This is a genomic window from Streptomyces purpureus, from assembly GCF_014648195.1.
In the GTDB taxonomy this organism is placed as follows: domain Bacteria; phylum Actinomycetota; class Actinomycetes; order Streptomycetales; family Streptomycetaceae; genus Streptomyces; species Streptomyces purpureus.
Window position 1 is genome coordinate 182,523 of the sequence record NZ_BMQQ01000004.1, and the last position, 46,981, is coordinate 229,503.

Sequence of the window (46,981 nt, forward strand, 5' to 3'; positions counted from 1 at the left end):
GCGGGCCGTGCGGCGCCGAGCCCGGCTGGCGCCGTGGTTCGGCTGCTGCCCGAGCCTGGCCGACGCGCCCGAGCTCGGGCGGTGGCTGAGCTCGGTCGCCGCTCAAGCTGGGTACCGACCGGGCTGGCCGGCGCACGAGCGCTGCCGCGCCGAGCCCGGTCGGCGCCTGAGCTCGGCCGGGTGCCGAGCTCCGTTCGCCACCCGCGCCGGTCGGCGTACGAGCCCTGCGGTGGCCCGACCAATGGGCGCGCCCTCAGCGTCGAAGGCGCGCGTTCGTGTGGCGGGTCGGCTCCGCCGTCGCCGGGTTCTCCGGCCACGGGTGCTTCGGGTAGCGCCCGCGCAGCTCGGCCCGCACCCCCCGGTAGCCGTCCTTCCAGAACGACGCCAGGTCGGCGGTCACGGCCGCCGGGCGGCCCGCCGGGGAGAGCAGATGGACCAGCACCGGCACGCCCGCCACCCGGGGCGTCTCGGCCAGCCCGAACATCTCCTGGAGCTTCACCGCCAGGACCGGCCGCTCACCCGCGTAGTCGACCCGGATCCGCGACCCGCTGGGCACCTCGATCCGCTCCGGCGCCAGTTCGTCCAGCCGCGCCGCCTCACCCGTCGCCCACGGCAGCAGCCGCGTCAGCGCCGCGCCCGCGTCGATCCGGCCCAGGTCCGCCCGCCGCCGGGCCCGCGACAGCTTGGGCTCCAGCCAGGCGTCGGCGCACTCCAGCAGCGCCTCCGTGGCCATGTCCGGCCACGGCGCGCCCACCTCCCGGTGCAGGAAGGCCAGCCGGTCGCGCAGACCCGCTGCGGTGTCCGTCCACCGCAGCAGCCCGAGCCCCTCGCGCCGGAGCCCCTCCAGGAGCGCCGCCCGTACGAGAGCGGGCGCGGCGTCCCGCAGCGGGCGTACCGCCAGCTCCACCGCCCCGAGCCGCTCCGCGGACCGGGCGACGACGTCACCGCCCTCCCAGCGCACCTCCTCACCGGCCGTCAGCAGGTGCGCGGCCGCTACGCGCGCGATGTCCTCGTCGATCACCGCGGCCAGCCGCACGCGCGCGGACGCCGCCTGCCCGGACCGGTCGGCCACGGCGACCGCAAGCCACGGCGCCTGCCGCAGCCGCGACCCGCCGACCAGCTCGGCCCCGGTCCCGGAGGCCATGAGAAAGGCCCCTTCACCCCGCGCCCGCGCCACCCGCTCGGGAAACGCCAGAGCCGCCACGAACCCGGCGGCCCAGTCGTCCGCCTCCACACGCGCGTGGAGGTCGTCCCCACCGGGCCGGCCAGCACCCGGACCGTCCCCACCCACGCGCGCGCCCCTACCGCGCGGAGCAGCGCCCGCGCCGTCCTCACCCGCGCGTGCGTGGAGGTCGCCGCCCCGAGCAGGGCCCCGGCCGTCCTCACCCACGCGTGCGCGGACGTCGCCGCCCCGAGCGGGGCCCCCGCCGTCCTCACTCTCGCCCGCGTGCCCGCGCGCCTGCCCGCCCCCGGCCGTCTCCTCCCCGACCGCCCGGGCCAGCCGACGTGCCTCCGTCCGCCAGCGGGAGCCGTACGCGTCGCCGCCCCGGCGGGCCGCGCGCCATGCCGCCGACAGGTCGTCGCCGTACTCCCGCGGGGGCTCCTCGCTCAGCAGCGCCACCACCTCGGCCGCGCGCCGGGCCCCGACCCGCGGGACGCCGTCCACCAGCGCGCGGGCCAGGCGGGGATGGACCCCGAGGCGGGACATCGACACACCTCGGTCCGTCACACGGCCCGACGAGTCCACCGCGCCGATCGCCGTCAGCACCGCGCGGGCCGCCGCCATCGCCCCGGCCGGCGGGGCGTCGAGCAGCGCGAGACCCGACGCGTCCGGGTCGCCCCAGACCGCCGCCTGCAGGGCGAACGCGGTCAGGTCCGTCACCTTGATCTCCGGCGACGGGAACCGCGGCAACCGCCCGTCCTCCGCCTCGGACCAGCAGCGGTACACCGCACCCGGCGCCTCACGCCCGGCCCGGCCCGCCCGCTGCCGGGCGGCCGCGCGGGAGGCCCGTACGGTCGTCAGTGCGCTCAGCCCGCGCGCGTGGTCCACCCGCGGCTCGCGGGCGAGGCCCGCGTCCACGACCACCCGGACCCCGGGGACGGTCAGCGACGACTCGGCGACCGAGGTCGCGAGCACCACCCGCCGACGCGCGCCGGGCGACAGCACCGCATCCTGCACGGCCGCCGGGGCCCGCCCGTGGACCTGGAGCACCTCGGCGTCCACCGTGCCGAGCGCGCCCGCCACACGGGCGATCTCCCCGACACCGGGCAGGAAGCACAGCACGTCGCCGTCCCGCTCGGCCAGCGCCCGCCGCACCACCGACGCCACATGGGACAGCAGCGCCGGATCGACCCGCATGCCGTGCGGCGGCCGTACCGGCGCCGCCGGGGGAGCCCACACCACCTCCACCGGATGCGCCACCCCCTCGGCCTCCACCACCGGCGCGTCCCCGAGGACGCGGGCCCAGCCGGCGGCGTCCGTGGTCGCCGAGGCCGCCACCAGCCGCAGCTCCGGCCGCAGGTTCTCCCGTACGTCCAGGACGAACGCCGCGACGGTGTCCGCGTCCAGATGCCGCTCATGGCATTCGTCGAGGATCACCACATCGGCCCCGGCGAGCTCAGGGTCCCGCTGGAGCCGCTGGAGCAGCACACCGGTGGTGACCACCTCGACAACCGTCCGCGCGGACACGACCCGCTCGCCGCGCACGGTCAGACCGACCCGTTCGCCCACCTTCTCGCCGAGCAGCCACGCCATCCGGCGGGCCGCCGCGCGCGCCGCGATCCGCCGCGGCTCGGCGACCACCACTCTGGCCCCGCCCTCGGCGAGCGCCAGCGGTACGAGCGTCGTCTTGCCCGTGCCGGGCGGCGCGCACAGCACCGCCGCCCCGTGCTCCTCCAGCGCCCGCTCCAGCGCGGGCAGGGCCGTCCGTACGGGAAGGCCCCTCCCCTCCGGACGGATCACGCGCGCTCGCAGACGAAGATCGCCGTTCCCGGGATCAGATTCCCGCGCAGCGGGGACCAGCCGCCCCACTCCTGGCTGTTCCATGCCGGCCACTCCGGCTCGACCAGATCCACCAGCCGGAAGCCGCCGGCCACCACGTCCCGTACCCGGTCGCCGATCGTGCGGTGGTGCTCGACGTAGACGGCCTCGCCCTGCTCGTCCTGCTCCACATAAGGGGTGCGGTCGAAATAGGAGGCGGCGACGGACAGGCCCTCCGGGCCCGGCTCGTCGGGGAACGCCCAGCGGATCGGATGGGTGACCGAGAAGACCCAGCGGCCGCCGGGCCGCAGCACCCGCCGGACCTCCCGGAAGACCGCCACGGGGTCGGCGACGAACGGCACCGCGCCGTACGCCGAGCAGACCACGTCGAAGGAGGCCGTACGGAACGGCAGCGCCCCCGCGTCCGCCTCCACCAGCGGCACGTCCCCGCCGATCCGCAGCGCGTGCTGCAGCTGCCGGTGGGAGAGGTCGAGCGCGACCGGGCGGGCGCCCTGGGCGGCGAGCCAGCGCGAGCACTGCGCCGCGCCCGCGCCGATCTCCAGGACGTCCAGCCCCTTCACCTCGCCGAGCAGCCGCGCCTCGGCCTCGTCGAGCCCCTCGGGGCCCCAGACGAAGCGGTCGTCGCCGAGGAAGGCGCCGTGCTCGTTCTGGTACTCGTCGGCGTTCCGGTCCCACCAGCCGCGGCTCGCCCGGGTGCTCTCCGCGTCCCCCGCGTCACGCCGCGTCGCTTCCGGTTCGGAGTGCTCGTCGAAGTATTGGCTCATCCCGCCCGCCGTTGTAGTTTGCGCACAAGCACCGTCGCCCCGAAGGGGCGTTGGCCCTGTGTCCGCGCGGCCGTCATGGCCTCGCGAAACAATTATTGTGCCGGGTATGTGAGGAACCGCCCCCGGTGTGCGCCTTCGCGCATTGACCCTGTCCGGCCGCCCCCGTATGCTAAAGGTTGCGCTGCGGGCCTGCGCGCCTCAGACGTAGCAGGCTGCGCTCGCATCTGTTGTATGTCCCCTCGGTTGTCGAGGCGCCCTCCTTTCCGGGAAAGGCGCTTCCTAGGCTGTCCGGCTTCTTCAGCTGCGATACGGGCTCTCGGCGTAGCAGTACCTACGACTTCAATGTCCGTACCGGAGCCCTTTCCCACATGACGAGCAGCACCGAGACCACCGCCACCACCCCGCAGGTTGCGGTCAACGACATCGGTAACGAGGAAGCCTTCCTCGCCGCGATCGACGAGACGATCAAGTACTTCAACGACGGCGACATCGTCGACGGCGTCATCGTGAAGGTCGACCGGGACGAGGTCCTGCTCGACATCGGTTACAAGACCGAAGGTGTCATCCCGAGCCGCGAGCTCTCGATCAAGCACGACGTCGACCCGAACGAGGTCGTCAAGGTCGGCGACGAGATCGAGGCCCTGGTCCTTCAGAAGGAGGACAAGGAAGGCCGCCTGATCCTCTCGAAGAAGCGCGCCCAGTACGAGCGTGCCTGGGGCACCATCGAGAAGATCAAGGAAGAGGACGGCATCGTCACCGGTACCGTCATCGAGGTCGTCAAGGGTGGTCTCATCCTCGACATCGGCCTCCGTGGCTTCCTGCCGGCGTCCCTCGTCGAGATGCGTCGTGTCCGCGACCTCCAGCCCTACGTGGGCAAGGAGCTCGAGGCCAAGATCATCGAGCTGGACAAGAACCGCAACAACGTGGTCCTGTCCCGCCGCGCCTGGCTGGAGCAGACCCAGTCCGAGGTGCGCCAGACCTTCCTCACGACCCTCCAGAAGGGTCAGGTCCGCTCCGGCGTCGTCTCCTCGATCGTCAACTTCGGTGCCTTCGTGGACCTGGGTGGCGTCGACGGTCTCGTCCACGTCTCCGAGCTGTCCTGGAAGCACATCGACCACCCGTCCGAGGTTGTCGAGGTCGGCCAGGAGGTCACCGTCGAGGTTCTCGACGTCGACATGGACCGCGAGCGTGTCTCCCTGTCGCTGAAGGCGACCCAGGAGGACCCGTGGCAGCAGTTCGCCCGTACGCACCAGATCGGTCAGGTCGTCCCGGGTAAGGTCACCAAGCTGGTTCCGTTCGGTGCGTTCGTCCGCGTGGACGAGGGCATCGAGGGTCTGGTCCACATCTCCGAGCTGGCCGAGCGCCACGTGGAGATCCCGGAGCAGGTCGTCCAGGTCAACGACGAGATCTTCGTCAAGGTCATCGACATCGACCTCGAGCGTCGTCGCATCAGCCTCTCGCTGAAGCAGGCCAACGAGTCCTTCGGTGCCGACCCGGCCTCGGTCGAGTTCGACCCGACCCTGTACGGCATGGCCGCGTCCTACGACGACCAGGGCAACTACATCTACCCCGAGGGCTTCGACCCCGAGACCAACGACTGGCTCGAGGGCTACGAGACCCAGCGCGAGGCCTGGGAGACCCAGTACGCCGAGGCGCAGCAGCGCTTCGAGCAGCACCAGGCTCAGGTCATCAAGTCCCGCGAGGCCGACGAGGCCGCCGCTGCCGAGGGTGGCGCCGCCGCTCCGGCCGGTGCCCCGGCGGGCGTGTCGGGTGGTTCGTACTCCTCGGAGTCGGACGACAACTCCGGCGCCCTGGCGTCGGACGAGGCCCTCGCCGCGCTGCGCGAGAAGCTGGCGGGCGGCCAGAGCTGAACCGCTCTGACCACCAGCTGACTGGCTGACGGTCCACCGGGCCCGTTCCCCTTCGGGGGAGCGGGCCCGGTGGCGTTTGCGGCCCCCGCGGGCGCAACCATGGCTGGCGACCTCCCGCCGATTACCGCGAAGTGGGCGGAAGGAAGGTGCCTCCGGGGAATGCTGGTGGCCCGGGACGGCGTTCTTCCCTACGGACACGAGGAGGAGCGGTAATCGTGCTTGACCCCCAGGATTTGTACGCGTGGGACGCCAAGGGCCTGGCCGTCGTCGACCTGGCACTCGCCCAGGAGTCGGCCGGCCTGGTGATGCTGTACCACTTCGACGGATACATCGACGCCGGCGAGTCCGGCGAGCAGATCGTCAACAGCCTGCTGGGAACGCTGCCCCACCAGGTGGTGGCCCGCTTCGACCACGACCGGCTCGTGGACTACCGCGCCCGCCGGCCGTTGCTGACGTTCCGGCGCGACCGCTGGACCGGGTATGACACCCCCGGCATCGAGGTCCGCCTCGTCCAGGACGCCACCGGCGCGCCCTTCCTGCTGCTCTCCGGGCCGGAACCGGACGTGGAGTGGGAGCGGTTCTCCGCCGCCGTCCGCCAGATCGTCGAGCGCCTAGGCGTGCGGCTTTCGGTCAACTTCCACGGCATCCCGATGGGCGTCCCCCACACCCGCCCCGTCGGCATCACCCCGCACGGCAACCGCACCGACCTGATGCCCGGTCACCGCAGCCCGTTCGATGAGGCGCAAGTGCCCGGAAGTGCCGAACAGTTGGTCGAGTTCCGGCTGATGGAGGCCGGTCATGACGTCCTCGGCGTCGCCGCGCACGTCCCGCACTACGTGGCCCGCTCGCCGTACCCGGACGCGGCCCTGACCGCGCTGGAGGCGATCACCGCCGCCACCGGACTGGTCCTGCCCGGCGTCGCGCACGCGCTGCGCACGGAGGCCCAGCGCACCCAGACCGAGATCGAGCGGCAGATCGGCGAGGGCGACGAGGAGCTGGTCTCCCTGGTCCAGGGCCTTGAGCACCAGTACGACGCGATGGCCGGCGCCGAAACCCGGGGCAGCCTGGTCGCCGAGCCGGTCGAGCTGCCGTCGGCGGACGAACTCGGCCGCGAGTTCGAACGCTTCCTCGCCGAGCGGGAGGGTGAGGCGGGCTGATCGGCTAGGCTGCGAGCCGCTGCGCCTCGCTCCACCCGCCGACGCGGGGGCGGTCCGGTGGACCTGACCGGCGGAACCGGCGTCGGCACGTCGTCCCCCGCCGAGAGGGGGCCCGAGCGAGTGGAGGCGCGGCCTTGCTGTCCGTAGGCCTGACCGGTGGAATCGGCGCCGGCAAGAGCGAAGTGTCACGGCTGTTCGTCTCGTACGGAGCCGTGCTGATCGACGCCGACCGGATCGCCCGCGAGGTCGTCGAGCCCGGCACCCCCGGGCTCGCGGCCGTCGTCGAAGCGTTCGGAGCGGACATCCTCACGGCCGACGGCGCCCTGGACCGCCCCAAGCTCGGCGCGATCGTCTTCGCCGATCCCGAGCGGCTGGCCGCCCTGAACGCGATCGTCCACCCGCTCGTCGGTGCCCGCTCGGCGGAACTGGCCGGCGCCGCCGGCCCCGGCGATGTCGTCGTCCACGACGTACCGCTGCTCACCGAGAACGGTCTGGCGCCCCTCTATGACCTGGTCGTGGTCGTGGACGCGTCCTGCGAGACCCAGCTCGACCGGCTCGTACGGCTGCGCGGCATGACCGAGGACGAGGCGCGGGCCCGGATGGCCGCCCAGGCCACCCGGGCGCAGCGGCGGGCCGTCGCCGACGTTCTCATCGACAACGACGGGTCGCTGGAGGCGCTGGAGCCGCAGGTGCGCAAGGTGTGGGAGGACCTGAAGGCCCGGGCGGCCGTTGCCACGCGGCAGGAATAGCGTTCTTTCGCGAGGAGCGGTTTCGCGCCGGATGTTGAACGCCCCGAGCCAGGGGAAGGATGGGCCTTGTGACCGAGAGGACCCCGGAGACCCACGTCATCGACTTCCGCGCGGCAGAACACCTGCTCGCCGCGCGGGACCCGCGTGGCGCGATCAAGCTGCTCGACTCCGTCATCGCCGCCCACCCCGAGAGCCGTGCGGCCCGGCTCCTCCGGGCCCGCGCCTACTTCGCCTCCGCGCAACTGGGCTCGGCGGAACGGGAATTCCAGCACATCGTCGACCACGAACCGGACAACGCCTTCGCCCACTTCGCCCTGGCCCGCACCTTCCAGCGGGCCGGCCGCCCCGACCAGGCCAAGCGCCACTTCAGGCTGGCGGCCGCCCTCGACCCCAAGCCGGAGTATCTGGAGGCGGCGGGTTTTGAGGCTGGGGAGTGACGGGCTCGCCGGGCGGTCCGCCCAGGCCGCCGTGGTCCGGCTCGTACGGCGGGATGTCGGGGCCCGGCTGGTAGTGCGGCCCCTGATGGATGTGGCGCAGCACCATCGACAGATCGACCGCGGTCACCACCAACAGCACCCCACAGGCGATCGCCCACCCCGGCCGCCCCACGACCGCGAACGCCGCCGTGCCGGCCGCGGCCCACATCAGCCCCCACAGACTCAGCCAGAACCGCACCCGCAGCGGGCTGCGCGCGGTCACCGGCTCACTGCCCGTACGCATGACGCACGCATCTCCTTCCTAACCGGGGTCTACCCGCGACGGGCGGGGTGACGCGGGCAGGACGAAGGAGATGGGTCCGGCTCGGGAAGGAGCGGCGGGCGGCGGTGGGGTCAGTGGACCACGGTGTAGCTGCGCCAGGGCTCGGTGCCCGGGACGATCGTGTCGGACAGGCGGCTGGGTACGTACGCCGGATCGCGGCCCTCGCAGTCCGGCGTCAGGTACAGCCGGATGTCGTTGAGCGTGAGGTTCTCCACCTTCACCGCCCCGGCCGCGCCCAGCTTGTGGCAGCCCTTGACACCGGGGCTGGTCACCATGGTGTGGTGCTCCTTCTCGTCCTCGTACGTGATCGTGCCCACCGCGCTCCGGCCGAGACCGGAGCACCCGGCGGCGGCGACGGACAGGAGTGCGGCCCCGGCGGCGCGAGCGAGCCGCCGCTGAAGGCGTTGACGCCTCGGATCGGACATGGCGAGTCCTCGTCTGTACGGAACGGAAGCGGGCGGTAGCCCTGGGCTGCCTCCAGGCCACCATGCCGCCTGCCGGCGCGGGTGTCACGAGGGGATGGGCCGGGCGGGGTACGGCCACGGCGCCGGGTACGACACCGACGGCGCCCGGCCGCGCGGCTGATCCTCTACGCCGTCCGCCGATCCCTTGAAAGCGCAGGTCAGAGCGGGTTGTCAGACCCCCGGCGTAAGGTCGTGGATCAGTCGGGAATCGTCTCATGGTTCCCGCACAGCCCTGCGACCCTGCGTGAGGGGAGGCGAGACGATGACCGACACCCGGCTGCACACCTACGCCGCCGTCTTCCTCCCCGCCGCGCTCGCGCGCGAGGGCCGCATCGCCTTCTGGTCCCCCGACGGGACGCCCTTGCCGGCCCCGCCGTCCCCGGAGCCGTCCGGCGGCGGACAGGGCGGATCACCCGGGGGCCTGCCCGCCGTCACCGACCTCACCGTCGTGCGGCGGCACGGCGCCGCCGCCCGGAGCCGCACGGTGCCCGCGCTGGTGATGTCCGTCGGCGACGCGCTCGGGACGCTGACAGCGGCCCGCCGGCAGGCCGGTGCCCACCCGGCCGCCGCCTGCTGGGGCGCCGCCGCCCTGCACGCCCTTCAGCTCGCCGCCCGTGGCAGGCTCCTGCCCGGCCTGACCGCCGACGACCTCGACGCCTGGCGGGCCGGGCCCCTGGACGCCGACGACATCGCCCATCTGCGGGCCATCGCCGCCGCCATGCCGTACGAGGCGCACGCCACGCCCCTGCCCGGCCTCACCCCGCTCCAGCTCCCCGAGCCGGAGGCGCTGTTGCGGGCCTTCCTCGACGCCGTCGCCGACACCCTGCCGCGGACGCCCGCGGCCGCGCACGCCGTCGGCGAGCCGTTCGCCGCCCGAGCCCCCCAGCACCTGCCCCGCGCCCGGGCGTGGGCCGCCGAGGCCGCCGCCGGGATGGATGCCGGGGTACGCGTCTCGCTCCGCCTCGACCTGTCCGGGTACGAGCTGTTCGACACCAGCCACGAAGGCGGCCAGGACCGGCAGGCCGCCGCAGCGCTCCTGCAGGTGCACAGCCTGGCCGACCCCACCCTCGTCATCGACGCCGCCGGCCTCTGGGCCGGCCAGGGCGACGAACACTTCGGCCCCCGGGCCCGGATCGACGCCGTGCTCGCCCTGCGCCGCGCCGCCCGGGTCTGGCCGCCCCTCGGCGGCCTCCTGGAGCGCGACGTCCCCGACGTCCTGCCGCTCAGCGAGGACGAGCTCTACGAACTCCTCGGCCCGGCGGGCAGCCGGCTCGCCGCGGCCGGGGTCACCGTCCACTGGCCCCGGGACCTGGTCCGCTCGCTCGGCGCCACCGCCGTCGTACGGCCCGCGCCCGGCTCCGCCACCGACGGCACCGCCTTCTTCGACAGCCAGGAACTCCTCCGCTTCAACTGGCAGCTCGCCCTCGACGGAGACCCGCTCACCGAGCGCGAGATGGACGCCCTCGCCGAGGCGCACCGGCCCGTCGTACGCCTGCGTGACCAGTGGGTCGTCGTCGACCCCGATCTCGTACGCAAGGCCCGCAAACGCGAACTGGGCCTGCTCGAACCGGTCGACGCCCTCGCCGTCGCCCTCAGCGGCACCGCCGACATCGACGGCGAGACCGTCCCCGCCGTCCCCGTCGGCGCCCTCGCCACCCTCCGCGACCGGCTCACCAAGGGCCCCGGCACCGTCCCCGCGCCGCCCGGTCTCGCCGCCACCCTCCGCGACTACCAGCTGCGCGGACTCGCCTGGCTGGACCTCATGACCTCGCTCGGGCTCGGCGGCTGCCTCGCCGACGACATGGGCCTCGGCAAGACCGTCACCCTCATCGCCCTGCATCTGCGCCGCGCCCGCACCGCCCCGACCCTCGTCGTCTGCCCCGCCTCCCTCCTCGGCAACTGGCAGCGGGAGATCACCCGGTTCGCCCCCGGTGTCCCCGTGCGCCGCTTCCACCGCACCGATCGCGTCCTCGACGGCGTGGACGGCGGATTCGTCCTCACCACCTACGGCACGATGCGCACCAGCGCCGAGCAACTGGCCGCCCAGGACTGGGGCATGGTCGTCGCCGATGAGGCACAGCACGTCAAGAACCCGTTCTCCGCCACCGCCAAGGCGCTGCGCACCATCCCCGCCCCCGCGCGGGTGGCCCTCACCGGCACCCCAGTCGAGAACAACCTCTCGGAGCTGTGGGCCCTGCTCGACTGGACCACTCCCGGGCTCCTCGGCCCGCTCAAGGCCTTCCGCGCCCGCCACGCCCGCGCCGCGGAGAACGGCGATGACCAGGAAGCCCTCGAACGGCTTGCCCGGCTCGTCCGCCCCTTCCTGCTGCGCCGCCGCAAGTCGGACCCCGGCATCGTCCCCGAGCTCCCGCCCAAGACCGAGTCCGACCAGCCCGTCCCCCTCACCCGCGAACAGGCCACCCTCTACGAGGCCGTGGTCCGCGAGACGATGGCCCAGATCGAAGGCGCCGAGGGCATCGCACGCCGTGGGCTGGTCATGAAGCTGCTGACCTCCCTCAAACAGATCTGCAACCACCCCGCCCAGTACCTCAAGGAGTCACCGGCCCGGCTGGTCGGCCGCTCCGGGAAGCTCGCCCTCCTCGACGAGCTCCTCGACACGATCCTGGCCGAGGAAGGTTCCGTCCTCGTCTTCACGCAGTACGTCACCATGGCCCGGCTCCTCGCCGACCATCTCGCCGCCCGCGCAATCCCCGCCCAGCTGCTGCACGGCGCCACGCCCGTGGCCGAACGCGAGCGGCTGGTGGACCGGTTCCAGTCCGGTGAGGTCCCCGTCTTCATCCTCTCCCTGAAGGCCGCCGGCACCGGCCTCAACCTCACCCGGGCCGGCCATGTCGTCCACTACGACCGCTGGTGGAACCCGGCCGTGGAAGAACAGGCCACCGACCGGGCCTACCGCATCGGCCAGACCCAGCCCGTCCAGGTCCACCGCCTCATCGCCGAAGGCACCGTCGAGGACCGCATCGCCGAGATGCTCCAGGCCAAACAGGCCCTGGCCGACGCCGTCCTCGGCTCCGGCGAGGCGGCCCTCACCGAACTCACCGACCGTGAACTGGCCGACCTGGTGTCCCTGAGGAGGCCGACATGAACCGCTCGCCCCGGCCCCGCGTGGGCGGCGCCAAGCCCGCCCACCTCCACGACGACCGCCGCCGCACCTTCCCCCCGCTCGGACCGCACCAGGCCCCCGACGGGCGCTTCGCCGCCACCTGGTGGGGCAACGCCTGGGTCGAGGCCCTGGAGGACACCGCCCTCGACCCGGCCCGCCTCGCCCGGGGCCGCGCCTACGCCGGCCGCGGCCTCGTCGACGCGATCACCGTCACGCCCGGCCGGGTCGTCGCCTACGTCCACGGCACCCGCCCCCGCCCGTACCGCACCGAGATCCGGCTGCGCACCCTCGGCGACGACCAGTGGGAGCGCTTCCTCGACACCGCCGCCGCCCGCCCCGACCACATCGCCGCCCTCCTCGACAAGGACGTCCCGCACGCCCTGGCCGCCGTCGCCGACCTGCTGCCGGCAGTCGGCGACCTCGTCCCCGACTGCTCCTGCCCCGACGACGGCTACCCCTGCAAGCACGCCGCCGCGCTCTGCTACCAGGCCGCCAGACTGCTCGACGAGGACCCCTTCGTCCTCTTCCTGATGCGCGGCCGCGGCGAGCAGGAGATCCTCGCCGACCTCACCCGGCGCAACGCCGCCCGGTCCGCCGCGGAGGCCGGCGCCTCCGCGCCCACGATGCCCACCGTCCCGGCCCGCGCCGCCCTCACCGCCGGCGCCCCCGCACCGCTGCCACCACCGCTGCCCGTCCCCGCCCAGCCCGGCCGCCCGCCCTCCTACCCGCCGGCCCCCGAGGCCCCCGACCCGCTCTCCCTGGAGCTCCTCGCCACCGAAGCGGCCGCCCGCGCCCACACGTTCCTGACCACCGGGCAGGACCTCGTCGCCACCCTCACCCCCTGGCAGGACGCCGTCCGCCTGGCCGCCGCCCACCCCGGCTCCGGACTCACCGCCTCCACCCGCGCCCTCTACCGCGACCTCGCCGCCGCCATGGACCGCACCCCCACCGACCTGGCCCGCGCCGTCGCCGCCTGGCGCCAGGGCGGCCTCGCCGGACTCACGGTCCTGGAAGAGACCTGGGACCCGCCCGCGGGCCCCTTCGACCGTGCCCGACCCGCCCTCCTCGCCGCCGACTACCCCGCCTTCCGCCCCTGGCACAACCACCTGTCCACAAGATCGCTCCAGCTGCGCTACGGCCGCGACGGACTCTGGTACGGCTACGAGTCCGACCTCGACCGCGAGGACTGGTGGCCGCGCGGCACCCCGGACGCCGACCCGGTCGGCGCACTCACCGCGCTGCTCTCCCGCTGACCGTTAGGCTGGAGCCGTACCGTCGACCGATGTTTCAGGGGGCGTTGATGGAAGCCGAGTTGGTGGCGCTGGCGACAGCGGGAGCGACAGCGCTCGTGCAGCAGATGGTCGGTGACGGCTGGGGGCAGGTGAAGGGCCGGGTCACGGCCTTCTTCGCCCGCCGCGCGGGCACCGACCCCGAGGCGGTCGGCGAGGAGCTGGAGACCGTACGGGCCGAGCTGCTCACCGCCGACGAGTCCGGCGACGCCCAGGCCGTCTCCGAAGCCCAGGCCGAGGCCCGCACCGAATGGCGCGCCCGGATGCGCCGCACCCTGCGGGCCGACCCGCAGGCCGCGGCCGAACTGCGCGCCCTGCTCGACGAGTTGACCCCGCCCACCCCCGGCCGCGAGACCGGCCTTGAGGTCCACAACACCATGAGCGGCGGCGTCCAGCACGGCACGTTCATTCAGGCCGGCACGATCGGCAGCGTCAACCACGGTGCGCACGGCGGCAGCTGAGGCAGCCGGTGCGCAACGGCGGCGGCCGCACCGCCGCCATCGCCCCGGGGGGCGTACGCGAACCGCCCGCCGCCAGGAGTGGCGGCGGGCACGGATACGCGCGAAGGGCGCCCGGCTCGGAAGCTGGACGCCCTTCGTGGTTGTCTCCCGCCAGGCCGCAGGGTCCGGCGGTGCCGGGGGACTAACGGCCGGCGGACGCGGTCGCCGACGGCTTGGCCGAGGCCTTGCCGGGCCCCCGGGCCGGCTTGGTCGCGGCGGCGGAGGCGGACAGGGCGGCCGCCTTCTTCAGGCCCTCGACGGTCGTGGTGAAGGTGCCCTTGTGCGCGTGGCCGGTGCCCTGCTGCTTCAGCTTCGTCTCGGCCTCGGCGGAGGTGAGGGCGACGATGTTGGCCGAAGCCGGCTGGACGCCCCCCTTGCCGACGGTGAAGATGCCCTGGTTGCCGCCGACCGGAATCCAGAAGGTCGGCACCGAGGTGATGCCCGGGTGGTCGGCGGCGACGAGCTGCGTCAGGTACAGCGCGTACTGCTTGCCCACCACGAGGGGCGTGGTGCCCTCCATGTTCACGGCGTCCGTGTCGATGTTGCCGATGATGATCTCGTCGCCTTCGGTGACACCGAAGCCGCGCTTCATCATCCCGGAGACCCGGACCTTCATGAACACCATGGGCATGCAGTTGCTCGCGGGACCGTCACCCGCGACACCGCTGGGCGGCGCCGTGGGCTCCGGCTCGGCCGGCGCCGACGGGTCGGGGTTGGTGTCCACGTCGTCCGCGGCGGTCGGGTCGACGGTGACCGAGCCCGCCGGGTCGCCGCCGTCGTCGCACTCCTTCGTCTGCACGCTCAGCACGGCGGCCGTGATGGCGATGTCGGCGACGGTGCTGACTTCCTCGGCGCTTGCGTACTGGGCGTAGTCGGCGCTGATGTACGGCTTGCCGGCCTCGCCGCCCCCCGAGGATCCCGGCCCGGAGCAGGCGGTCAGGGCGAACAGGGCCACGGCGGCGGTCACGGCGCAGAGGCGAGATGTCTTCTTCACAGCGATCCTCCGCAGATCAGTACTTCGCCTTGACGCCCTGGACGTCGTCGTACCAGGGTCCGTCGCCGCCACAACCGAACTTACCCGTGCCCTGACGCATCACGGCAGGACCGGGGTTGGAGCAGGTGAGGCTCACATGGTTGAGGCCGTAGGCGTGCCCCAGCTCGTGCTCCGCCACGATCTTCTTCTCCCGCGCCGTCAGCCCGGACATCGTGCGGGAGTTGAAAGATATCTTCACCTCGTCGTACGCCCAGTAGCCGAAGGTGCACCCCTGCCATGTGGCGCGCGCCCAGTCGCCCCAGGCGTACGACCCGTCGTGGACCTCCACCGAAGGGTCGCTGTTGTTCTTCTCGTAGCGGAAGTAGCCCGGAGCGCTGGTGGCGTCCCACCGGCCCTGCGCGCCGTTGAAGGCGTTGTAGTAGGTGTTGGTGATGCTGTAGTAGCGGTACGAAATGGGGTCGTTGCCGCTGATTCCGTAGAAGGAACCGCACAGGTGCGTGTACGCCTGCGCCGGGGGCGAGAGCGTGAAGTTCGCCCCGAGGAAGGCGGTACAGAAGAGGAAGACCTGCAGGACTCGGGAGAGGCGTGAGCCTGCTCTGCCGGACGTCGGCTGCGGTCCCGGATTCGTCGCCAAAGTGACCCCGTTCGAGGAGTGTCGATGAGAGAGCCGCGACCGGGGCGATCGTCGCGCGGGTCCGCGGCGAACGACAACGTAGATGACATGGTCACCACAGTCGAGAGTTTTCCGATCTTGATTTGAGCAGGGGCTTTGCGATACAACCCGCGTCTAAACCCGTCCGTCTCGACCATGTCGGCCGACGCGTACGGTGACATGGTGCCGACCGCGCCAGGTGCGCACGGCCACCCCGCCGGCGAGCTCCGCCACCGGCCGGCCGCCGGCCAGGCGTGCACGGCGGAGGCGTACACCGCCGGGTCGCACGGATCGGGACAGCCGTCCCGGCCGGGGCGTGCGGCCACTTCGAGCAACAGGCCGTCGCGGGTACGCACCAGCGCACGGTCGGCGCCCGTCACCGCCGCGGCCGCCCCCGCGTGGGACGCCAGCGCCTCGGCGGTCCCACGGCCCCGGAAGCGCGGGCCGGGTTGGGGTGGAGCACCGCGCACAGGCGGTACTCGTCCAGGGGCAGCGTCGAGGTCAACTCGCCGAGCAGCCGGGGGAAGACGTCGGAGCCGAGCAGTGAGCGGGGCCCCAGGTGGAGTTCAGGACGAGCAGCCGCTGCCCGTCGCCGACACCGAAGGCGCGGCGCAGCTTGCGCTGCAAGGGGCCGCAGGGCGAGCATCCGGTCGAAGCACCAGCGCGCCGCGTCCGGGCCCACCGGCACCCGCAGTCACTCCTGCCCCGTCGCGTCGCGCGCCCCGGCCGTCCCCAGCGGTCAGCCCCTCGCCGCGGCACCCTACAATCGCGCGGCCCACCTCCTCAGCAGCGTGAAATCCGCTTCCCTCAGACCCTGCCGGGGATGGATCCGCAGCAGCAGCGCCGGGGCGTCGTGGTGGGCCGCCACATGGTCCGTGTCCAGATCCGTGATCATGTCGTCGACCCAGGCGAACGGCCTGCCCTCCGCCCACCGCAGCAGCGGGCGGGTCTTCCAGTACAGGCCGTCGGGGTCCTTGGCGAAGAGCTCCGGCCATTCGATGACGGGCAGGTCGCCCGGCAGGCCGATCGCCGGGGAGATCATCGCGTTCGCCTCGTGCATCCACGTGGTCGCCCAGGCCAGTTCGAAGGGGAGCGCCCTCAGCCGGGCGCCGTGGCCGGGGTGCAGGACGACCCTCAGGCCCCGCCGGTGGCGGCGCGAGCCCGGGGTCTGGCGGGCGAGCCAGTCGGAGGGCCGGAGTCGGTGGGTGGTGTAGCCGCGCAGCCGGGGCAGCCGGGCGGCGTACGGATTGAGGGGGCCGTCGACGTCGAGGAGGAGGAGCGGACGGTCAGTCATGGAGAGGCGATACCCAGCCAAACCGTTGATCGCTCCGACTGGCCGGAAGTTGGTGGGTGATCCCGTACGTTCGAGGACATACGCCCCCGAACGGGTGAAAGGCTGAGCAGTCATAACCAGCGTCGCCCAGCGGCGTTATTTCCGGTGCGGGCGGGTGCCCGTGGAAGAAATCCGGAAGGCAGGAAGCCATGAGGCACATTCGCCGAAGTGGTCTGGCCACAGTGTTGGTCACGGGCGGCGCACTCGCTCTGTCCGCGGGATATGTGCACGCCGACTCCCACGCGGCGGGCGTCGCGGAGAACTCGCCGGGCGTGGGCTCCGGCAACGGCGTGCAGTTGCCCGTGCACGTCCCGGTCAATGTCTGCGGTAACACGGTCAATGTCGTCGGCCTGCTGAATCCGGCCTTCGGCAACACCTGTGCCAACAAGGGCGGCGGCTCCCACAAGGATCTGCCCGGTACGTCGCGAGGCACCGACGGCCACGGCAGCGGCAACCACGGCAGCGGCAACCACGGCGGCCACGGTAACCACGGTGGTAACGGGGGCCACGGCGGGCACGGCCACGACGGCGGTCACGGGAACCACGGCGGCAACGGTGGCGGCTCCCACAACGGCGCGGGCAGCCACAACGGCGGCGGGGCCGACGCCGACGGAGTCGCGGCCGGTTCTCCCGGCCTGATCTCCGGCAACGGCATCCAGCTCCCGGTCGACCTGCCGGTCAACATCAGCGGCAACTCCGTCAACGTCGTGGGCATCGGCAACCCCGTCTTCGGCAACAGCTCCACCAACGACTCGGTGGAGCCGCCGCACGCGCCCGCCCCGGTCCAGCCGGGCAAGCCCGTCACGCCGGCCAAGCCCGCGCCCGGCCCGCAGGTCGAGCGGCCCACCGAGACCAAGCCGCAGACCAGCTCGGTCGCCCTCGCCGACACCGGTGCGGACGTCGCCGGAATCGCCGTACCGGCAAGCGCGGCCCTGCTCCTCGGCGGCGCGCTGCTCTACCGCCGCTTCCGCGCGCCGGGCGATGCCTCCTGACGCGATAACCACCCCCGCGCGGCCCCCGTGGCCGCGCGAACGCCGTCCCGACTCATCGCCGCCAGGCCCGGAGCACCGCCTCGATCGCCGGTGCGACCCTCCTCCGGGCCTGGTGGCGGGGGACCCTCTGCATCAGCAGGGCGTCGTACTCGGTGTCCACATGCCGTACGGCCGCCCGCACCGCCGCCCCGACCGCCCCCGGGTCCAGCGCCCGGCCCGCGGCCGAGCGCCCCACCCGGCCGCTGCCCCGCACCGACGCGTGCGCCGCTATCTCATCCGCACGCGCGGCCGGACAGTCCGGATAGAGCCGCAGGATCTCGGCCCGGAACGCCGCCATGAACCGCACGTCCTGCGCCGCCCGCCGGGCCGCGTCCCGCTCCCGCCGCCGCGCCCGGGCGTCAGCGTCGGCCAGACACGCGGCCTCCGCCACGGCCAGCGCGGCCTCCTCGACGAGCAGGCCCTGCCGCTCGTAGCGCGTACGCCGCTTGTTGTGCCGCACCACCACCGCCCACAGCGCACTTGCCTCGCGGGCCCGGCGGGTGAGCGCGGCGTCACCGCGCGGCAGGTAGACCAGATGACCGAGGTCGGCGCAGTCCAGGCAGTACGTGCGGTGGAACTCCATGACGATCATCGACAGCGGGCCCGTACGGCACTCTCCGCACCAACGGCCCTTGAGCGGCTGGACGACCAGCGGCGGTTCGACGGCCATCTCAGCGCACGCTCGGCGCCGCGGCCTCGATGAACTCCTCCAGCGCCTGCCGCGCCTGCTCGGAGCGGCGCGCCCGGTCCTCCCCGTCCCTCGCCTCGTGCATGCAGTTGGTCACCTCGAAAGCGGCGTCGGCCAGTTCACGGGCGCGGAGGTCGTCGCTCACCAGCTGCACCCGGAACAGCGCCTGCCGCGCCGCCGTCCGCAGCCGGTACGACTCGAAGCGGGACTCCTCGGCCTCGGGGGCGTGGCGCCCCGCGTCCATCGTCCGGAACCAGCGGTCGTTCTGGCTGCGGCGGTATTCGATGACGGCGCCGGCGAAGGCGCTGTACGTGGAGATGCGTTCCTGGCGCAGCTGCTCGTCCCGGGCGAGGGCCGCCGCGCGCTCGGTGGACCGGGCCTGGAAGAAGTGGGTGACGACCGCGCCGAGGAGGGTACCCAGCACCGCTATCAGAGCCGTGTCCATCGTTCTCTCGCTCCTCGCGTCCGACCAGGGATGTCCGCCCGGAGAAAAATCATTCGATCCGACAGTCCTGTACTGGCTAGATTCTCGGTCATGGCGAAGCTCAATCAGATCATCGCGGTCGAGAAGGGCGTCAAGTCCAAGGCGCATCAGGACCTGGCGACGGCTCAGCACGGGCTGCAGAAGCCCGCGTTGCTGGCCGGCCTCTCCCGTACGTACCAGCCGAAGGACGAGGAGGGCGAGCAGCTGCCGCCCGAGTCGACGCTCGTCCAGGTCAAGGCCGAGGACGTGCTGCGGGACACGGCGAAGACCCTGACCCGGCTGTTCGATGTGACCGCCACCAAGGACTGGGCGAACTGCGACGCCCGCGCGGACGTCACGGTCGACGGCCGTGTCCTGGTCGGCCAGGTGCCCGTCGCGTATCTCCTGTTCCTGGAGAAGCAGTTGGCGGACATCAACGCCTTCCTCCGCAAGCTGCCGGTGCTGGACGCCGCCGAGTCGTGGACACAGGACCCGTCGACGGACGCGTGGAAGACCGAGCCCGTACGGACCCTGCGGACGAAGAAGGTGCCCCGCAACCACGTGAAGGCGGAGGCGACCGACAAGCACCCGGCGCAGGTCGAGGTGTACTACGAGGACGTGCCGGTCGGCTACTGGACGACCGTGAAGTTCTCCGGCGCGCTGGCCGCCCGGCGGGTCAACGAGCTCCTCGACCGGGTCGAGAAGCTCCAGCAGGCCGTGAAGTTCGCCCGCGAGGAGGCGAACGGCGTGGAGGTCACCGACCAGCGGGTGGGTGACGCCGTCTTCGGCTACCTCTTCGGGTAGCCCCCATCAACTCCCCGGCCGCCGCAGCGCGGCCGGGGTGCGCGAGGAGCGCAAAGCTGAAGCTGAAGCTTGTCGTGAATCCGCGGCCCTTCTGTGAGGGGTCGCGTTCAAACTCAGACTATTGCTCCAGACTCAGCATCCGCCGCTCATCGCCGGACGACCGGGCCCGGGCCCGAAACGTCGAGTTGCCGGTTCAACTCCGGCCCGCGGAGCTCGATCTGCGGTGGTCTAAAGGTAGGACGCGACGTCATCATGCTGACCCGGACTCTTCACCGCGCCGGCGTGTGATTGTGAGCGGCACTGAAAGGGCTCGGGGGTTGGCTACGCCCCCGGGCCCGCTCCCGTTTCCGGGCCGGTCTCCGGGTCTCCGGGCCCGCTCTCCGTCTCCGGGCCGCTCTCGTTCCCGAGCCCCTTCCTGCCCCCCGGGGCCGCTACTGCCGGTACCCGCTCAGGAAGCGGCCGATCCGGCTGATCGCGGCGTCGAGGTCGTCGGCGTACGGAAGCGTCAGGATGCGGAAGTGGTCGGGGCGCGGCCAGTTGAAGCCGGTGCCCTGGACGACCTGGATCTTCTCGCGCAGGAGCAGGTCCAGGACGAACTTCTCGTCGTCGTGGATCTTGTGCACCTTCGGATCCAGGCGGGGGAAGGCGTACAGCGCGCCCTTGGGCTTCACGCACGAGACCCCGGGGATCTCGTTGAGCTTCTCCCACGCGCGGTCGCGCTGCTCGTACAGCCTGCCGCCGGGCGCGGTCAGCTCGCCGATGGACTGGCGGCCGCCGAGCGCGGCCTGGATGGCGTACTGGGCGGGCGCGTTGGGGCACAGCCGCATGGAGGCGAGCATCGTGAGCCCCTCCAGGTAGTTACGCGCGTGCTGCTTGGGGCCCGTGACCACGAGCCAGCCGGAGCGGAAGCCGGCGACGCGGTACGTCTTCGACAGGCCGGAGAAGGTCAGGACGACCAGGTCCGGGGCGAGGGCGGCGGCCGAGTGGTGGACCGCGTCGTCGTAGACGATCTGGTCGTAGATCTCGTCGGCGAAGACCATCAGGTGGTGGCGGCGGGCGAGATCGAGGATGCCCTCGACGATCTCGCGCGGATAGACCGCACCCGTGGGGTTGTTGGGATTGATGATGACGACCGCTTTGGTACGGTCGGTGATCTTCGCGGCCATGTCGTCGAGGTCCGGGTACCACTCGGCGGACTCGTCGCACAGGTAGTGCACGGCCTTGCCGCCGGCGAGCGTGGTGACCGCGGTCCACAGCGGGAAGTCCGGCGCGGGGATGAGGACTTCGTCCCCGTCCTCCAGAAGCGCCTGCACGGCCATGGAGACCAGCTCGGAGACGCCGTTGCCGAGGAAGACGTCGTCGACGTCGACATCCGGGACGCCGAGGGCCTGGTAGCGCTGGGCGACGGCGCGCCGTGCGGAGAGGATGCCGCGCGAGTCGGTGTAGCCGTGGGCCTGCGGAAGCATCCGGATCATGTCCTGGACGATCTCCTCGGGCGCCTCGAAACCGAAGAGCGCGGGGTTGCCGGTGTTGAGGCGCAGCACACTGTGGCCCGCCTCCTCCAGCGCGTTGGCGTGCTCGATCACCGGGCCCCGGATCTCGTAGCAGACCTCGCTGAGCTTGCTCGACTGCCGGAACTCCATGCGCGACGACCTCCCGAATGATGTGTTGCTTGGTTTTACCAAGCTCACGCTTGGAAAGTCCAACAACTTGTCTAGACTCCACGCATGCCACGTCAGCCGTCACGCCGCCGAAGCTACGACCAGTACTGCGCCGCCGCCCGCGCCCTCGACGCCGTGGGCGACCGCTGGACCCTGCTGATCGTCCGCGAACTCCTCGCGGGCCCGCGCCGCTACACCGACCTGCACGCGGACCTGCCCGGTGTCAGCACGGACGTGCTCGCCTCCCGGCTCAAGGACATGGAGCGCGACGAACTGGCCACCCGGCGCAGGCTCCCGCCGCCCTCCCCGGCGTACGTCTACGAACTCACCGACCGGGGCCGGGAGTTGATGCCGGTGCTGCGGGCGCTCTCCGGCTGGGGGGCATCGGTCCTCGACGGCCCCCGCCCCACCGACGCCGTACGCGCCCACTGGTTCGCCATCCCGCTGCTGCGGGCACTGGACGGGGTCGCGGGGGAGGGGGTGATCGGGATCGCCCTGGACGAAGGCGAGTTCCACGTACGGATCGGCCCGGACGGCCCCTCGTACGGCGACGGGCCCGCGCCCGCCCCGGACGCCCGGCTGCGGATGGACGCCCCGACGTGTCTGGCCGTCGGGCGGGGGGAGGTCTCCGTGGGGGAGGGGGTGCGGACGGGGCGTATCGAGCTGTCCGGGACCGGCCCGCTCGGCGCGGAACTCGCCCAACTCGACTGAAGCCGCACAGAAGCCGTACGGCTCGGAAGGACGGCTCAGGAAGCGGATGGCACGGGCTGCGTGGGCTGTACGGGGTTCGTGGGTTCCGCGAGCGCCGCGAGCTCCACGGGGTCGCCTGCCGCGTTCAGCGCCGCCGCCAGCCGGTCCCTGGCCTCCGTCTGCGCCGCGATCCGGGCGTCCAGCACCGCGAGGCGCCGGCGCGCGATGGCGAGCCCGACGGCGGACGGCGGCGCCACGGTCATGTCGCCGTCCAGGCAGACCCGGAACGCCGTCACGTCCTCCAGGGTGAGCCCGGCCTCCAGGAGGTACCGGATGTTCCGTACGCGGACGACGGCCCCGGCGTCGTACACGCGGTAGCCGTTGTCCGCCCGGGCCGATGTGATCAGCCCCGCCTGCTCGTAGTGGCGCAGGGCGCGGGCCGTCGTGCCCGTGGCCCGGGCCAGTTCACCGATGAGCACGCCGCCACCTCCGGCGGCCAGTAGACCACGCCGGATCACGCGACCAGCGCGCCCCCGTCCACGGACAGGACCGTCCCCGTGACGAACGACGCCCGCGGGTCGGCGAGCATCCCGATCGCCCAGGCGACCTCCTCCGGCCGCCCGATCCGCCCCTGCGGGGTGTGTGCCAACTGCCAGTCTCGTACGGCCGCGAGCTCCTCGGGCGTCAGACCGCGGTGCTCACCGATCGGGGTGTCCACCGCGCCCGGGGCGACCGCCACCACCCGTACGCCGCGCGGCGCGAGCTCCACGGCCCAGCTGCGGGTGAGCGTCTCCAGGGCGCTCTTGGTGGCCGGATAGACGGAGTTGCCCGGCCAGCCGCGCTGCCCGACCGCCGTGCTCACATTGACGACGACCCCGCCGGCGGCTTCCAGCGCGGGCAGCGCGGCCTGGGTGAGCAGGACCGGGGCGACGACGTTCGTCGCGAGGAGGGCGTGGACGGTCTCCCGGTCCAGGGTGCCGAGTGGGCCGCCGGTGGCGATACCGGCGTTGTTGACGAGGACGTCGAGGCGGCCGTGGGCGTCGAGGACCTGACGTACGAGCCCCTCGGGGTCATCGGTGACATCGGCGACCAGCGGCCGGATCAGCGGCTCGCAGTGAGCGGTCCGCGCCAGGGGCTCCGGGCGGCGCCCGACGGCGACGACGGTCGCGCCCCGCGCGGCGAAGAGGCGGGCGGTGGCCCGGCCGATACCGGTACCGGCTCCGGTGACGACGACGACCCTGCTGGAAGCGGTGTGGTTCGTGTTCATGGAGGTGATCCTCGAACCCTGCCGCCAATGGCAAGGTCAAACCATGCGATTCGAAGCGATCACCTGGGAGCGGATGGCCGGCGCCCTCGCCGCGTACGTCGACGGGCTGCGGCCGGGCGACGGGGGCCCCTGGCTGAAGGTGGGGATCGACGGTCCGCCGGCCGCGCCCGGGGCGGACCTCGCCGGACGCCTCGGTGAGGCGCTGCGGGTACGGGGCCGGTCGGTGGCCGTCGTCGCCACGGAGGGCTTTCTGCGGCCCGCGTCGCTGCGGTTCGAGTACGGGAAGGAGGACCCGGACACCTACTACTCCGGCTGGTTCGACACCGGAGCCCTGTGGCGGGAGGTGTTCGCCCCGCTGGAGCCTGGCGGCACGGGCCGGATCCTGCCGGACCTGTGGGACCCGGCCGCCGACCGCGCGACCCGCACCCCGTACACGGAGCTCCCGCCCGGCGGAGTACTGGTACTGCACGGCCCGTTCCTGCTCGGTCACTGGTTCCCCTTCGACCTCACGGCTCACCTGAGCCTGACCCCGGCCGCCCTGGCCCGCCGCACCGAACACCCCTGGACCCTCCCGGCCTTCGCCCGCTACGACACCGAGACCACCCCCGCCACCACCGCCGACATCCTGATCCGCGCGGACGACCCGTCCCACCCGGCGTGGTCCGGCCTGCCGGGGTAAGACGGGCGGAGCCCGGGGCGGGCTGCTCGCCGACGGGCGGCTGCGGGCGGAGCCGGGCGCGGCCGACAGCGGCCGGGAGCACCCCGGCCCGCCGACGCCGGGCCGGGAGCCCGGGGGCCGCCGGCCTGTCGCCCGGTCTGCGCCGACGCCAGCGCCGCGAGGACCCAGGCCGCCGCAGCCAGGCCCGGGGAGCTCTCCGGCCCCCGCCCACACTCCCCCGAGACGCCGCTACGCCCCCGTCGGTGGCCGGCCGCCCACCAGCGTCACCGCCTCGGCGCCCGCGCGGCAGCCGGCTGCCGCCGCTGTCGGGGCGTCCGCGCCGAGGAGGCGGGCCGCCAGGAACGCGCCGGTGAACGCGTCGCCCGCGCCTGTTGTGTCGCGGGCCCGCGCCGGCGTGCCCGGGACCTGGGTCACGACCTCCCCGCCCGCGGCGACCAGCGCGCCCGCCGCGCCCAGTGTCACCGCCACCAGTCCGAAGCGGCGGCTCAGCGCGGCCGCCGCCGCATGCGGGGTGGCCAGGCCGGTCAGGAGCCGGGCCTCGTCGGCGTTGGGGAACAGCAGCCCCGCCCCCTCCGCCGCCGCCAGGAACCGTTCGGGGCCCAACTCCTTGAGGAAGCCCGTCGAGGCCGGGTCCACACTCACCCCGATCCCCGCCTCGCGCGCGTGCCGCAGCGCGAGCCGCGCCGCCGCGCGGCTGACGTCCGCGAAGAACAGGTAACCCGACAGGTGGAGATGGGCGACCCCGTCGAGCAGGTCCGGGGACCAGTCCTCCGGCGCCAGCCGCAGCGCCGCCCCGCTGTCGGTCAGGAACGTCCGCTCCGCGTCCGCGTCGACCAGCGCGATCACCGTCGCCGTCGGCGCCGCCGGATCGGCGACGAGCTCCGGCCGTACCCCCGCCGCCCGCAGCGCCGTCTCGTGCCAGGCCAGCGACTCCGTACCGACCCGGCCGAGGAGCCGTACGTCCGGGGAGCCCGAACGAGCCGCCCAGCACGCGGCGTTGGCGCCCGCCCCGCCCGGCACCGTACGGATCCGCGCCGCCGTGTCCGTCGCGGGGGAGAGCGGGACACCGTGCCGGGCCACCACGTCGGTGACCACGTCCCCCACCACCAGCAGACCGCTCACAGCTCCGCCGCGATCGCCGCCGCCAGGCGTACGTTCCCCCGCACCGCCGCCAGGTTGGCCTCCAGGGACGCGCCCCCCGTCGCCCGCATCATGTACTCCAGCAGGAACGGCGTCACCGCCTGCCCCACGGTCCCCCGCTCCCGGCACTCCTCCAGCGCCTCCGCGAGCACCCTGTCGTGCAACGCCGGGTCCAACTGCTCGTCTTCCGCGACCGGGTTGGCCACGACCAGCGACGCGTACGGTCCGCCGAGCGCGTCCCGCGCCCGCACCACCGCCGCGGCCTCCGCGGGCGTCCGTACGGTCCAGTCGACCCGCTCACCCGAGGATGACAGGTAGAAGCCCGGGAAGAACTCGGTCCCGTACCCGACCACCGTCACCCCCAGCGTCTCCAGCCGCTGGAGCGTCGCCGGGACGTCGAGGATCGACTTCACACCCGCGCACACCACCGTGATCCCGACCCGGGCCAGCAGCCCCAGGTCCGCCGACTCGTCCTGGGTCCGCGTCCACTCCCGGTGCACACCCCCGAGCCCGCCCGTGGCGAAGACCCGCAGACCCGCGCGGTCCGCGAGGTACGCCGTCGCCGACACCGTCGTGGCCCCGCTCACCCCGGCCGCGAGCGCCGGACCCAGATCGCGGTGGCCCAGCTTCCGTATCCCGGGATCCCCGGCGATCCGCTCCAACTGGCCCTTGTCCAGGCCGATACGTGCCCGGCCGTCCAGCACGGCGATCGTCGCGGGGACCGCGCCGCCCGACCGGACCAGGCCCTCCAGCTCCTCCGCGACCGCCAGATTGCGCGGGCGCGGCAGCCCGTGCGCGATGATCGTCGACTCCAGGGCCACGACCGGAACACCGCCGGCCAGCGCCTCACGTACCTCTTCGGACAACACCACCGTGGTCTCAGACATGTCCCATCCCTGGCGCGGCCGACGGACCCGCAAACCTCACCGGCGCCGTCGCCGGCCGCCGCGGGCCCGATCACTCGGCCCGCCTCAGCCGCATCCCGGCAGCCCGGGCAGCCGGTCCGCCCGTACCACCTGGATCACCGCGCGCGACCCGTCGGCCTTGGCGTCGCCCTCGCTGAAGGCGACCGCCAGCGCCCCGCCCCGGGCCTGCGCGTAGCCGTACCTCGGAGTGATCCGCGTGTACGCCCCCGAGCCCAGGTCGAGCGCGTACGACGTCTCCGGCGTCCGCCAGGTGATCAGCCGGCCGGTGACCCGCACCTGGTCGACGCCGTCCACCGCGGGTACCCCGGAGACGGCCGCGGAGGGAGCCGCCTGACCCGGGCGCCACACCACCAGCCGTGACTCCGGCTCACCGGCCACCCACGCCCACGTCGTCCCGTCCGAGGCGACGGACCGTACGTCGCGCAGCGCCGCGACCGGAGCGGGCAGGGCCGCCGGTTCCAGGGTGGCGAGGGAGACGGCCGACAGCCGGGTCCCGCCGCCGTGGGCCTCCCGCCACACCAGCAGCTCCCCGGCGGCGAACGGGGCCTCCAGCACGCCCGTACGCACGGCCCGTGGCGCGCCTCCCGCCGCCGGAGCGGCGAAAACGGTCGCCTTCCCGCCGCCGACGCCCTGCGCCCAGAACACCGTGGAGTCGCGAAGCACCGGCTGGGGCAGCGGACCGGGCCGGTCCGCGCGGGCGAGCCTGCGCGTGCTGCCCGTCGTCGCGTCCCAGACGTACAGACTCCAGGGGCTGTCCAGGGTCCTTCCGTCCAGCACCCCGAAGACGGCGTGACGGCCGTCGAAGTCCGCCCCGAGGAGCTGGTGTTCGACCGGATCGGCGAAGGCCAGCAGTGTCCGGACCGGGCCGGCCCCGAGAAGCGCGGCGCTGCGCCGCCCGTCCCCGGTGAGCTGTACGGCCGTCCAGCCGGGCCCGGCCTCGGCCAGCACCGCGCGCGTGCCGCCGGGCGCCCGGACCTCGCCCGCGTCGAGCGCCGCGCGCCAGCTGCCGGGCAGCGGGACCTCGCAGGCGTCCGCCACCGCGCGCGTGGAGGGCGCAGGCGGCTCGGGCGGGGGCGGGCGCCGCGCCGACGAGCACCCGGCCAGGGCCAGGGCCGCCGCCAGGAGCAGGGCAGCCAGGGCCGGTCCGGGGCCCGTCGGCGCGAGCGTGTGCCTACCAGACGTATCCACGGCCCCCCATGATGGTGGTGATGGTGTCCGACGAGATCCGCGCGGACTTGGGCACCGAACCGGCCCACGAGATGACGCTCGTGCTCACCCCGCCCACCGGGTCCAGGTAGTTGACCTGACCGGCCGCCGTGTCGGTGTTGTAGCCGTCTATCGACACCCAGTGGAAGATCTCTATGTTCGGATGGCCGACGAGATGCGGCCCGCCGGGAACCTCCCAGGCGTTGCCCGCTATCGCGTAGTCCTTGTCGGTGTTGTAGATGATGTGCTGCTTGAAGTTGGCCTTGTCGGTGGCGGTCGGGGTGTAGGGCAGCGCCCGCGGTACGTACCCCGCCCCTGGCAGCCGTTTGTTGAGGGCGTCCGCCATGGGATAGCCGGTGGGGCTCGGGACGTTGATGTTGATGCCGTACCACGCGGTGCCGCTGGTGTTCGTCTTGAGCAGGGTCGCGGCGTCCCGCTGCGAACGGCCGGCCACCCCGTCACGCGCGGACTGGGTGATGACCAGCGTCGCCGGGCCGCACCAGTAGGAGGTCTGCTGCGACTGGTGCAGCCCTCCGGAGAGCTTGTACCCGGCGAGCGTCGACGACCGGCCGACTGCCGACGACTCGGCGAGCGTCGACTCGTCGAGGGACGCCGAGCGTGCGCGCGTGCGCTCGTACGATCTCGCCGCCTCGGCCTGCTTCGCGGCGTCGAGACTGCGCTGCTCCGGGGTGAGCCGCTGGACGCCGAGGGTGTCGTGGGCGGCCTTGTACGCGGCGCCCGGGGCCGTGGGGTCGGGCGTCGCGGCGGAGGCGGGGGCGCCGGCCGCCATGGCGAGCAGCGCGGCCGTGGCGGTGAGGGAGGCGGCGACGAGGGCCGCCCTCGGGGGCCGTGCCGTGGGAGGGGACTTCGGGAGCCGGGTGGTGGGGGGAGTCTGCGTGAGCAGGGGTGACATCGCACTCTCCTGTCCGAGTGAGGTGGGGGACTCGGGGCGAGTTTGACGGGTGCACGCCATGCCTGTCAGGGGTCCCGGGCCGATCCCGGCGACCAACATTGGGCGCACCAAAGACGCCGTCACCGACCTGCGCGGACACGGTTGTGCCGGCGGACGCCCCCGCCCGTCTTTCGGTCAACCGCGCGGGGTCGAGCGGGCTAGCGTGACCCCATGACGGACCACGTAGCTCCCTCGACTCGTCATTTCTACGACGAACTCGCCGCCGACTACGACCTCATGTACGCCGACTGGGGGGCGAGCGTCGGCCGACAGGGTGCAGCACTCGACCGGAAGGTTACGGAAGCGCTCGGTCCGGGCCGGTACGACATCCTCGACTGCTCCTGCGGAATCGGTACCCAGGCGCTCGGTCTGGCCGGTCACGGCCACCGGGTCAACGGCACCGACCTCAGTCCCGCGGCCGTCGCACGCGCGCGTGAGGAGGCCGCCGCTCGAGGGCTCCAGGCCCGCTTCTCCGCGGCGGACATGCGGGCTCTGCCCTTCCCCGACCGCTCCTTCGACGTCGTCGTGTGCGCCGACAACTCCCTGCCGCACCTGCTGACCGCCGAGGATGTCCGCGCGGCCGTCGGCGAGCAGCTGCGGGTGCTGCGACCAGGCGGTCTGCTGCTGCTGAGCACCCGCCCGTACGACGAGCTGCTCCGCGAACGCCCGCGCTCCACCCCGCCGGGCGTCCGCACCGGGCCCGGCGGCCGCGCGATCAGCTTCCAGCTCTGGCACTGGCACGACGACGGCGAGCACTACGAGCTGGAGCTCTTCCAGCTCCTTCCGAACGGCGCCACCTGGGCCACCAAGGTGCACCGCGCGACGTACTGGGCACTGCCCCGCGGCCGTACTTCGGATTTCGTCGCCGGGGCGGGTTTCGAAGAAGTCCGCTGGTCGGAGCCGGGGGAGTCGGGCTTCTTCCAGCCCCTCCTGACCGCGAGGCGCCCCGGCGGCCCCGCTACAGTCACCGGCCATGACGACACATGACCAGCTCTCCGCCCAGACCTCCGGCCGGCCGTCCTTCGCCGTCCACATCCCCGACGCGGAGCTGGAGCCGGAGCCCCTGGACCCCGAGCAGATCGTCTCCGGCGACCCGGTCGTCACCGGCAAGGTGCTCTGGGAGTCCGCCGACGGCACGCAGGTACGCGGCATCTGGCAGATCACGCCCGGCGTGGTCACCGACACGGAGGCCAACGAACTCTTCGTCGTCGTCAGCGGGCGTGCCACCGTCGCCGTGGAGGGCGGGGAGACCCTGGAGATCGGGCCGGGCGACGCGTGCGTGCTGCGCGAGGGCGACCGTACGACGTGGACGGTCCACGAGACCCTGCGCAAGGCGTACCACATCTCGCTGTAGGGCCCCGGAGGGGCGCTCAGGGCCCTGCGGTCCTCAGGCGCGGCTCGTGGCCCTGCGGACCGCCAGGGCGGCCAGCGGCAGGAGCAGCGCGGCGCCCACCGCGTTCAGCCAGCCGTAGCCCCCGTGCGCCACGATGAGCCCGGCCGCCACACCGCCCACGCCCGCCGCCGTGTTCATGGTCAGGTCGGACAGGCCCTGCACGGCCGCGCGGGCGGCCTGCGGCACCGAGTCGGTGAGCAGCGCCGAGCCCCCGACCAGGCCCGCCGACCAGCCCAGGCCCAGCAGGAACAGCCCCGCGGCGGTACGGGCATGACTGGGCCCTGCCGTACCGGCGAGCAGCGCGGCCAGCGCGAGCAGGCCGACGGCGAGACCGATCACCGACAGCCGGCCGAGCCGGTCCGAGAGCCAGCCCATCACCGGCGAGAACGCGTACATACCGGCGATGTGGCCGCTGATCACCAGACCGATCAGCTGGATGCCCGCGCCGTGGTGGGTCAGGGCGACCGGAGTCATCGACATGATCGACACCATCGCCGTGTGCGACACGGCGACCGCCACCAGCGCCAGCCGGGCCCGCGGAGACTCCCGTACGGCCGTCAGACCGGCCCGCAGGGAACGCGCCGCCGGGGATCCGTCCTCGGCCGGCCCGGCCAGCGCACGGGCCGTCAGCAGCGGATCCGGGCGCAGCAGCACGGCCACCATCACCGCCGAGATCAGGAACACCCCCGCCGCCCAGACGAACGGGCCCGCCGTCGCCGGGATCCCGAGGCCGGAGACCGTACGCCCCGCGGGCGAGGCGACGTTGGGCCCGAGGACCGCGCCGATCGTGGTGGCCCAGACGACCGTGGAGATCGCCCGGCCGCGCCGCTCCGGCTCGGCGAGGTCCGCCGCCGCGAACCGCGCCTGCAGGTTGGCGGAGGATCCGGCACCGAAGGCGGCCATGCCGACCAGGAGCAGCGGGAAGCTGCCGATCACCGCGGCGAGCACCACCACCCCCGAGCCGAGCGCGCCCACGAGGTAGGCGAGCACCAGGCCGGGGCGGCGGCCGCGGCTGGTCATCAGCGCGGCCAGCGGCATCGACAGCAGCGCCGTCCCGGCGACGGTGGCGGTCGGGGCGAGCCCGGCCAGCGCCTCCGTACCGCTGATCTCCTGGGCGAGGACGGCGGCCAGCGCGATACCGATGGCGACCCCGAGACCGCCCAGGATCTGGCTGGCGATGAGCACGGCCGCGATCCGCCGCCGCACGGCGGGCAGTTCATCGGCCGTGACGGCTATCGCGGGCTCCGCTGGCGGTCTGGCGTCGGCCGCGTCCGCGGCACCCCGAGATGTAGTCACCGAGGCAGTGTCCCAGCCCTTACGCCCCGAGAAAACGTCACGCCGGTCACGCGGCCCCGCCCCCGGTCGGACGCGCCCCTCGCCGCCGCCGGTCGGACGCGGCCCCTGCCCCCGGTCGGACGCGGCCCCTGCCGCCGCCGGTCGGACGCGGCCCCTGCCCCCGGTCGGACGCGGCCCCTGCCCCCGGTCGGACGGCGCGTGCCCCCGGTCGGACGGCGCGTGCCCCCGGTCGGACAACGCCCTTGCGCCCCGCCCCCGCCGCTGGACGAGGACCCTGGGCCCGCCCCCGCCCCGCCGGCCGAGGCTCCCACCCCCGCCCGCCGGAGGCGGTCCGCAGCCGGACCGGCCAGCCGTGCGGCCGGTCGAGGCGACGGCCGGCCGGGGAGTGCTCCGGCGCCGTGGCTCGGCCGGGAGGCCGGCCCGTCCAGGCGGCAGCGCGGTCGGTGCGCCGACGACGCTCGTCCAGGCGGCAGCCCGGTCGGTGCGGCAGCCCCGCCCAAGGCGCAGGCCGCCGAGTCCGCCCCGGCCGCCCGCCCGAGCTGACGCCCCGGCCGCCCGGTCGAGGCGATGCGCCGGTCAGAACAGCGGCGCAGGCAGGACGGCGCAGGCCGACTGGGCTGGGCGGTCCGCCGAGTCCGCCCCGGCCGCCCGGCCGGGCCGACGCCCCGGTCAGAACAGCGGCGCCGGCAGGACCCCCTCCAGGGCCAGCAGCTGCCGCTTCGTCTCCAGGCCGCCCCCGAAACCGCCCAGCCCGCCGTCGCTCTCGACCACCCGGTGGCACGGCACCACCACCGGCAGCGGATTGGCGCCCATCGCCGCGCCCACCGCCTGGGCCGCCGTCGGCTGGCCGACCCGGCGGGCCAGCTCGCCGTAGCCGACGACCGTGCCGTACGGCACGCCCGCCGCCAGCTCGCGCAGCACCTGCCGGTTGAAACCGGCCGTCAGGGACCAGTCCAGCGGCAGCGTGAACTCCTTCAGGCCGCCCGCGAAGTAGGCCGCGAGCTGGCGTATGGGCTCGGCCAGGCGGCCTTCCGCGTCCTCGACGAGCTCCCCGCCCAGCTGCGCCGACAGCCGCTCGAGCGACTTCTCGCGCACCGCCGCGTCGGCGTGGAAGACCACGCTCACCAGACCGTCGCCGGTCGCGGCGAGCAGCAGCGGCCCGATGTCCGTGCCGACCGTGGCCCACTCGATGCTCTTCATGCGGACCACCGTACGACCCGGCACCGACAACGCGGGCCGGTACGGCGCGGCAGGGCTCAGCCGGTGGCCTCCTGCACCACATCCGGCTTGTTCGTGATGATCGCGTCGACGCCGTAGCCGGCGACCCGGCGTGCCGCCGCCGCGTCGTTCACCGTCCAGGTGCTCACCTGGAGCGGCCACCCGTGGGCGCCCTTCAGCCGGTGCACCGCGGCCACGTAGGCGGCGTCGATCGTGGTGTGCGACGGATTGATCTGGTCCGTGAACCTGGCGTAGGCCGGCAGCTCGGAGACCTTCGGGGTGCCGAGGAAGCCGGTGACGACATCGGGGCGCCGGTCGTGCACGGCCCGTACGGTGTCGGCGCCGAAGCTCTGCACGACCAGCCGCTCCGCCACATGGTGCCGGTCCAGCCAGCCCCGCTCCCCCAGGACCCGCAGGGTGTCCCCTTCGATGCCCGGGTAGAGCTCCGGCTTCTTGATCTCCAGGAGCAGGTTCTGGCCGTTGCGCTCGACCCGGTCCAGGTACTGGGCCAGCGTCGGCACCCGCGCTCCGGCCCACCGTGAGCCGAACCAGCTGCCCGCGTCGAGCCGGGCGATCTCGGCGGCCGTGAAGTCCTTGACCTTCCAGGGGGAGCGGCCGGGGAAACGTTGCTCCACGTCCGTGGTCCTGGCCAGGCTCTCGTCGTGCATGACGACGAGCTGCCCGTCCCTGGTGCGCTGGACGTCGTTCTCCACCCAGGTGAACCCCATGACCCTGGCCTCGTCGACGGCGGCCAGGGTGTTCTCCGGGGCGTAGGCGGAGGCGCCGCGGTGGGCGATGACGAGCGGACCGCCCGGGGCGTCGTCCGCCTGGCGCTGGGCGCCGGCCGGCGCCACGGGGTTCGGGGAACTCGCCGGGGCCTCCGGCGGTGAGGCCGGGGCGAGCAGCACACCGGCGGTCAGGAGCGCGGTCACGGCACAGCCGGCCGCGGCGGTCACGGCGGCGGGGCGAACGGTCAAGGAAACTCCTCGCGTCGGCGTCACAGTCAGCGGATGGCCACGGAGAGTGGCTGGAGCTCGAACGGCAGCGGGGGCGGAGGCGAAAAGGAGGAGAAGAACAGGGAAACGATGATCGAAAACCCGTCGGGGGGCGTGCGGGACGCCCTACCGCGCAGTATCCCCGCCCCTACAGGGCCCCGCACACGTTGGCTTGGCGCGTCGCGGGCCATAATCTCGCCGGAACCACCGGCACACGACAGACCGGATCCGCGGCACAGGGACGGAGGGCATACGGCATGCAGCACGGCACGGTCGACGGCTTCAGCTACGGCCTGGTCACTCCGGTGGCCGCCTATCTCATGGCCTGCCTCGGCGGGGCGCTCGGACTGCGCTGCACCACCCGGTCCCTCCGGAACGGAGGGACGTTCAAGCCGGGCTGGCTCACCCTGGGCGCCACCTCGATAGGCAGCGGCATCTGGACGATGCACTTCATCGCCATGATGGGCTTCACCGTCGCCGGGGCGCCGATCAGCTACGACCGCCCGCTCACCTTCGCCAGTCTGGGCGTGGCGGTCGGCATGGTCGGCATCGGCATCTTCATCGTCGGCTACCGCGGCGCCACCCCGCTCGCCCTGATCACCGGCGGCACCATCACCGGTCTCGGCATCGCCACCATGCATTACCTGGGCATGGCCGGAATGCGGTTCCAGGGGCGGGTGGAGTACGACACCTTCACCGTCGTCCTGTCCGTGGTGATCGCGGTCGTGGCGGCCACTTCGGCGCTGTGGGCCGCCGTCTCCGTGCACGGCTTCCTGGCCAGCCTCGGGGCCAGTCTCGTGATGGGCCTCGCCGTCAGCGGGATGCACTACACCGCCATGGCCGCCGTCGACGTCCACCTCGACCCCGCCGCAGGCGCCGCCCCGGTCGGGGACTCCGCCCCCGGAGTCCTGCTGCCCATGCTGATCGGGCCCGTCGTCTTCCTCCTGCTGGCCGGCGTGGTGGTGATGTTCGACCCGCTCCTGGTCATGGGCGACCCGGCGCCCCGGGACCGCACCGCCCCCCGGCCCGGTCTGCCCGCCCAGCGCGGTCCACGTGCGTACGGCGAGCCCGCGAACTGGTCCGCCCGCCGCCCCGCCGGCGCCTCCGGCCGCTCCCCGCGCCGCGGACGGCAGCGCGGCTGACCGCTTCGCAGCCCGCCCGGGCCCATGCCGGGACGGGGGAGCGGGCCGATCCGGGCCCGACTGTCAGTGGGGGGTCGTACGGTGGATCCATGCGGCCCGTTTCCCAGATCGAACGCACGGTGGCGCCCTTCGAGGTCGTCAGTCCGTACCAGCCCAGCGGTGACCAGCCCACGGCCATCGCCGACCTCGAGCGACGCATCCGTGCGGGCGAGAAGGACGTCGTCCTGCTCGGCGCGACCGGCACCGGCAAGTCGGCAACCACCGCCTGGATGATCGAGAAGCTCCAGCGCCCCACCCTGGTGATGGCGCCGAACAAGACGCTGGCCGCACAGCTGGCGAACGAGTTCCGCGAGCTGCTCCCCAACAACGCCGTCGAGTACTTCGTCTCGTACTACGACTACTACCAGCCCGAGGCGTACGTCCCCCAGTCGGACACCTACATCGAGAAGGACTCCTCCATCAACGAGGAGGTCGAGCGGCTGCGCCACTCGGCGACGAACTCCCTGTTGACTCGGCGCGACGTGGTCGTGGTCGCCTCCGTCTCCTGCATCTACGGCCTCGGCACCCCGCAGGAGTACGTGGACCGGATGGTCCCCCTCAAGGTCGGCGAGGAGATCGACCGCGACCAGCTGCTGCGCCGCTTCGTCGACATCCAGTACACCCGCAACGACCTCGCCTTCACCCGCGGCACCTTCCGGGTCCGCGGCGACACCATCGAGATCTTCCCGGTCTACGAGGAGCTGGCCGTCCGGATCGAGATGTTCGGCGACGAGATCGAGGCGCTGTCCACCCTGCACCCGCTCACCGGCGAGGTCATCAGCGACGACCGCGAGCTGTACGTCTTCCCCGCCAGCCACTACGTCGCCGGCCCCGAGCGCATGGAGAAGGCGGTCAACGGCATCGAGCGGGAGCTGGAGGAGCGCCTCGCCGAACTGGAGAAGCAGGGCAAGCTCCTGGAGGCCCAGCGGCTGCGCATGCGCACCACCTACGACATCGAGATGATGCGCCAGATCGGCTCCTGCTCCGGCATCGAGAACTACTCGATGCACTTCGACGACCGCGAACCCGGCTCCGCCCCCAACACCCTCCTCGACTACTTCCCCGAGGACTTCCTCCTCGTCATCGACGAGTCGCATGTCACCGTCCCGCAGATCGGCGCCATGTACGAGGGCGACGCCTCGCGCAAGCGGACTCTGGTCGACCACGGCTTCCGGCTGCCGTCCGCGCTCGACAACCGGCCGCTGAAGTGGGAGGAGTTCCAGGAACGGATCGGCCAGACCGTCTACCTCTCCGCCACCCCGGGCACGTACGAACTCTCCCGCGGCGACGGCTTCGTCGAGCAGATCATCCGCCCCACCGGCCTCGTCGACCCCGAGGTCGTCGTCAAGCCCACCGAGGGCCAGATCGACGACCTGGTCCACGAGATCCGGCTGCGCACCGAGAAGGACGAGCGGGTCCTGGTCACGACCCTGACCAAGAAGATGGCCGAGGACCTCACGGACTACTTCCTCGAACTCGGCATCCAGGTCCGCTACCTCCACAGCGACGTCGACACCCTGCGCCGGATCGAGCTGCTGCGCGAGCTGCGCTCCGGCGAGTACGACGTCCTCGTCGGCATCAACCTCCTCCGCGAGGGCCTCGACCTTCCCGAGGTGTCTTTGGTCGCCATCCTCGACGCCGACAAGCAGGGCTTCCTGCGCTCCGGCACCTCCCTCATCCAGACCATCGGCCGCGCCGCGCGCAACGTCTCCGGCCAGGTCCACATGTACGCGGACACGGTCACCCCGGCGATGGAGAAGGCCATCGACGAGACCAACCGCCGCCGCGAGAAGCAGATCGCGTACAACACCGCCAACGGCATCGACCCGCAGCCGCTGCGCAAGAAGATCAACGACATCGTCGCGACCATCGCGCGCGAGGAGGTCGACACCGAGGAGCTCCTCGGCACCGGCTACCGCCAGGCCAAGGACGGCAAGGGCGCCAAGGCGCCCGTCCCCTCGCTGGCCGCCCACGCACCGGGGCGCGGCAAGGCGGGCGCCAAGGGCGAGGTGCGTGGCGACCGTCCGGCGACCGAACTGGCCGGGATCATCGAGGAGATGACCGAGCGGATGCGCGCCGCCGCGGCCGAGCTTCAGTTCGAGGTCGCCGCCCGGCTCCGCGACGAGGTGGGAGAGCTGAAGAAGGAGTTGCGCCAGATGAAGGAGGCGGGACTCGCCTGACGCACCGGCGGCCGGTGTGTTGCAAGACCGACACAAAAACGGACCGAACTTGCTGCGTTGTCGGTGCCCCTGCGTAGGGTGCTGCACAACCGCATGCGGAGACGGCCGCGGGGGATCGCAACGAGAGGGGACAGCGCGTGACGGTCAACATGACCAAGGGTCAGGCCATCAGCCTGGAGAAGCAGGGCGGGGGCACCCTTACCGCTGTGCGGATGGGGCTCGGCTGGCAGGCGGCGCCGCGCCGCGGCCTGTTCGGCTCCCGCACCCGGGAGGTCGACCTCGACGCGTCGGCGGTGCTGTTCGCCGACAAGCAGCCGGTGGACGTGGTCTTCTTCCGCCACCTCGTCAGCGACGACGGCTCCGTGCGCCACACCGGTGACAACCTCGTCGGCGGCGCCGGCCAGGGCGGCGACGACGAGGCGATCCTCGTCGACCTCGCGCGGGTCCCGGTCCACATCGACCAGATCGTCTTCACGGTGAACTCCTTCACCGGCCAGACGTTCCAGGAGGTGCAGAACGCCTTCTGCCGGATCGTCGACGAGTCCAACGGCCAGGAGCTCGCCCGCTACACCCTGGACGGCGGTGGCCAGTACACCGCGCAGATCATGGCCAAGGTCCACCGCGACGGCGCCGGCTGGAAGATGACGGCCCTGGGCAACGCGGCCAACGGCCGTACGTTCCAGGACCTGATGCCGGCGATCCTGCCGCACCTGTAGGCCAGGACGTATCACGTACGCGCAGCTCCCGGAGGCAGCAGGCCGCCGGGAGCTGCACTGCAACAGCACAGCGAACCAAGGGGGACAGAGGCGATGACGGCCGAGCTGATCCGGGGGCAGAACCACCCCCTGCCGCACACCCGACTGGAGATCCGGGTCTCGGCGGGCCATCCGGTCGTCGCCGGTGCCACGCTCGGCGACGACCGCGGCAGGGTCCAGGGGCCCGAATGGATCGCCCACCCCGGCTCGCCCGCACTGCCCGGCATCGAGGTCTCCCAGCAGGCGGCCGCCGACCACCGGCTCGCCCTCGACCTCGGCGCGCTGCCCGCCGCGGTGCACCGGGTCACGGTCCTGCTCGCGCTGCCCGTCGGCGCCGGCGGGCCGGCCCGCTTCGGCTCGGTCGCCGCCCCGTTCGTCGCCGTCACCGGCCTCGACGGCGACGAGGTCGCCACGTTCACCATCACCGGACTCGACGCCGAGTCCGCCGTCACCGCCCTGGAGCTCTACCGCCGCCAGGGCGCCTGGAAGGTCCGCGCCGTCGGCCAGGGCTACGCCGGCGGCCTCACGGCGATGCTCGGCGACCAGGGCGTGGAGCGGCCCGGGGAGATCGCCACGGCCATCCTCGACGCGGTCGCCCGGGGCATGGCCCGCGCGGTCTCCGCGCCACCGCCGCGCGTCCCGGACGCGGACCGTGTCCGCCACTCGGCGCCCCTCACCGGCTCCGACCACCCGGACACCGCCCCCACCCTGCCGGTGCCCCTGCCCGCCGACGCCACCGCGGCCGACAGCGGCGGCGGCATCAACTACGCCCACCCGCGCCGCCGGTCCGCGGCCCCTCCGCCGCCGCCCTCGGCCCCCGAAGCCGCCCCGCCGGGCCGGCCCGCCACCCCCGTCGCCGGGGACGCCACCGGCTGGTCGATGGACGAGCGGCTCTACAACCAGGTGTGGGGCATGTTCGAGGACCTCGCCCGCACCACCGCCGCCTACCGCAGCGCCGTGGACTTCGCCGAGTCCCGCATGGACCAGGAGCTCGACCGCGTCCTGTCCGACCCGCGCAGCCGCGTCGGCGCGACCGGGGACGCCGCGCGCGAAGCGGCCCGCGCAAAGTGCGAGGAGCTGACCACGCGGGCCCGCGAGGCCCTCGACCGCGATCTCGCCCAGCTCGACGCCGAGTCCGAGGTGGTCGAACCCGCCCTCCCGACGCCCTTCGCCCGCTGGGACAACCCCGTCTGGCACGCCTACCGCGTCCCCATGGAGATCCCGATGGCGCTGCGCCTGGGCGACCTCCACCTCCCCGAACGCCCCGAGCTGCGCATCCCCATGCTTGTACGGCTGCCGCTGGAGCGCGGCCTGTGGGTGGACAGCGGCCGTGGTCACTCCGAGGCCGCCGCCCTCCTCGACGAGGGCAGGCTGCGGCGGCTCGCCATGGACACCGCCGTCGCCCACGCGGCCCGGCTGCTCGCGGTCTACCCCGCGGGGGAGTTCACCGTCCATGTCATCGACCCCGCCGGGTCGGCCGCCGCCTCCCTCGCGCCGCTGGTCGAGACCGGAGTCCTCGCGGGCCCGCCCGCCGCCGGTGCCGCCGGAGTGGCGGCCGTGCTGGCCCGGCTCACCGAACGGGTCGACCTGGTGCAGATGGCGATCCGCGCGGGCGCCGCCGACTCCCTGCCGCCCGGCCTAGACCCGGCCGAGCAGCTGCTGATCGTCAACGACTTCCCGCACGGCTTCGACGACCGGTGCGTCAACCAGCTCCGCTACCTCGCCGACGAGGGCCCCGCCGTCGGCGTCCACCTGATGATGGTGGCCGACCGCGAGGACGCCAGCGCCTACGGCCCCGTCCTCGACCCGCTGTGGCGCTCACTGCTGCGGATCACCCCGGTCGCCGACGACCACCTCGCCGACCCGTGGGTCGGTCACGCCTGGACGTACGAACCGGCCCTCCCGCCTCAGGGCAGCGCGGTGATCCGGCAGGTCCTCGGCCAAGTCGCCGAAGCCCGCCAGGCCTGGGGCCGCTGACCTGGGCACTTGGGGCCTCCTTACCCTGGTCTTTACCTTCCTTTGGGTTTTCGGGTAATCTTCTCGGCGCGGAGGGGAGTACTCCCTGTGTGCGGCGTGCCCGTCAATACGGACAGATGCGAAAGCTCTGATCCCGGGGCGCCGGCCCGGAAAGCCCCGGGTGGAAGAGACCTCCGGCAGCGACGACGCTGATCAGTAGCCGTACGACGCCGGAGGCGCAGTGGACGTTTCAATGAACATGTGGGTGCTGACCATTCTCGGTCTGAGCGCCCTGATCGCGATCGACTTCTTCATCGGCCGCAAGCCCCACGACGTGTCGATCAAGGAAGCCGGCACCTGGTCGGTCGTCTGGATCGTCCTCGCCGCCCTCTTCGGCCTCGGTCTGCTGTTCTTCGGCAACAGCCAGGCGTCGGGAGAGTTCTTCGCCGGATTCATCACAGAGAAGTCGCTCAGCGTCGACAACCTCTTCGTCTTCGTCCTGATCATGGCGAAGTTCTCGGTCCCCTCCCACCTCCAGCAGCGTGTGCTGCTCATCGGCGTCCTGATCGCCCTCGTCCTGCGCGCCATCTTCATCGCCGCGGGCGCCGCGATCGTCGCCAGCTTCGCCTGGGTCTTCTACATCTTCGGCGCGTTCCTGATCTACACCGCCTGGAAGCTCATCCAGGAGGCGCGCTCCGACGAGGAGGAGGACGAGTTCGAGGAGAACCGGCTCCTCAAGTCCATCGAGAAGAAGTTCGGCGTCGCGGACAAGTACCACGACACCAAGCTCTTCATCCGCGTCAACGGCAAGCGCGTGCTGACCCCGCTGATGGTCGTCATGCTCGCCATCGGCACCACCGACGTGCTCTTCGCCCTCGACTCCATCCCGGCGATCTTCGGCCTCACCCAGGACCCGTACATCGTCTTCACCGCCAACGCCTTCGCCCTGATGGGCCTGCGTCAGCTGTACTTCCTGATCGGCGGTCTGCTGAAGAAGCTGGTCCACCTCAGCTACGGCCTGTCGGTGATCCTGGGATTCATCGGCGTGAAGCTCGTCCTGCACGCGCTGCACGAGTCCGGGGTGCACGTCCCGGAGATCTCCATCCCCTTCTCGCTCGCTGTCATCTGCGGCGTGCTGGTGATCACCACCATCACCAGCCTGATCGCCTCCAAGAAGCAGGCCGAGCGGGAGGCCGCGGAGCAGACGGCCGAGAAGGCCGGCATCGACGCCTGACACGTCCGCAAGGAGCCGCACGGCCGGTGCGGGCGGTGATTCGACCGCCCGCACCGGCCGCGGTGCGTCACAGGGCCGCTCAGACCGCCGCCGCGCCCTCGCGCTTGGGCGCCACGGCCCGGCCCGGCAGCGTCTCCGGCAGCAGCGCGAAGCAGCCCAGGCTCACCAGCGCCACCAGCGTCAGATACGCCGCCACACCCCACGGCGGCCCACTGCCGCCCGACAGCGCCGTCGCCACGATCGGCGTCAGCGCCCCTCCCAGCACCCCGGCGAGGTTGTAGCCGACGGCCGCGCCCGTACAGCGCACCCGCGGCTCGTACAGCTCCGGCAGATACGCGGCGACCACCGCGAACATCGTGATGAACGCCAGCAGCGCGCCCAGGAACCCCAGGAACATCAGCAGCGGCTCCCCGGTGTGCAGCAGCGCCACCATCGGGAACATCCACACCGCCGACGCCGCGCACCCGGCCAGACACAGCGGCCTGCGGCCGTAGCGGTCGCCCAGCATCGCGGCGAACGGGGTCACCACCCCCTTCACGGCCACCGCCGCCATGATGCAGACCAGCATCGACGTACGGCTCACCCCCAGCCGCTCGGTGCCGTACGCCAGCGCCCACGTGGAGACCGTGTAGAAGACCGCGTAACCCACCGCGAGCGCCCCCGCGGTCAGCAGGACGAGCCGCCAGTGACCCCGCGCCACCTCGGCCAGCGGCGCGGTCGCCTGCCGTCCGGACGCGGCGAGCTCGGCGAACTGCGGGGTCTCGTGCAGCGAGGCCCGCAGCAGCAGACCGCCGACGGCGAGCAGCCCCGCCGCCCAGAACGGCACCCGCCAGCCCCAGTCGCGGAACTGGGACTCCGTCAGCGCCGCCGACAGCGCCAGCATCACCCCGTTCGCGAGCAGAAAGCCGACCGCGGGACCGACCTGCGGAAAGCTCGCCCACAGCCCGCGCCGACGCTCCGGGGCGTGCTCGGCGGTCAGCAGCACCGCGCCGCCCCACTCACCGCCGAGGCCGAGCCCCTGGAGAAAGCGCAGCACGAGGAGCAGCACGGGCGCGGCCACCCCGAGAGTGGCGTACGAAGGAACGCAGCCGACCGCCACGGTCGCGAAACCCGTCAGCATCAGCGAGGCGAACATGACCGGCCGCCGCCCGTACCGGTCACCGATGTGGCCGAAAAGCGCCGAGCCCAGCGGGCGGGAGAGGAAACCGACGGCAAAGGTGCCAAAGGCGGCCAGCGTCCCGGCCACCGGGGAGAACGTGGGAAAGAACAGCGGCCCGAGGACCAGGGCCGCCGCGGTGCCGTAGACGAAGAAGTCGTAGAACTCGATGGCGGTCCCGGCCAGTGACGCGGTGGCCAGCCGGGGCATCGAGACGGGGCGCGGCGAGGGGGACGGCGCGGCGGAGACCGGGGGAGTGGGGGCGGGGGTGGGAGCGGGACTATGACTGTTGGGCATGTCGCGCCAACTACCCCTGCTCCCAAGGGGTTACGGGGGCGTACAGAAGCGCACGGCCGGATCCATGCGCCCCGGGAAAGCTCCCCGCGCCCCGTGTCACTTCGGTGCGACAGTCACCAGCCCCGCTCGTGCCACTCCGGGAGTTTCGGCCGCTCCTCGCCAAGAGTGGTGTCCTTGCCGTGCCCCGGATACACCCAGGTCTCGTCCGGCAGCACGTCGAACAGCTTGCGCTCCACGTCATGGATGAGACTGGCGAACGCCCTTGGATCCTTCCAGGTGTTGCCCACCCCGCCCGGGAAGAGGCAGTCGCCGGTGAAGACATGCGGATGGCCCTGCGGGTCGTCGTAGATCAGCGCGATCGAACCGGGCGTGTGTCCCACCAGGTGACGGGCGGTCAGTTCGACGCGGCCGAACCGGACGGTGTCGCCGTCCGCGACCGGCACGTCCGTCGGCACGGGGATGCCCTCGGCGTCGTGCTCACCGGCGTACGTCCGCGCGCCGGTCGCCGCGACGACCTCCGCCAGCGCCTGCCAGTGGTCGCCGTGGCGGTGGGTGGTGACGACGGCCTTGATGCCGTCGTCACCGATCAGCTGGAGCAGCGTCCGCGGCTCGGCGGCCGCGTCGATCAGCAGCTGCTCGCCGGTGGCCCGGCAGCGCAGCAGGTAGGAGTTGTTGTCCATCGGGCCGACCGCGACCTTCGAGATCATCAGCTCCGACAGCTCGTGCACGTCCGCCGGGCCGCCGACCTTCACCGCTCCGCTGTACGTCATACCCCTCAGCCTAGGCCCTGATCACCGGCGCGGGAGGCCGAGGACCGGGTGTCGTGCCTACAGCGGCGGGAGCGCCGGGAGCGGGCCGCCGGTCGTGTCCAGGCCGCCTCCGTCGGTGCGTCCGGCCAGCCAGCCGAGCAGGGCCGGAGCCGGGCCCGAGACGGTCACCTCGTCACCCTCGGTGCCACCCGTGCGCCACTCGCCGCCCTCGGTGACGATCCGGGTGGGCGGCACGGAGGCGTTGCCGGCGAAGCGGTCGGCGAGGAACTCGATCTCGCGCTCGACGAAGTCGGCCGGGAGGTCGGTCAGCTCGTAGCCGATGCCGAGGTCGACATGGTGCAGCTCGACCTCCACGAGCCGGCGGAAGGGCACCCGGGCGGCCTGGTCGGTGACGCCGTTGCGCAGCTCGACGGTCCGGCTCCAGTCGGCGTCGGCCTCGCCCTCGGCGTCGAAGCGGGCGGCGCTGCCGCGCACGTCCTCGAGTTGGGCGGCGAGCGGCCGGGGCGCGTCCCGCTCGATGTCGGCGTCGCGGGTCGCGGCGTCGGCGTACATGGGCAGGCCCCGCAGGACGTTCACCAGAGCGTCCGCGTTACGGGCCACGTGGGCCAGGACGTGGCCGCGGGTCCAGCCGGGGAGCCGTGACGGCTCGGCCACGGCCGCGTTGTCCAGTTTGGCGGCTGCGGTCAGGAGCCGCTCGGTCGCTTCGCGTACAGAAGCCAGGTCACGCGCATGGTCGATCATGGCGCCGACGATAGCGCCGCCACTCGTTCGGGTGAAGGTGGCAGAGCGCGTCCGTAAATCGAATGCGCGTGCTATAGGCTCGGGAGAGGCATCAGGCATCCTTGGTTGTCGGGCACTCATCTCTGCCCCCGCTTCTCTCAAGAAAGGTGCGGACCGGCGTGGCCGACCGTCTCATCGTTCGTGGCGCTCGTGAGCACAACCTCAAGAACGTCTCGCTCGACCTCCCGCGTGACTCCCTCATCGTCTTCACCGGGCTCTCCGGGTCGGGCAAGTCCTCCCTCGCGTTCGACACGATCTTCGCCGAGGGCCAGCGCCGCTACGTCGAGTCGCTCTCCTCGTACGCCCGGCAGTTCCTCGGCCAGATGGACAAGCCGGACGTGGACTTCATCGAGGGCCTCTCCCCGGCGGTCTCCATCGACCAGAAGTCGACCTCGCGCAACCCGCGCTCCACGGTCGGCACCATCACCGAGGTCTACGACTACCTCCGGCTGCTCTTCGCCCGCATCGGCAAGCCGCACTGCCCCGAATGCCGCCGCCCCATCTCCCGCCAGTCGCCGCAGGCCATCGTCGACAAGGTCCTTGAGCTGCCCGAGGGCAGCCGCTTCCAGGTCCTCTCGCCGCTGGTCAGGGAGCGCAAGGGAGAGTTCGTCGACCTCTTCGCCGACCTCCAGACCAAGGGCTACAGCCGCGCCCGCGTGGACGGCAAGACCATCCAGCTCGCCGAGCCCCCGACGCTGAAGAAGCAGGAGAAGCACACCATCGAGGTGGTCGTGGACCGCCTCACCGTCAAGGACAGCGCCAAGCGCCGGCTCACCGACTCCGTCGAGACCGCGCTCGGCCTCTCCGGCGGCATGGTCGTGCTCGACTTCGTCGACCTCCCCGAGGACGACCCCGAGCGCGAGCGGATGTACTCGGAGCATCTGTACTGCCCGTACGACGATCTCTCCTTCGAGGAGCTGGAGCCCCGCTCCTTCTCCTTCAACTCGCCCTTCGGTGCCTGCCCCGACTGCACCGGCATCGGCACGCGCATGGAGGTCGACCCCGAGCTGATCGTCCCGGACGAGGACCGCTCGCTCGACGAGGGCGCCATCCACCCCTGGTCGCACGGCCACACCAAGGAGTACTTCGGCCGCCTCATCGGCGGGCTCGCCCAGGCGCTCGGCTTCCGTACGGACATCCCGTTCGCCGGCCTCCCCGCGCGGGCGAGGAAGGCCCTGCTGTACGGCCACAAGACCCAGGTAGAGGTCCGCTACCGCAACCGCTACGGACGCGAGCGCGCCTACACCACGCCCGCCTTCGAAGGTGCCGTCTCCTTCGTCAAGCGGCGCCACAGCGAGGCCGAGAGCGACTCCAGCCGGGAGCGCTTCGAGGGCTACATGCGCGAGGTGCCCTGCCCCACCTGCGAAGGCACCCGCCTCAAGCCGATCGTCCTCGCCGTCACGGTCATGGACCGGTCCATCGCCGAGGTCTCGGCGATGTCGATCAGCGAGTGCGCCGACTTCCTCGGCCGCCTCACCCTTAACGCGCGCGACAAGAAGATCGCCGAGCGGGTCCTCAAGGAGGTCAACGAACGGCTGCGGTTCCTCGTCGACGTCGGCCTCGACTACCTCTCCCTCAACCGCGCCGCCGGCACGCTCTCCGGCGGCGAGGCCCAGCGCATCCGCCTCGCCACGCAGATCGGCTCCGGCCTGGTCGGTGTGCTGTACGTGCTCGACGAGCCGTCCATCGGCCTGCACCAGCGCGACAACCACCGGCTGATCGAGACCCTCGTCCGCCTCCGTGACATGGGCAACACCCTGATCGTCGTCGAGCACGACGAGGACACCATCAAGGTGGCCGACTGGGTCGTCGACATCGGTCCGGGCGCGGGCGAGCACGGCGGAAAGGTCGTGCACTCCGGCTCCCTGAAGGAGCTGCTGTCCAACCAGGACTCCATGACCGGGCAGTACCTGTCCGGGAAGAAGTCCATCGCCACCCCGGACATCCGCCGCCCCACGGACCCGACGCGCCGCCTCACCGTCCACGGCGCCCGGGAGAACAACCTCCAGGACATCGACGTCTCGTTCCCCCTGGGGGTCCTCACCGCGGTCACCGGTGTCTCCGGCTCCGGCAAGTCGACCCTGGTCAACGACATCCTGTACACCCACCTGGCGCGCGAGCTCAACGGCGCCAAGTCGGTGCCGGGGCGGCACACGCGCGTGGACGGCGACGACCTCGTCGACAAGGTCGTCCACGTCGACCAGTCGCCGATCGGCCGCACCCCGCGGTCCAACCCGGCGACGTACACCGGAGTCTTCGACCATGTGCGCAAGCTCTTCGCGGAGACGATGGAGGCGAAGGTGCGCGGCTATCTGCCGGGCCGCTTCTCCTTCAACGTCAAGGGCGGCCGCTGCGAGAACTGCTCCGGCGACGGCACGATCAAGATCGAGATGAACTTCCTGCCGGACGTGTACGTCCCCTGTGAGGTCTGCCACGGGGCGCGCTACAACCGGGAGACCCTGGAGGTCCACTACAAGGGCAAGTCCATCGCCGAGGTCCTGGACATGCCGATCGAGGAGGCCCTGCACTTCTTCGAGGCCGTCCCGACGATCGCCCGCCACCTCAAGACGCTCCATGAGGTCGGCCTCGGGTACGTCCGCCTCGGCCAGTCCGCGCCGACCCTCTCGGGCGGTGAGGCCCAGCGGGTGAAGCTGGCGTCCGAGCTCCAGAAGCGGTCCACGGGCCGCACGGTCTACGTCCTGGACGAGCCGACGACCGGTCTCCACTTCGAGGACATCTCCAAGCTGATCAAGGTCCTGTCGGGCCTGGTCGACAAGGGGAACACCGTGATCGTCATCGAGCACAACCTCGATGTGATCAAGACGGCGGACTGGGTTGTCGACATGGGCCCCGAGGGCGGCAGCGGCGGCGGCCTCGTCGTCGCCGAAGGCACCCCGGAAGAGGTGGCGAGCATCCCCGCGAGCCACACTGGCAAGTTCCTCCGCGACATCCTCGACTCGAACCGGATCACCGACGCGACGATCCCGGCGGCCCGAAGCGTGACGAAGAAGACGGCGGCGCCGAGGAAGAAGGCGACCCCGGCGAAGAAGGCCACGGCGGGCGCGGGAGCCACGGCAAAGAAGGCGTCGCGGACCCGGAAGGCCTGACGGCGCGGGCGGCCGCCGGCCCGCCCTGGCGGGCCGGCGGCTCAGGCCCGGGCCTGAGCCGCCTTGGCGGGCGTGCGCCTGAAGACGCGTGGTTCGCGGGCCGCAGACGTCGGTCGCGCGGGGCGCCCCGGGCTTCCGCCGCCTGCGAGGCGTTGTGGTTCGCGGGCTGCGGGCGCCGCTCGGGCGTCCTGGCGGGTGCGCGGGTCACCCCCGGGCTTCGCCCGCTTGCGAGGCGCGCGGATCGGGCGCCGTGGGCGGCAAGCGCCGTGCGCAGCCTGGCGGGTGGCCGGTCAGACCGGGCCTCCGCCGCCTTGGCGGGCGGTGCGCCTGAAGGCGCGAGGTTCGCGGGCCGTGGCCCCCGCAGGCGCCGCTCGCGCCTCCGCGCGGGCGCCGGGGGCACCCCCCGCCCCCGCCCTGCCCCGCCCCGGGCTTCGCCCGCTTGCGAGGCGCGCGGATCGGGCGCCGTGGGCGGCAAGCGCCGTGCGCAGCCTGGCGGGTG

Annotated in this window: 40 protein-coding genes and 1 pseudogene; 19 read left to right on the top strand and 22 right to left on the bottom strand. The window is 72.8% G+C overall.

Annotation, left to right across the window (positions count from 1 at the left end):
• Positions 1 to 253: 253 nt before the first annotated feature.
• Both IEZ01_RS07930 and IEZ01_RS07935 read right to left on the bottom strand, forming a co-directional pair.
• On the bottom strand, positions 254 to 2,962 hold the full coding sequence (locus tag IEZ01_RS07930; RefSeq protein WP_189200668.1) for an ATP-dependent RNA helicase: 2,709 nt from the start codon (positions 2,960 to 2,962) through the stop codon (positions 254 to 256).
• On the bottom strand, positions 2,959 to 3,765 hold the full coding sequence (locus tag IEZ01_RS07935) for a class I SAM-dependent methyltransferase (RefSeq protein ID WP_189200670.1): 807 nt from the start codon (positions 3,763 to 3,765) through the stop codon (positions 2,959 to 2,961). Before IEZ01_RS07935 ends, IEZ01_RS07930 begins: the two co-directional genes overlap by 4 nt.
• 368 nt (positions 3,766 to 4,133) lie before the next feature.
• On the opposite strand from IEZ01_RS07935, the gene rpsA reads away from it, so the two are divergent.
• The 4 genes from rpsA to IEZ01_RS07955 all read left to right on the top strand — a co-directional run bounded on the left by rpsA (position 4,134) and on the right by IEZ01_RS07955 (position 7,979).
• On the top strand, positions 4,134 to 5,636 hold the full coding sequence (rpsA, locus tag IEZ01_RS07940) for a 30S ribosomal protein S1 (protein WP_019885395.1): 1,503 nt from the start codon (positions 4,134 to 4,136) through the stop codon (positions 5,634 to 5,636).
• A gap of 215 nt (positions 5,637 to 5,851) precedes the next feature.
• Positions 5,852 to 6,793, top strand: a complete 942-nt coding sequence (locus IEZ01_RS07945; RefSeq protein ID WP_028797406.1) for a PAC2 family protein — start codon at positions 5,852 to 5,854, stop codon at positions 6,791 to 6,793.
• A gap of 134 nt (positions 6,794 to 6,927) precedes the next feature.
• The gene (gene coaE, locus IEZ01_RS07950) at positions 6,928 to 7,542 is read left to right on the top strand and encodes a dephospho-CoA kinase (protein WP_189200672.1); all 615 of its coding nucleotides are present in this window, start codon (positions 6,928 to 6,930) and stop codon (positions 7,540 to 7,542) included.
• A gap of 68 nt (positions 7,543 to 7,610) precedes the next feature.
• Complete coding sequence (locus IEZ01_RS07955) at positions 7,611 to 7,979, top strand: tetratricopeptide repeat protein (RefSeq protein WP_019885392.1); 369 nt, start codon at positions 7,611 to 7,613, stop codon at positions 7,977 to 7,979.
• A gap of 31 nt (positions 7,980 to 8,010) precedes the next feature.
• Here IEZ01_RS07955 and IEZ01_RS34740 read toward each other — a convergent pair.
• Both IEZ01_RS34740 and IEZ01_RS07965 read right to left on the bottom strand, forming a co-directional pair.
• Positions 8,011 to 8,262 (bottom strand): annotated as a pseudogene (locus IEZ01_RS34740) (DUF6343 family protein); the annotation flags it as partial.
• A 110-nt stretch (positions 8,263 to 8,372) separates the two neighbouring features.
• Positions 8,373 to 8,726, bottom strand: a complete 354-nt coding sequence (locus IEZ01_RS07965) for a ferredoxin reductase domain-containing protein (protein WP_019885390.1) — start codon at positions 8,724 to 8,726, stop codon at positions 8,373 to 8,375.
• Between the two features lie 301 nt (positions 8,727 to 9,027).
• Between IEZ01_RS07965 and IEZ01_RS07970 the strand changes: the two genes are divergently transcribed.
• Genes IEZ01_RS07970 through IEZ01_RS07980 form a run of 3 tightly spaced genes read left to right on the top strand, consistent with a single transcriptional unit; the run spans position 9,028 to position 13,639 of the window.
• Positions 9,028 to 11,871: an SCO1167/SCO6262 family helicase gene (locus tag IEZ01_RS07970; RefSeq protein WP_189200676.1), complete on the top strand. Its 2,844-nt coding sequence runs from the start codon at positions 9,028 to 9,030 to the stop codon at positions 11,869 to 11,871.
• Positions 11,868 to 13,142 carry an SWIM zinc finger family protein gene (locus tag IEZ01_RS07975; protein ID WP_189200678.1) on the top strand — a complete coding sequence of 425 codons (1,275 nt, stop codon included), beginning with the start codon at positions 11,868 to 11,870 and terminating at the stop codon, positions 13,140 to 13,142. The genes IEZ01_RS07970 and IEZ01_RS07975 overlap by 4 nt, the downstream gene beginning before the upstream one ends.
• Positions 13,143 to 13,189: 47 nt before the next feature.
• A complete protein-coding gene (locus IEZ01_RS07980; protein WP_019885387.1) occupies positions 13,190 to 13,639 on the top strand; it encodes a hypothetical protein in 450 nt (149 codons plus the stop codon).
• Between the two features lie 181 nt (positions 13,640 to 13,820).
• Here IEZ01_RS07980 and IEZ01_RS07985 read toward each other — a convergent pair whose 3' ends face one another.
• The 3 genes from IEZ01_RS07985 to IEZ01_RS07995 all read right to left on the bottom strand — a co-directional run bounded on the left by IEZ01_RS07985 (position 13,821) and on the right by IEZ01_RS07995 (position 16,618).
• A complete protein-coding gene (locus IEZ01_RS07985) occupies positions 13,821 to 14,672 on the bottom strand; it encodes a hypothetical protein (protein ID WP_158685655.1) in 852 nt (283 codons plus the stop codon).
• Positions 14,673 to 14,688: 16 nt separating this feature from the next.
• On the bottom strand, positions 14,689 to 15,306 hold the full coding sequence (locus IEZ01_RS07990) for a zinc metalloprotease (protein ID WP_189200680.1): 618 nt from the start codon (positions 15,304 to 15,306) through the stop codon (positions 14,689 to 14,691).
• Positions 15,307 to 16,084: 778 nt separating this feature from the next.
• Positions 16,085 to 16,618, bottom strand: a complete 534-nt coding sequence (locus tag IEZ01_RS07995) for an HAD domain-containing protein (protein WP_019885384.1) — start codon at positions 16,616 to 16,618, stop codon at positions 16,085 to 16,087.
• A gap of 188 nt (positions 16,619 to 16,806) precedes the next feature.
• Between IEZ01_RS07995 and IEZ01_RS35845 the strand changes: the two genes are divergently transcribed.
• Positions 16,807 to 17,649: a chaplin gene (locus tag IEZ01_RS35845; protein WP_028797405.1), complete on the top strand. Its 843-nt coding sequence runs from the start codon at positions 16,807 to 16,809 to the stop codon at positions 17,647 to 17,649.
• A gap of 52 nt (positions 17,650 to 17,701) precedes the next feature.
• On the opposite strand, the gene IEZ01_RS08005 is transcribed toward IEZ01_RS35845, so the two are convergent.
• On the bottom strand, positions 17,702 to 18,358 hold the full coding sequence (locus IEZ01_RS08005) for a DUF2293 domain-containing protein (RefSeq protein ID WP_189200682.1): 657 nt from the start codon (positions 18,356 to 18,358) through the stop codon (positions 17,702 to 17,704).
• A gap of 1 nt (position 18,359) precedes the next feature.
• Entirely contained in the window at positions 18,360 to 18,821 is a 462-nt protein-coding gene (kilB, locus tag IEZ01_RS08010) for a plasmid transfer protein KilB (protein ID WP_019885381.1), read from the bottom strand.
• 90 nt (positions 18,822 to 18,911) lie between these two features.
• On the opposite strand from kilB, the gene IEZ01_RS08015 reads away from it, so the two are divergent.
• A complete protein-coding gene (locus IEZ01_RS08015; RefSeq protein WP_189200684.1) occupies positions 18,912 to 19,643 on the top strand; it encodes a DUF7873 family protein in 732 nt (243 codons plus the stop codon).
• Between the two features lie 431 nt (positions 19,644 to 20,074).
• On the opposite strand, the gene IEZ01_RS08020 is transcribed toward IEZ01_RS08015, so the two are convergent.
• Positions 20,075 to 21,286 carry a pyridoxal phosphate-dependent aminotransferase gene (locus tag IEZ01_RS08020; protein ID WP_019885379.1) on the bottom strand — a complete coding sequence of 404 codons (1,212 nt, stop codon included), beginning with the start codon at positions 21,284 to 21,286 and terminating at the stop codon, positions 20,075 to 20,077.
• 84 nt (positions 21,287 to 21,370) lie between these two features.
• Between IEZ01_RS08020 and IEZ01_RS08025 the strand changes: the two genes are divergently transcribed.
• Positions 21,371 to 22,015, top strand: coding sequence for a winged helix-turn-helix transcriptional regulator (locus IEZ01_RS08025; RefSeq protein WP_189200686.1), 645 nt, complete (start codon positions 21,371 to 21,373; stop codon positions 22,013 to 22,015).
• Positions 22,016 to 22,050: 35 nt separating this feature from the next.
• Here IEZ01_RS08025 and IEZ01_RS08030 read toward each other — a convergent pair whose 3' ends face one another.
• Complete coding sequence (locus IEZ01_RS08030) at positions 22,051 to 22,473, bottom strand: MerR family transcriptional regulator (protein WP_189200688.1); 423 nt, start codon at positions 22,471 to 22,473, stop codon at positions 22,051 to 22,053.
• 35 nt (positions 22,474 to 22,508) lie between these two features.
• The gene (locus tag IEZ01_RS08035; protein ID WP_189200690.1) at positions 22,509 to 23,261 is read right to left on the bottom strand and encodes an SDR family NAD(P)-dependent oxidoreductase; all 753 of its coding nucleotides are present in this window, start codon (positions 23,259 to 23,261) and stop codon (positions 22,509 to 22,511) included.
• A gap of 43 nt (positions 23,262 to 23,304) precedes the next feature.
• Here IEZ01_RS08035 and IEZ01_RS08040 point away from each other — a divergent pair, with 43 nt between their 5' ends.
• Positions 23,305 to 23,940, top strand: coding sequence for a nucleoside/nucleotide kinase family protein (locus IEZ01_RS08040; protein WP_189200692.1), 636 nt, complete (start codon positions 23,305 to 23,307; stop codon positions 23,938 to 23,940).
• 228 nt (positions 23,941 to 24,168) lie between these two features.
• Here the strand turns inward: IEZ01_RS08040 and IEZ01_RS08045 are convergent, their stop codons facing one another.
• The 4 genes from IEZ01_RS08045 to IEZ01_RS08060 all read right to left on the bottom strand — a co-directional run bounded on the left by IEZ01_RS08045 (position 24,169) and on the right by IEZ01_RS08060 (position 28,125).
• Positions 24,169 to 25,062, bottom strand: coding sequence for a carbohydrate kinase family protein (locus tag IEZ01_RS08045; RefSeq protein WP_189200694.1), 894 nt, complete (start codon positions 25,060 to 25,062; stop codon positions 24,169 to 24,171).
• Positions 25,059 to 25,967, bottom strand: coding sequence for a pseudouridine-5'-phosphate glycosidase (locus tag IEZ01_RS08050; protein ID WP_019885373.1), 909 nt, complete (start codon positions 25,965 to 25,967; stop codon positions 25,059 to 25,061). Before IEZ01_RS08050 ends, IEZ01_RS08045 begins: the two co-directional genes overlap by 4 nt.
• 84 nt (positions 25,968 to 26,051) lie before the next feature.
• Positions 26,052 to 27,194, bottom strand: a complete 1,143-nt coding sequence (locus tag IEZ01_RS08055; RefSeq protein ID WP_229832780.1) for a hypothetical protein — start codon at positions 27,192 to 27,194, stop codon at positions 26,052 to 26,054.
• On the bottom strand, positions 27,178 to 28,125 hold the full coding sequence (locus IEZ01_RS08060) for a cysteine peptidase family C39 domain-containing protein (protein ID WP_019885371.1): 948 nt from the start codon (positions 28,123 to 28,125) through the stop codon (positions 27,178 to 27,180). The genes IEZ01_RS08055 and IEZ01_RS08060 overlap by 17 nt, the downstream gene beginning before the upstream one ends.
• Positions 28,126 to 28,335: 210 nt before the next feature.
• On the opposite strand from IEZ01_RS08060, the gene IEZ01_RS08065 reads away from it, so the two are divergent.
• Together IEZ01_RS08065 and IEZ01_RS08070 are read left to right on the top strand one after the other, a co-directional pair.
• Complete coding sequence (locus IEZ01_RS08065) at positions 28,336 to 29,151, top strand: class I SAM-dependent methyltransferase (protein WP_189200696.1); 816 nt, start codon at positions 28,336 to 28,338, stop codon at positions 29,149 to 29,151.
• Complete coding sequence (locus IEZ01_RS08070) at positions 29,138 to 29,518, top strand: cupin domain-containing protein (protein WP_019885369.1); 381 nt, start codon at positions 29,138 to 29,140, stop codon at positions 29,516 to 29,518. Before IEZ01_RS08065 ends, IEZ01_RS08070 begins: the two co-directional genes overlap by 14 nt.
• Before the next feature lie 33 nt (positions 29,519 to 29,551).
• Here IEZ01_RS08070 and IEZ01_RS08075 read toward each other — a convergent pair whose 3' ends face one another.
• From IEZ01_RS08075 to IEZ01_RS08085, 3 genes are all read right to left on the bottom strand, one after another.
• Positions 29,552 to 30,793 carry an MFS transporter gene (locus IEZ01_RS08075; RefSeq protein WP_040875407.1) on the bottom strand — a complete coding sequence of 414 codons (1,242 nt, stop codon included), beginning with the start codon at positions 30,791 to 30,793 and terminating at the stop codon, positions 29,552 to 29,554.
• Between the two features lie 729 nt (positions 30,794 to 31,522).
• Entirely contained in the window at positions 31,523 to 32,053 is a 531-nt protein-coding gene (locus tag IEZ01_RS08080; protein WP_189200698.1) for a methylated-DNA--[protein]-cysteine S-methyltransferase, read from the bottom strand.
• 56 nt (positions 32,054 to 32,109) lie between these two features.
• Entirely contained in the window at positions 32,110 to 32,925 is an 816-nt protein-coding gene (locus IEZ01_RS08085) for a glycerophosphodiester phosphodiesterase (RefSeq protein WP_052185746.1), read from the bottom strand.
• Positions 32,926 to 33,323: 398 nt separating this feature from the next.
• Between IEZ01_RS08085 and IEZ01_RS08090 the strand changes: the two genes are divergently transcribed.
• From IEZ01_RS08090 to IEZ01_RS08110, 5 genes are all read left to right on the top strand, one after another.
• A complete protein-coding gene (locus IEZ01_RS08090) occupies positions 33,324 to 34,208 on the top strand; it encodes an MHYT domain-containing protein (RefSeq protein ID WP_189200700.1) in 885 nt (294 codons plus the stop codon).
• 89 nt (positions 34,209 to 34,297) lie between these two features.
• The gene (gene uvrB, locus IEZ01_RS08095) at positions 34,298 to 36,427 is read left to right on the top strand and encodes an excinuclease ABC subunit UvrB (protein WP_019885364.1); all 2,130 of its coding nucleotides are present in this window, start codon (positions 34,298 to 34,300) and stop codon (positions 36,425 to 36,427) included.
• 137 nt (positions 36,428 to 36,564) lie between these two features.
• Complete coding sequence (locus IEZ01_RS08100) at positions 36,565 to 37,143, top strand: TerD family protein (RefSeq protein ID WP_019885363.1); 579 nt, start codon at positions 36,565 to 36,567, stop codon at positions 37,141 to 37,143.
• A 93-nt stretch (positions 37,144 to 37,236) separates the two neighbouring features.
• The gene (locus tag IEZ01_RS08105) at positions 37,237 to 39,159 is read left to right on the top strand and encodes a TerD family protein (RefSeq protein ID WP_189200702.1); all 1,923 of its coding nucleotides are present in this window, start codon (positions 37,237 to 37,239) and stop codon (positions 39,157 to 39,159) included.
• 220 nt (positions 39,160 to 39,379) lie between these two features.
• Positions 39,380 to 40,372, top strand: a complete 993-nt coding sequence (locus IEZ01_RS08110; protein WP_189200704.1) for a TerC/Alx family metal homeostasis membrane protein — start codon at positions 39,380 to 39,382, stop codon at positions 40,370 to 40,372.
• Positions 40,373 to 40,451: 79 nt separating this feature from the next.
• Here the strand turns inward: IEZ01_RS08110 and IEZ01_RS08115 are convergent, their stop codons facing one another.
• From IEZ01_RS08115 to IEZ01_RS08125, 3 genes are all read right to left on the bottom strand, one after another.
• Positions 40,452 to 41,738, bottom strand: coding sequence for an MFS transporter (locus IEZ01_RS08115; protein ID WP_019885360.1), 1,287 nt, complete (start codon positions 41,736 to 41,738; stop codon positions 40,452 to 40,454).
• A gap of 200 nt (positions 41,739 to 41,938) precedes the next feature.
• Positions 41,939 to 42,595: an MBL fold metallo-hydrolase gene (locus IEZ01_RS08120; RefSeq protein WP_019885359.1), complete on the bottom strand. Its 657-nt coding sequence runs from the start codon at positions 42,593 to 42,595 to the stop codon at positions 41,939 to 41,941.
• A gap of 57 nt (positions 42,596 to 42,652) precedes the next feature.
• On the bottom strand, positions 42,653 to 43,336 hold the full coding sequence (locus tag IEZ01_RS08125; RefSeq protein ID WP_189200706.1) for a maleylpyruvate isomerase family mycothiol-dependent enzyme: 684 nt from the start codon (positions 43,334 to 43,336) through the stop codon (positions 42,653 to 42,655).
• 158 nt (positions 43,337 to 43,494) lie between these two features.
• Here IEZ01_RS08125 and uvrA point away from each other — a divergent pair, with 158 nt between their 5' ends.
• The gene (gene uvrA, locus IEZ01_RS08130) at positions 43,495 to 46,482 is read left to right on the top strand and encodes an excinuclease ABC subunit UvrA (RefSeq protein ID WP_189200707.1); all 2,988 of its coding nucleotides are present in this window, start codon (positions 43,495 to 43,497) and stop codon (positions 46,480 to 46,482) included.
• Positions 46,483 to 46,981: the final 499 nt, after the last annotated feature.

Bases quoted from the DNA above. Each gene is read 5' to 3' on its own strand.
- IEZ01_RS08005 (WP_189200682.1), bottom strand. From the start codon at position 18,358: ATGGCCGTCGAACCGCCGCTGGTCGTCCAGCCGCTCAAGGGCCGTTGG.
- IEZ01_RS08025 (WP_189200686.1), top strand. From the start codon at position 21,371: ATGCCACGTCAGCCGTCACGCCGCCGAAGCTACGACCAGTACTGCGCC.
- IEZ01_RS08070 (WP_019885369.1), top strand. From the start codon at position 29,138: ATGACGACACATGACCAGCTCTCCGCCCAGACCTCCGGCCGGCCGTCC.
- IEZ01_RS08020 (WP_019885379.1), bottom strand. From the start codon at position 21,286: ATGGAGTTCCGGCAGTCGAGCAAGCTCAGCGAGGTCTGCTACGAGATC.
- IEZ01_RS07965 (WP_019885390.1), bottom strand. From the start codon at position 8,726: ATGTCCGATCCGAGGCGTCAACGCCTTCAGCGGCGGCTCGCTCGCGCC.
- IEZ01_RS35845 (WP_028797405.1), top strand. From the start codon at position 16,807: ATGAGGCACATTCGCCGAAGTGGTCTGGCCACAGTGTTGGTCACGGGC.
- IEZ01_RS08120 (WP_019885359.1), bottom strand. From the start codon at position 42,595: ATGACGTACAGCGGAGCGGTGAAGGTCGGCGGCCCGGCGGACGTGCAC.
- uvrB (WP_019885364.1), top strand. From the start codon at position 34,298: ATGCGGCCCGTTTCCCAGATCGAACGCACGGTGGCGCCCTTCGAGGTC.
- rpsA (WP_019885395.1), top strand. From the start codon at position 4,134: ATGACGAGCAGCACCGAGACCACCGCCACCACCCCGCAGGTTGCGGTC.
- IEZ01_RS08015 (WP_189200684.1), top strand. From the start codon at position 18,912: ATGGCGAAGCTCAATCAGATCATCGCGGTCGAGAAGGGCGTCAAGTCC.
- IEZ01_RS07935 (WP_189200670.1), bottom strand. From the start codon at position 3,765: ATGAGCCAATACTTCGACGAGCACTCCGAACCGGAAGCGACGCGGCGT.
- IEZ01_RS08090 (WP_189200700.1), top strand. From the start codon at position 33,324: ATGCAGCACGGCACGGTCGACGGCTTCAGCTACGGCCTGGTCACTCCG.
- IEZ01_RS08080 (WP_189200698.1), bottom strand. From the start codon at position 32,053: ATGAAGAGCATCGAGTGGGCCACGGTCGGCACGGACATCGGGCCGCTG.
- IEZ01_RS07995 (WP_019885384.1), bottom strand. From the start codon at position 16,618: ATGACTGACCGTCCGCTCCTCCTCCTCGACGTCGACGGCCCCCTCAAT.
- IEZ01_RS08060 (WP_019885371.1), bottom strand. From the start codon at position 28,125: ATGTCACCCCTGCTCACGCAGACTCCCCCCACCACCCGGCTCCCGAAG.
- IEZ01_RS07975 (WP_189200678.1), top strand. From the start codon at position 11,868: ATGAACCGCTCGCCCCGGCCCCGCGTGGGCGGCGCCAAGCCCGCCCAC.
- IEZ01_RS08105 (WP_189200702.1), top strand. From the start codon at position 37,237: ATGACGGCCGAGCTGATCCGGGGGCAGAACCACCCCCTGCCGCACACC.
- IEZ01_RS08050 (WP_019885373.1), bottom strand. From the start codon at position 25,967: ATGTCTGAGACCACGGTGGTGTTGTCCGAAGAGGTACGTGAGGCGCTG.
- IEZ01_RS08125 (WP_189200706.1), bottom strand. From the start codon at position 43,336: ATGATCGACCATGCGCGTGACCTGGCTTCTGTACGCGAAGCGACCGAG.
- IEZ01_RS08040 (WP_189200692.1), top strand. From the start codon at position 23,305: ATGCGATTCGAAGCGATCACCTGGGAGCGGATGGCCGGCGCCCTCGCC.
- IEZ01_RS08065 (WP_189200696.1), top strand. From the start codon at position 28,336: ATGACGGACCACGTAGCTCCCTCGACTCGTCATTTCTACGACGAACTC.
- kilB (WP_019885381.1), bottom strand. From the start codon at position 18,821: ATGGACACGGCTCTGATAGCGGTGCTGGGTACCCTCCTCGGCGCGGTC.
- IEZ01_RS07980 (WP_019885387.1), top strand. From the start codon at position 13,190: ATGGAAGCCGAGTTGGTGGCGCTGGCGACAGCGGGAGCGACAGCGCTC.
- IEZ01_RS07970 (WP_189200676.1), top strand. From the start codon at position 9,028: ATGACCGACACCCGGCTGCACACCTACGCCGCCGTCTTCCTCCCCGCC.
- IEZ01_RS08035 (WP_189200690.1), bottom strand. From the start codon at position 23,261: ATGAACACGAACCACACCGCTTCCAGCAGGGTCGTCGTCGTCACCGGA.
- IEZ01_RS08115 (WP_019885360.1), bottom strand. From the start codon at position 41,738: ATGCCCCGGCTGGCCACCGCGTCACTGGCCGGGACCGCCATCGAGTTC.